This is a genomic window from Azospirillum palustre (assembly GCF_002573965.1).
Classification (GTDB): domain Bacteria; phylum Pseudomonadota; class Alphaproteobacteria; order Azospirillales; family Azospirillaceae; genus Azospirillum; species Azospirillum palustre.
On the sequence record NZ_PDKW01000043.1, the window covers coordinates 2,146,463 to 2,202,936 of the forward strand.

Annotated in this window: 53 protein-coding genes, 3 tRNA genes and 1 riboswitch (1 of these 57 cut by a window edge); of the genes, 22 read left to right on the forward strand and 34 right to left on the reverse strand. The window is 68.1% G+C overall.

Annotated elements, in window-relative coordinates; translation table 11 throughout:
- The 3 genes from CRT60_RS37840 to CRT60_RS32445 all read right to left on the reverse strand — a co-directional run.
- On the reverse strand, window positions 1-95 hold a 95-nt coding region (locus CRT60_RS37840; RefSeq protein ID WP_246194550.1), incomplete at its 3' end, for a GTP-binding protein.
- 80 nt (window positions 96-175) lie between these two features.
- Window positions 176-249, reverse strand: a tRNA-Gly gene (locus CRT60_RS32440).
- Between the two features lie 62 nt (window positions 250-311).
- A tRNA-Tyr gene (locus CRT60_RS32445) sits at window positions 312-397 on the reverse strand.
- Window positions 398-538: 141 nt separating this feature from the next.
- Between CRT60_RS32445 and rlmB the strand changes: the two genes are divergently transcribed.
- The 4 genes from rlmB (at window position 539) to CRT60_RS32465 (ending at window position 4,573) form a co-directional block, all read left to right on the forward strand.
- A complete protein-coding gene (rlmB, locus tag CRT60_RS32450) occupies window positions 539-1,453 on the forward strand; it encodes a 23S rRNA (guanosine(2251)-2'-O)-methyltransferase RlmB (protein WP_098740501.1) in 915 nt (304 codons plus the stop codon).
- 82 nt (window positions 1,454-1,535) lie between these two features.
- Window positions 1,536-1,611, forward strand: a tRNA-Thr gene (locus tag CRT60_RS32455).
- Between the two features lie 488 nt (window positions 1,612-2,099).
- Window positions 2,100-3,425 carry an MBOAT family O-acyltransferase gene (locus tag CRT60_RS32460; RefSeq protein WP_244592875.1) on the forward strand — a complete coding sequence of 442 codons (1,326 nt, stop codon included), beginning with the start codon at window positions 2,100-2,102 and terminating at the stop codon, window positions 3,423-3,425.
- 26 nt (window positions 3,426-3,451) lie between these two features.
- Complete coding sequence (locus CRT60_RS32465; RefSeq protein ID WP_161958140.1) at window positions 3,452-4,573, forward strand: alginate O-acetyltransferase AlgX-related protein; 1,122 nt, start codon at window positions 3,452-3,454, stop codon at window positions 4,571-4,573.
- Between the two features lie 61 nt (window positions 4,574-4,634).
- Here CRT60_RS32465 and CRT60_RS32470 read toward each other — a convergent pair whose 3' ends face one another.
- On the reverse strand, window positions 4,635-4,973 hold the full coding sequence (locus CRT60_RS32470; protein ID WP_098740503.1) for a hypothetical protein: 339 nt from the start codon (window positions 4,971-4,973) through the stop codon (window positions 4,635-4,637).
- 205 nt (window positions 4,974-5,178) lie between these two features.
- Between CRT60_RS32470 and CRT60_RS32475 the strand changes: the two genes are divergently transcribed.
- Complete coding sequence (locus tag CRT60_RS32475; protein ID WP_244592876.1) at window positions 5,179-5,373, forward strand: hypothetical protein; 195 nt, start codon at window positions 5,179-5,181, stop codon at window positions 5,371-5,373.
- 104 nt (window positions 5,374-5,477) lie between these two features.
- Here CRT60_RS32475 and CRT60_RS32480 read toward each other — a convergent pair whose 3' ends face one another.
- Window positions 5,478-6,062, reverse strand: a complete 585-nt coding sequence (locus CRT60_RS32480; protein WP_098740505.1) for a polysaccharide biosynthesis/export family protein — start codon at window positions 6,060-6,062, stop codon at window positions 5,478-5,480.
- Between the two features lie 350 nt (window positions 6,063-6,412).
- Window positions 6,413-7,681, reverse strand: a complete 1,269-nt coding sequence (locus CRT60_RS32485; RefSeq protein ID WP_098740506.1) for an outer membrane beta-barrel protein — start codon at window positions 7,679-7,681, stop codon at window positions 6,413-6,415.
- A gap of 402 nt (window positions 7,682-8,083) precedes the next feature.
- Between CRT60_RS32485 and CRT60_RS36330 the strand changes: the two genes are divergently transcribed.
- From CRT60_RS36330 to CRT60_RS32510, 6 genes are all read left to right on the forward strand, one after another.
- On the forward strand, window positions 8,084-8,257 hold the full coding sequence (locus tag CRT60_RS36330; RefSeq protein ID WP_158285612.1) for a hypothetical protein: 174 nt from the start codon (window positions 8,084-8,086) through the stop codon (window positions 8,255-8,257).
- 368 nt (window positions 8,258-8,625) lie between these two features.
- Entirely contained in the window at window positions 8,626-9,066 is a 441-nt protein-coding gene (locus tag CRT60_RS32490) for a MarR family winged helix-turn-helix transcriptional regulator (RefSeq protein WP_098740507.1), read from the forward strand.
- A gap of 169 nt (window positions 9,067-9,235) precedes the next feature.
- Window positions 9,236-10,519 (forward strand): ABC transporter substrate-binding protein, encoded by a 1,284-nt coding sequence (locus tag CRT60_RS32495; RefSeq protein WP_098740508.1) that lies wholly within the window; start codon window positions 9,236-9,238, stop codon window positions 10,517-10,519.
- Window positions 10,520-10,546: 27 nt separating this feature from the next.
- Window positions 10,547-12,379, forward strand: a complete 1,833-nt coding sequence (locus CRT60_RS32500; protein ID WP_098740509.1) for an ABC transporter permease — start codon at window positions 10,547-10,549, stop codon at window positions 12,377-12,379.
- A complete protein-coding gene (locus CRT60_RS32505; RefSeq protein ID WP_098740510.1) occupies window positions 12,376-13,119 on the forward strand; it encodes an ABC transporter ATP-binding protein in 744 nt (247 codons plus the stop codon). The genes CRT60_RS32500 and CRT60_RS32505 overlap by 4 nt, the downstream gene beginning before the upstream one ends.
- On the forward strand, window positions 13,116-13,829 hold the full coding sequence (locus tag CRT60_RS32510) for an ABC transporter ATP-binding protein (protein WP_098740511.1): 714 nt from the start codon (window positions 13,116-13,118) through the stop codon (window positions 13,827-13,829). The genes CRT60_RS32505 and CRT60_RS32510 overlap by 4 nt, the downstream gene beginning before the upstream one ends.
- 25 nt (window positions 13,830-13,854) lie before the next feature.
- Here the strand turns inward: CRT60_RS32510 and CRT60_RS32515 are convergent, their stop codons facing one another.
- The 7 genes from CRT60_RS32515 to CRT60_RS32545 form a co-directional block, all read right to left on the reverse strand.
- On the reverse strand, window positions 13,855-14,892 hold the full coding sequence (locus CRT60_RS32515; RefSeq protein ID WP_244592877.1) for an ABC transporter substrate-binding protein: 1,038 nt from the start codon (window positions 14,890-14,892) through the stop codon (window positions 13,855-13,857).
- Window positions 14,893-14,941: 49 nt separating this feature from the next.
- Complete coding sequence (locus CRT60_RS32520; RefSeq protein WP_342210692.1) at window positions 14,942-15,769, reverse strand: ABC transporter permease; 828 nt, start codon at window positions 15,767-15,769, stop codon at window positions 14,942-14,944.
- A complete protein-coding gene (locus CRT60_RS32525) occupies window positions 15,762-16,535 on the reverse strand; it encodes an ABC transporter ATP-binding protein (protein WP_098740513.1) in 774 nt (257 codons plus the stop codon). The genes CRT60_RS32520 and CRT60_RS32525 overlap by 8 nt, the downstream gene beginning before the upstream one ends.
- Before the next feature lie 176 nt (window positions 16,536-16,711).
- Window positions 16,712-17,044, reverse strand: coding sequence for a hypothetical protein (locus CRT60_RS32530; RefSeq protein ID WP_098740514.1), 333 nt, complete (start codon window positions 17,042-17,044; stop codon window positions 16,712-16,714).
- A 70-nt stretch (window positions 17,045-17,114) separates the two neighbouring features.
- The gene (locus tag CRT60_RS32535; protein WP_098740515.1) at window positions 17,115-18,275 is read right to left on the reverse strand and encodes an ABC transporter permease; all 1,161 of its coding nucleotides are present in this window, start codon (window positions 18,273-18,275) and stop codon (window positions 17,115-17,117) included.
- On the reverse strand, window positions 18,272-19,135 hold the full coding sequence (locus tag CRT60_RS32540) for an ABC transporter permease (RefSeq protein ID WP_098740516.1): 864 nt from the start codon (window positions 19,133-19,135) through the stop codon (window positions 18,272-18,274). The genes CRT60_RS32535 and CRT60_RS32540 overlap by 4 nt, the downstream gene beginning before the upstream one ends.
- A complete protein-coding gene (locus tag CRT60_RS32545; protein ID WP_425290422.1) occupies window positions 19,128-19,991 on the reverse strand; it encodes an ABC transporter ATP-binding protein in 864 nt (287 codons plus the stop codon). Before CRT60_RS32545 ends, CRT60_RS32540 begins: the two co-directional genes overlap by 8 nt.
- Window positions 19,992-20,585: 594 nt before the next feature.
- Here CRT60_RS32545 and CRT60_RS32550 point away from each other — a divergent pair.
- The gene (locus tag CRT60_RS32550) at window positions 20,586-21,215 is read left to right on the forward strand and encodes a hypothetical protein (protein WP_098740517.1); all 630 of its coding nucleotides are present in this window, start codon (window positions 20,586-20,588) and stop codon (window positions 21,213-21,215) included.
- Between the two features lie 148 nt (window positions 21,216-21,363).
- Here the strand turns inward: CRT60_RS32550 and CRT60_RS32555 are convergent, their stop codons facing one another.
- On the reverse strand, window positions 21,364-21,627 hold the full coding sequence (locus CRT60_RS32555) for a DUF3126 family protein (RefSeq protein ID WP_098740518.1): 264 nt from the start codon (window positions 21,625-21,627) through the stop codon (window positions 21,364-21,366).
- A 342-nt stretch (window positions 21,628-21,969) separates the two neighbouring features.
- On the opposite strand from CRT60_RS32555, the gene CRT60_RS32560 reads away from it, so the two are divergent.
- Window positions 21,970-23,685, forward strand: coding sequence for a caspase family protein (locus CRT60_RS32560; RefSeq protein WP_244592878.1), 1,716 nt, complete (start codon window positions 21,970-21,972; stop codon window positions 23,683-23,685).
- Window positions 23,686-23,728: 43 nt separating this feature from the next.
- On the opposite strand, the gene CRT60_RS32565 is transcribed toward CRT60_RS32560, so the two are convergent.
- On the reverse strand, window positions 23,729-26,098 hold the full coding sequence (locus CRT60_RS32565) for an ankyrin repeat domain-containing protein (protein ID WP_098741146.1): 2,370 nt from the start codon (window positions 26,096-26,098) through the stop codon (window positions 23,729-23,731).
- 218 nt (window positions 26,099-26,316) lie between these two features.
- Between CRT60_RS32565 and CRT60_RS32570 the strand changes: the two genes are divergently transcribed.
- The 4 genes from CRT60_RS32570 (at window position 26,317) to CRT60_RS32585 (ending at window position 29,668) form a co-directional block, all read left to right on the forward strand.
- Complete coding sequence (locus CRT60_RS32570) at window positions 26,317-27,207, forward strand: ROK family protein (RefSeq protein ID WP_098740520.1); 891 nt, start codon at window positions 26,317-26,319, stop codon at window positions 27,205-27,207.
- Window positions 27,208-27,414: 207 nt separating this feature from the next.
- Window positions 27,415-27,654 (forward strand): hypothetical protein, encoded by a 240-nt coding sequence (locus tag CRT60_RS32575; protein ID WP_244592879.1) that lies wholly within the window; start codon window positions 27,415-27,417, stop codon window positions 27,652-27,654.
- A gap of 877 nt (window positions 27,655-28,531) precedes the next feature.
- Window positions 28,532-29,332, forward strand: a complete 801-nt coding sequence (gene otsB, locus CRT60_RS32580) for a trehalose-phosphatase (RefSeq protein WP_098740521.1) — start codon at window positions 28,532-28,534, stop codon at window positions 29,330-29,332.
- A 99-nt stretch (window positions 29,333-29,431) separates the two neighbouring features.
- Window positions 29,432-29,668: a hypothetical protein gene (locus CRT60_RS32585; protein WP_098740522.1), complete on the forward strand. Its 237-nt coding sequence runs from the start codon at window positions 29,432-29,434 to the stop codon at window positions 29,666-29,668.
- Between the two features lie 25 nt (window positions 29,669-29,693).
- Here the strand turns inward: CRT60_RS32585 and CRT60_RS32590 are convergent, their stop codons facing one another.
- Together CRT60_RS32590 and prfB are read right to left on the reverse strand one after the other, a co-directional pair.
- Entirely contained in the window at window positions 29,694-30,017 is a 324-nt protein-coding gene (locus tag CRT60_RS32590) for a peptidoglycan-binding domain-containing protein (protein ID WP_244592880.1), read from the reverse strand.
- A gap of 156 nt (window positions 30,018-30,173) precedes the next feature.
- Window positions 30,174-31,305 (reverse strand): peptide chain release factor 2 gene (gene prfB / locus CRT60_RS32595; protein WP_098740523.1). Its coding sequence is split into 2 segments (ribosomal slippage): window positions 30,174-31,235 and window positions 31,237-31,305, totalling 1,131 coding nucleotides; the frame shifts between segments, so codons are not numbered across the junction.
- Between the two features lie 385 nt (window positions 31,306-31,690).
- Here prfB and CRT60_RS32600 point away from each other — a divergent pair.
- Both CRT60_RS32600 and CRT60_RS32605 read left to right on the forward strand, forming a co-directional pair.
- The gene (locus tag CRT60_RS32600) at window positions 31,691-33,127 is read left to right on the forward strand and encodes an MBOAT family O-acyltransferase (protein ID WP_098740524.1); all 1,437 of its coding nucleotides are present in this window, start codon (window positions 31,691-31,693) and stop codon (window positions 33,125-33,127) included.
- A gap of 18 nt (window positions 33,128-33,145) precedes the next feature.
- A complete protein-coding gene (locus CRT60_RS32605) occupies window positions 33,146-34,246 on the forward strand; it encodes an SGNH/GDSL hydrolase family protein (RefSeq protein ID WP_098740525.1) in 1,101 nt (366 codons plus the stop codon).
- Window positions 34,247-34,317: 71 nt separating this feature from the next.
- Here the strand turns inward: CRT60_RS32605 and CRT60_RS32610 are convergent, their stop codons facing one another.
- Window positions 34,318-36,858 (reverse strand): penicillin-binding protein 1A, encoded by a 2,541-nt coding sequence (locus CRT60_RS32610; RefSeq protein WP_098740526.1) that lies wholly within the window; start codon window positions 36,856-36,858, stop codon window positions 34,318-34,320.
- Window positions 36,859-37,073: 215 nt separating this feature from the next.
- Window positions 37,074-38,564, reverse strand: coding sequence for an N-acetylmuramoyl-L-alanine amidase (locus tag CRT60_RS32615; protein ID WP_098740527.1), 1,491 nt, complete (start codon window positions 38,562-38,564; stop codon window positions 37,074-37,076).
- A 717-nt stretch (window positions 38,565-39,281) separates the two neighbouring features.
- Here CRT60_RS32615 and CRT60_RS32620 point away from each other — a divergent pair.
- Both CRT60_RS32620 and greB read left to right on the forward strand, forming a co-directional pair.
- Complete coding sequence (locus tag CRT60_RS32620) at window positions 39,282-42,296, forward strand: ribonuclease E/G (protein ID WP_098740528.1); 3,015 nt, start codon at window positions 39,282-39,284, stop codon at window positions 42,294-42,296.
- A gap of 102 nt (window positions 42,297-42,398) precedes the next feature.
- A complete protein-coding gene (greB, locus tag CRT60_RS32625; RefSeq protein ID WP_098740529.1) occupies window positions 42,399-42,950 on the forward strand; it encodes a transcription elongation factor GreB in 552 nt (183 codons plus the stop codon).
- A gap of 49 nt (window positions 42,951-42,999) precedes the next feature.
- Here the strand turns inward: greB and thiC are convergent, their stop codons facing one another.
- From thiC to ffh, 15 genes are all read right to left on the reverse strand, one after another.
- Window positions 43,000-44,739 (reverse strand): phosphomethylpyrimidine synthase ThiC, encoded by a 1,740-nt coding sequence (gene thiC / locus CRT60_RS32630; RefSeq protein ID WP_098740530.1) that lies wholly within the window; start codon window positions 44,737-44,739, stop codon window positions 43,000-43,002.
- A gap of 132 nt (window positions 44,740-44,871) precedes the next feature.
- Window positions 44,872-45,006, reverse strand: a riboswitch (TPP riboswitch).
- 77 nt (window positions 45,007-45,083) lie between these two features.
- Window positions 45,084-46,067 (reverse strand): magnesium transporter CorA family protein, encoded by a 984-nt coding sequence (locus CRT60_RS32635; RefSeq protein ID WP_098740531.1) that lies wholly within the window; start codon window positions 46,065-46,067, stop codon window positions 45,084-45,086.
- 40 nt (window positions 46,068-46,107) lie between these two features.
- Window positions 46,108-46,392, reverse strand: coding sequence for a hypothetical protein (locus CRT60_RS32640; RefSeq protein ID WP_098740532.1), 285 nt, complete (start codon window positions 46,390-46,392; stop codon window positions 46,108-46,110).
- Window positions 46,393-46,424: 32 nt separating this feature from the next.
- Window positions 46,425-47,324: an acetylglutamate kinase gene (gene argB / locus CRT60_RS32645; RefSeq protein ID WP_098740533.1), complete on the reverse strand. Its 900-nt coding sequence runs from the start codon at window positions 47,322-47,324 to the stop codon at window positions 46,425-46,427.
- A gap of 82 nt (window positions 47,325-47,406) precedes the next feature.
- Window positions 47,407-48,705 (reverse strand): cation:proton antiporter domain-containing protein, encoded by a 1,299-nt coding sequence (locus CRT60_RS32650; protein ID WP_098740534.1) that lies wholly within the window; start codon window positions 48,703-48,705, stop codon window positions 47,407-47,409.
- Window positions 48,706-48,717: 12 nt separating this feature from the next.
- A complete protein-coding gene (yihA, locus tag CRT60_RS32655) occupies window positions 48,718-49,401 on the reverse strand; it encodes a ribosome biogenesis GTP-binding protein YihA/YsxC (RefSeq protein ID WP_098740535.1) in 684 nt (227 codons plus the stop codon).
- A gap of 204 nt (window positions 49,402-49,605) precedes the next feature.
- Window positions 49,606-51,333, reverse strand: coding sequence for a membrane protein insertase YidC (gene yidC / locus CRT60_RS32660; protein WP_098741149.1), 1,728 nt, complete (start codon window positions 51,331-51,333; stop codon window positions 49,606-49,608).
- Window positions 51,334-51,388: 55 nt separating this feature from the next.
- Window positions 51,389-51,718, reverse strand: a complete 330-nt coding sequence (gene yidD / locus CRT60_RS32665) for a membrane protein insertion efficiency factor YidD (RefSeq protein ID WP_098740536.1) — start codon at window positions 51,716-51,718, stop codon at window positions 51,389-51,391.
- A 15-nt stretch (window positions 51,719-51,733) separates the two neighbouring features.
- Entirely contained in the window at window positions 51,734-52,120 is a 387-nt protein-coding gene (gene rnpA, locus CRT60_RS32670) for a ribonuclease P protein component (protein WP_098740537.1), read from the reverse strand.
- An 8-nt stretch (window positions 52,121-52,128) separates the two neighbouring features.
- On the reverse strand, window positions 52,129-52,263 hold the full coding sequence (gene rpmH, locus CRT60_RS32675) for a 50S ribosomal protein L34 (RefSeq protein WP_098740538.1): 135 nt from the start codon (window positions 52,261-52,263) through the stop codon (window positions 52,129-52,131).
- Between the two features lie 101 nt (window positions 52,264-52,364).
- Window positions 52,365-52,760: a 50S ribosomal protein L19 gene (gene rplS, locus CRT60_RS32680; RefSeq protein ID WP_098740539.1), complete on the reverse strand. Its 396-nt coding sequence runs from the start codon at window positions 52,758-52,760 to the stop codon at window positions 52,365-52,367.
- 41 nt (window positions 52,761-52,801) lie between these two features.
- On the reverse strand, window positions 52,802-53,548 hold the full coding sequence (gene trmD, locus CRT60_RS32685) for a tRNA (guanosine(37)-N1)-methyltransferase TrmD (protein WP_244592948.1): 747 nt from the start codon (window positions 53,546-53,548) through the stop codon (window positions 52,802-52,804).
- 59 nt (window positions 53,549-53,607) lie between these two features.
- Window positions 53,608-54,189, reverse strand: a complete 582-nt coding sequence (gene rimM / locus CRT60_RS32690) for a ribosome maturation factor RimM (RefSeq protein WP_098740541.1) — start codon at window positions 54,187-54,189, stop codon at window positions 53,608-53,610.
- Window positions 54,190-54,265: 76 nt separating this feature from the next.
- Window positions 54,266-54,622, reverse strand: coding sequence for a 30S ribosomal protein S16 (gene rpsP / locus CRT60_RS32695; RefSeq protein WP_042704821.1), 357 nt, complete (start codon window positions 54,620-54,622; stop codon window positions 54,266-54,268).
- A 61-nt stretch (window positions 54,623-54,683) separates the two neighbouring features.
- Window positions 54,684-56,069: a signal recognition particle protein gene (gene ffh / locus CRT60_RS32700; protein WP_098741150.1), complete on the reverse strand. Its 1,386-nt coding sequence runs from the start codon at window positions 56,067-56,069 to the stop codon at window positions 54,684-54,686.
- 333 nt (window positions 56,070-56,402) lie between these two features.
- Here ffh and CRT60_RS32705 point away from each other — a divergent pair, with 333 nt between their 5' ends.
- Window positions 56,403-56,474 carry the 5' end (the start) of a pentapeptide repeat-containing protein gene (locus tag CRT60_RS32705; protein ID WP_098741151.1) on the forward strand. Its footprint extends 1,281 nt past the window's final position, so the window shows 72 of its 1,353 coding nt (coding positions 1-72); it begins with the start codon at window positions 56,403-56,405; its stop codon lies off the right edge, out of view.

Below are 56,474 nucleotides of genomic sequence, written 5' to 3' on the forward strand. Positions count from 1 at the left end.
ATCGCCGCCGTCAGCGACGTCTTGCCGTGGTCGACGTGGCCGATCGTGCCAACGTTGCAGTGCGGCTTGTTCCGCTCAAACTTTGCCTTCGCCATCGCTTTGGTCTTTCGTTCCCGACGTTCCGGACGCACACAATGGCCCGGCCGAGATCGGTTTTCCGTGGCGCACGCGGGATTGGAGCGGGTGAGGGGAATCGAACCCCCGTCGTAAGCTTGGAAGGCTTCTGCTCTACCATTGAGCTACACCCGCAAGCATCCCGCCGGCGCGACCGTCCGGGGCAAACGCGATCACGGACAAGCCGTGGAAAGTAATGGTGGAAGGGGCTGGATTCGAACCAGCGTACGCTAACGCGGGCAGATTTACAGTCTGCTGCCTTTAACCACTCGGCCACCCTTCCAGTCCGCGGCCTGGCGATGCCCGCCGCGGAGTTCGGCAATATGCGAATTTTTCAGGCCTTGTCAACACGGGTTAAGCGGTTCACACCAGAAAAAATTAGGCTGCAGTCCGCTGCGGCCCCCTCCCCTTCTTCGTGGGTATCATGACGCGCTCCAGACATCCCGGTTCCGGCCCCTCCTCCACCCGTCCCGCAGACCGCAACGCCGACCGGTCCGGCGGCAGGCCGCAGCAAGGCGCGTCTCCGCGGCAGGACGAAGGGGACGAGGGAGCGCGGGGCGGCCGCAAGCCGGCGAAGGGAGGACGGGGGCCGGCGGCACGCGGCGTGCTTCTTTATGGACTGCACCCGGTGGCCGCTGCCTTGACCAACCCCGAACGGCGCATCCACCGCCTGCTGGTGACCGACTCGGGCCGCGCTGCGCTGGAGCCGGCAATCGCCGCCGCCCGCGCCCAGGGGCTTCAAAGGCCGGAGGCCTCGCCCGCCGATCGGATGGAACTCGACAGGATGCTGCCGGCGGGTGCGGTGCATCAGGGCGTCGTCATCGATGCGTCTCCCCTGCCCGATCTGGGCATCGAGGATCTGTGCAACGAGCTGGCCGGGGAAACCTCGGCGGTCATCGTGGCGCTCGATCAGGTGACGGACCCGCACAATGTCGGCGCCATCCTGCGCTCCGCCGCCGCTTTCGGCGCCCGTGCCGTCGTGGTGACCGAGCGCCATGCTCCGGAGACGACCGGCGTTCTCGCCAAGAGCGCTTCGGGTGCCTTGGAGGCCGTGCCGCTGATCCGCGTCACCAATCTGGCCCGGGCGCTGACGGATCTGCAGCAGAACGGCTTCTGGTCGGTCGGGCTCGCCGAATCGGGACCGTCGACGCTGGCCAAGCTGGATTTGACCGGCAAGACGGTGCTGGTGATGGGGGCGGAAGGCAGCGGCTTGCGCCGGCTGACCATGGAGCGCTGCGACGCCATCGCGCGGCTGCCGACCGGCGGACCCGTCGGCAGCCTCAACGTCTCGAATGCCGCCGCGGTGGCGCTGTACGAGGTCGCCCGCCTGCGCGAGTGACCGAACCGCGAGGCCTCTCGGTCAAGTGCTTGTTTACGCGGAAAAGGGACGCTAAGGTGTGCGTCCCGCAAGCGGCGGGCGCGCCGGATTAGCTCAGCTGGTAGAGCAGCTGATTTGTAATCAGAAGGTCACGGGTTCGATTCCTGTATCCGGCACCAGTTTTCAACGGCTTAGCGCACCCCGCGCTAGGCCGTTTTGCTTTCCGGGAAAAAATCGCTCGGTTGCCGGTCTGCTTAAGGCGGGCTCAATCCGCCGGCACGAGGGACTCATCGGACGTCGGGGTTGTCCAGCCGCTTGGAGTGCGGCATCGACGCTCCCATCCGGTTGCAACCAGAGGGATTTCCGACCCTTTGCGGTCACGAGCAGGGCAACGCACACCGGGAAGCCCCGCCGGCCTGTCGCTGTAGGGTTGCACTGTTCCCGCATAGGTCTGGATACGATACCCGATCTGGGGTATACCCCATGCCGCTCTGGACCGAAATGCCGCTTGAATTTGAAGTTCCGGAACCACAGGCGCGCAGCAGGTATAGCATAAGGGTGGATGATGGTTTTCAGCTCTATCGTATTTATATTTTATTTTTTGCCAATTTTTATCTTTTGCTATTATTCCCTGCCGCTGAAGCACGGAACGCTGCTTTTCTTCAGCTTGGTTTTCTATGCGTATGGCGAGGTGATCTATACCTACGTCATGCTGTTGTCGATCCTCGTCAATTATGGCTTCGGGTTGTGGATCGCCGGCCAGGAAGGGCGGGGCCGCAAGCTCGCCATGGGTGCCGGCGTCGTCGTCAATCTGGGCATCCTCGTCTATTTCAAATATCTGGGCTTCTTCTACGAGATGGTGGCCGCGCTGTTGCCCAACCTGTTCTCGGGCCCGCCGCAGGTGCATCTGCCACTCGGCATCTCGTTCTTCACCTTCCACGCACTGTCCTACCTGATCGACGTCTACCGCCGGCAGGTTCCGGTCGAGCGCAGCCTGATCTATGTCGCCGTCTACATCACCATGTTCCCGCAGCTCGTGGCGGGACCGATCATCCGCTTCCATGACATCCGCGACGAAATCCACAACCGCAGGGTCAGCGCCGGACTGTTCGCCGAGGGCATTCAGATCTTCGTGATCGGCCTCGCGCAGAAGGTGCTGATCGCCAACACGGTGGCGGTGGCGGCAGACCAGATCTTCGCGCTCGACCCGACGGGGCTGAGCCTGCCGATCGCCTGGCTGGGCATCGTTTGCTACACCTTGCAAATCTTCTTCGATTTCTGCGGCTATTCGACCATGGCCATCGGGCTGGGGCTGATGATCGGCTTCCATTTCCCGCTGAACTTCAACTATCCCTACATCGCCCAGTCGATCACCGAATTCTGGCGCCGCTGGCACATCTCGCTGTCAATGTGGTTCCGCGACTATCTCTACATCCCGCTGGGCGGCAACCGCGCCGGTCCGCTGGCCACCTACCGCAACCTGCTGATCGTCTTCTTCCTGTGCGGCCTGTGGCATGGCGCCAGCTGGACCTTCGTGGTCTGGGGCCTGTGGCACGGCGCCTTCCTGGTGTTCGAACGGCTGGGCATCGCCCGGATGCTCGACCGGTCGGTGCCGGCGATCCGCCACGTCTACACGCTGCTGGTGGTGATGATCGGCTGGGTCTTCTTCCGCGCCGACACGCTGGGCCATGCCTGGATCTTCCTGAAGGCCATGGCCGGCGCCGGCCATCCCAGCCCTCTGGCGCCGCATGCCCTGCAGTTCCTGACGCCGGAAACCGTCACCGCGCTGGTCATCGGCGCGGTCGCCGCGACGCCGCTGCTCGGCCGGCTGGTGCGGAGCGGGCTCGATGCGGTGCGGAACGCGGCCGGCGGGCGCATGCTGGTCGGCACCGGCGAGGCGCTGTACCTTGCCGGCCTGCTCGGCATGTTCGCTCTGGCCGTCATGAGCCTTGCGGCCGGCACCTACAACCCGTTCATCTACTTCCGGTTCTGACCATGCGAGCGATGTCTCTCGGGATCGTGCACAGCACGCTTTTGCAGAAGCTGTGCATCGGGATTTTCCTGGCGCTCCTTCTGCTGCCCATGATCGGCCAGACACTGTCCGTCGGAACTGGCGTGACGGCGACCGAGATGCGGGCGCCGAACGAGCTGCCCCGCCTGCCCACCACCTTCAATGAGTTTTCCGTCCTGCCGCAGCGCTTCGAGGCGTGGCTGAAGGACCATTTCGGCTTCCGCAACGATCTTGTCCTCGCCAACAACTTCATCCGGGTCAAGGTCTTCGGCCAGAGCACCTCGCCTTTGGTCGTGCTCGGCCGGAACGGCTGGCTGTTCTACACGGGCGAGCATGCGCTGGAGCAGACGCGCGGCATCGACCGCTTCTCGCCGGAGGAGCTGGACCGCTGGATCGACGTGATGGAGCGGCGGCAGGCATGGCTGGCGGAACGCGGCATCCCCATGCTGATGGTCGCGATCCCCAACAAGGAGCGCGTCTATCTTGAGGACCTGCCCGCCTGGGCCACCCAGGTGAATCCGGAAAGCCGGATGGACCAGATCGTGCGGCGGCTGGCGGAGCGTCGCTCGCCGCTGGTGTTCAAGGACATGACCGCCGACCTCGTCGCCGCGAAGAAGAGCATGAAGGTCTACCTCCAGGCCGACACGCACTGGACGGGCGATGCCGCCTTCGCCGTCGGCTATCGGCGGATCGTGGAGTGGATCAAGACGGTCCGCCCGGATTTCACGCCGCTGACGCCGGCCGACATGAAGCAGGTTCGCGTCATGCGCCAGGGCGTCGACCTCGATCTCGCCCGCATGCTGGGACTGGCGGCGGTTTATCGGGAAGAGGAAGTCCGCTACGAGTCCCTGAGGCCGCCCAAACTGCGCGCCAACGACGTCTCGATGCCGAACGGCATCGTCCAGAACATCCTGCGCGCCGACCTGCCGACGGCCCCCAGCGTGGTGTGGTTCCGCGATTCCTTCACCATCCCGATGTTCCCGTACATCGCCGAAAGCTTCAGCAAGGCGGTGGTCACGGAGCACAAGGGGCTGCGCTTCGACAAGGCGTTGATCGAGGAGCAGAAGCCGGATGTCGTCGTCTACCAGTTCGTCGAGCGCTCGCTCAACAACCCCGTCCCGGCGGAGTGAACGGGGGTAGGCCGGGAGCGTACCCTTGCTCACTCCAATTGCTGTCAGTCCGGCTTCATCGCTAATTTGCGCCCCGGCGCCGACGCGGACGGGCCCTGCCCACGACGAAGATCAGGCCGAGCAGGGCCGCGCCGCACCCCACGAAAGCCAGCGTCAGTCCGACTCCGAAGGTCGGTGGCATTTCTCCGCTGATGGACCCGTCGGGCAGCACCGTCGGAGGCAGGCAGCACAGGGCACCGGCCGCCCCTGCGCTGCCGCCGGCGATCAGGATCGTGCAGCAGGCCCAATAAAGCCGCCGCCATCCGCGGGCGCGGACCGCCAGGACCGTCGCGGCGAGCAACAAGGCCATCGCAATCGCCGGGATGCCGTACGCCAACAGCGTCAGTCCGGTGTCGGGCATCGGGCGCTCCCATGGCGTTGAGCCGTCTGGCCGGGTCTTACGACCACCGATATGTCCCGGCGGGGAACCCCCGGCAGGATGCGGCGGTTGGTGAAGGCATCGGAATGCCCCTCACGGCAGTTTGCGCGAAAGGCCGACCATGACCAAGCCCCATCCCGAGTCGGACGTCAGGACGCCCACCACCCCCAGCGCGGAAGCGAATCGGATGCGCGCGGACATCGACCACGGCCTGACCGGCGACAAGGTTCCCGCCACCGATCCCGCCGCGGCGCCGCTCGGCACCGATGACGAAGCCGCCGGCACCACCCCGCCGCATGGCATCTCCCGCGATGCGGTCGTTCCCAGCAGCCAGCGCATGCCGCCGGGACAGAAGAAGGGCGGCGACACGCTCGACACCTGATCGGAAGTCCCGATCCGCAGACGGCAGAAAGCCCGGCCGGGTGTTCCCCGGCCGGGCTTTCTTGCGATTCGGCGGCGCACTGCCGCCGGCCTGGAAAGCGATGCTTAGAAATAGCGCTCCGGAATGCGGACCACGTCGTCCGGCATCACCGAGGTGGTGATCGGGGCCTTGCGGATTTCCTTCTTGGGATCGCTGCCGCGGGTGATGAGGACGTAGTCCTCCTTGGCGCGATAGGTGTAGCCGCCGGCCATCGCCACCGCCGACAGGGCGGTCATGCCGTTGACATACTGGTACTGGCCGGGATTGCGAACCTCGCCCAGGATGAAGAACGGACGGTGGTTCAGCACCTCGACACTGACCTTCGGGTCCTTCACATAGCCGGCGGACAGCCGGGTGGAGATTTCCTTTTCCAGGTCCCGGGTGTTGCGGTCCTTGGCCGAAACCTCGCCGATCAGCGGCATGGCGACCTTGCCGGTGCCGTCGACTCGGAATTCTCCGGACAGCTGCTCTTCGCCGAACACGATGACGCGCAGCGCGTCACCCGGGCCGAGACGGTATTCGCCGATCTGACCGGCGCTGGCGGTCTCCATCGGCGCGTCGTTGCCGCCGGCACAGCCGACCATGGCAACGGCGAGCGCGGCCAACCCGATCCCCTGGCCCAGCGCACGGATCACCTGACGTCGATTCATCCCTAAACCCTTTCCCTGGCTGGTGGATGCCTGCCACAGCGCCGGTCCGGCCCCTTCGACGGGTCGGTTCCGAGAAACCGACCCATCCGCCGGCCGCCTTGCAGCGGCGCCCTTTGGTCACGCACCTGAATTCGGGTGGAGACTAGCAACTCGCAAGCGCTTGGGAAAAAGTGGAGAGGAATTACCGCCTTCGGATCTGTTCAGTACATCGCCATCGATCATAAGAGCAGGCATAAGAAAAGGGCGCCCGTCATAGGACGGACGCCCTGCCCTGTTCAGCGGAACCTTTAGGCCCTTTGGCCGGGACTTTCCCGGTCGGCCGATCCGATTCCGCCGGATTACATGCTGGATTACATCTGGGCGCCGAGTCGCAGATAGATCAGGTTGTCGCTGTACTCGGCGGAGCTGATGTTGGAATTGCGCTTTTCGTAGGTGTAGCCGCCGGTCAGATACAGGTTGCGGTTCATCTGGTAAGTGCCGCCGACGCCAGCCGTATAGACCTTGTCGTTGCGGTCGTTGCCGTTGAAGTCGTCCTGGCGGTATTGCAGGCGGCCGTTCAGCACCAGCGACCGCAGCAGCTCGTGGTCGACGCCCAGGGCGACCAGGGTGCGGGTGTAGCTGGAGGCGGTGCCGAAGCCGGGGCTGGCCGACGTCTCGCGCACCTGACGGCTGGCGGTGGCGCTGATGCCGGTCAGCTGGGTGACCGCCCAGTTCACGCGCCCGCCGAAGGACAGGCCGCTGAAGTCCTCCAGCCGCGAATCCTTGTAGTTGCGGACGAGGTAGCCAGCGAAGACCTCGCCGGTGATCAGGCCGGTCAGGTCGGTGGCCAGACCGCCCACCACCTCGTACCCGTCCGAGTCGCGGTCGAGGCCGAAGGCGTCGCGGTCGTTCTTGTGGCGGGTCCAGGAATAGGTGCCCTGGACGAAGGCTTCGTAGCCTTCGATGAACTCATAGCCGACGCGGCCGACCGACGCGTATTCCCAGCGGTCGCGGTCGCCCTGGCGGGCGACGCCGCCGCCGATCAGGTCGACGTCGTCGTAGGAGATGTACTGGGCAGAACCGGAAACGCGGGCACGCAGGCGGTTGAAGCGCTGGGTATAGCCGGCTTCGCCGCCGCTGGTGAGGAAGGTCACCGGCTCGGCGTAGCCCTGCAGGCTGTTGATATCGCCGCGGCCTTCGTGATTGCGGCGGTGGAACAGCTGGCCGTCCAGCGCACCGCCCTTGTTCACGTCGAAGCGTCCGTCGGCCTGCACGGCATAGTCCGTGTAGTTCTCGCCGGAATGGTCGCTGTAGCGGCCGGCATCGGCAGAGGCCGAGAAGTTCAGCGCGTGGGCCGAGAAGTCCGACTTGATGTCCAGCCGCGGCCGGACCGTCCAGATGACGTCGTCCTCGTGATTGTCGCGGGTGGCGTAGACGTTGGTGTCATAGGTGGCACCGGCTTCCACCCGCGGCAGGAACAGGAAGGAGCCGGCGCGCAGCCCAAGCTGCTCCAGCTCCGGCCGGCGACGCTCCAGCACGGTTTCGCCACGCTGCAGGTCGTCCTGGGCGGCGGCGGGAAGCGACGTCAGCCCGGTCGAGGCGAGAGCGAGGGCGAGGAGGGAAAGGGTGCTGGTCTTCATGGAGTCACCGCGCTTGGCTGGGTTCGGTCGGCTCACTGGGCCGGGGGTCCGGCTCCTTGGTGGGAGGCGCGCCGCCGCAGGTCTTCGGCCAGAACCCCGGCCGGGACCGCTGCGGACGCATCCTCGGCAAAGACACAACAAACCGTGCTTCCACCGCAACAGTGAAGCCCATGCATCGCTGCTTTTGCTGGGTCCTGTGGTGTGGCCGCAACAAAAAGCTGCCGGTCCGGAAATGGCGCCCGAAGCGATGACCCGCTTGATTTCAGCGCATTTTCCAAATGGTCCTAAGATCAAGGTCATAGACCAATGAGGTGAAACCGGCTGCGCCAGGGGTTCCTGCTTTGGAACCGCCTGCCCGGTATCGGGTTGTTCATCACGTTTCTTGACCCGCAAAGGTGCCGCATGACACGCCGACTCGACACACCGCCCCCGCCGCCCTCGACCAAGCGCCCGCCCGACGCCACCACCCCGCCCTACACGCCGGGCGGCGTGACTCCCCCCGAGAAGGACGATGCCGCCAGCCCGGCCGAAAAGACCGCTCCGCCCGACAGCTACCCGCCCAAACGGACGCCCTGACCAAAAGCAGCCGGTGAAATGCGGCGGCGGCGCAAGCGTATCGCGCCGCCGCGGTCATGAATCGGCGGCGCAGACTCTCCGAATTGCGACAGCATCCATTCGCAGCTTATTTTCAGGCTTTCGGTGCTTCCTTTGTTGCGCAAGCGATGACATTCGCATTCCTGTGGCTCTATGCCGCATCTGCGAAGATTGCACTGCGCCCATTGTGTTTTCTACCCTTTCCATGAGGAACGCATGATGGACGCATCGGATGGTGACAGGCGGGAAACGCCGCGCCATCCCTGCCCACGCAGCCGGGAGCGGCGATCCGTGTCCGCCCCAGCCTTCGCCCCGGACCGAAGGCGGGCGCGAACCACGGGCCCGTTGACATGGACGACTTCGGACGACTGCCTCCCGACGATTACCAGTTGGCCGGCCAGGTTCACCATCGCCTTCGCCGCGCCCATCAGCGCGCCTCGGCGATCTTCATAGACCTGATCGGCGATCAGCTGCTGACGCCCACCCAATGGGGGGCGCTGGCCACGCTGTATGCCGAAGGTCCGCTGTCGCAGAACCAGCTCGGCCGCCTGACCTACATGGATCCCGCCACGACCCAGGGCGTGATCCTGCGGCTGGTGGAACGCAATCTGGTGGAACGCCAGCCCGACCCGCAGGACCGCCGCCGCACCAGCGTCCGGCTGACCCGGATCGGCCAGGCCCTGGTCATCGACCTGATGGCGAACGCCGCCGCCGCCCACGAACAGACGCTGACCCCGCTGAGCGAGGAGGAGCGGGTGCAGTTCATGTCGCTGCTGGCCCGCCTGATGTAGGCGGCACCCGAGGCGGCAACTGCAGGAGGGGCGCAGGCGGAAGGGGCACAGGCGGGAAAACCCCGATCAGTCGGTGACTTTTGCGCCGGGTTTGCTATGAACGCGGTGTGTTGCGTCGCACCGCGACCGGACACGCCGCTGGTCTCTTACGAACCGGGGTCCCCGCAGGATGAAGCACCGCCACCCGACCGCCTCGCCGCTGGCGAAGCTCCTCCGCCCGGCCACTCTGGGCGCCACCCTGTCAGTCGCACTTGCAGCGGCGGCTCTCACTGGCGGCCCCGCAGCGGCTCAGTCAGCGAAAGAACCGGTGAAATTCTCCGGCGCACCCGTGCGGGTGGGCGAGATCAACAGCTACACCGGCCTGCCCGCCTTCACCATTCCCTACCGCCAGGGCTGGCAGCTGGCGCTGGAGGAGATCAACGCCGAAGGCGGCGTGATCGGCTGCTGCGAGCTTCAGGTCGTCTCGCGCGACGATGCCGGCAAGCCCGACGACGCGGTGCGCGTCGCGCAGGAGCTGGTGACGAACGAGGCGGTCGACGTGCTGGCCGGCACCTACTTCTCCCACATCGGGCTGGCCGTCGCCGATTTCGCCGCGCGCAACAAGATGCCCTTCGTCGCGGCCGAGCCGTTGACCGACGCCATCACCTGGTCGAAGGGCAACCGCTACACCTTCCGCCTGCGCCCCAGCACCTACATGCAGGCGGCGATGCTGGTGGAGGAGGCGGCGAAGCTGCCGGCCAAGCGCTGGGCCACCGTCGCCCCCAACTACGAATACGGCCAGTCGGCGGTGGCGTGGTTCAAGCAGCTGCTGAAAGAAAAGCGCCCGGACGTCGAGTTCGTCGCCGAACAGTGGCCGGTGCAGGGCAAGCTGGAGGCCGGCCCGACGGTGCAGGCGCTCGCCGCCGCCAAGCCCGACGCCATCTTCAACGTCACCTTCGGCGCCGACCTCGCCAAGTTCGTGCGCGAGGGCGAGGGCCGCGGCCTGTTCCGCAACCGCAAGGTCGTCAGCCTGCTGACCGGCGAACCGGAATATCTGGAGCCGATGAAGGACGAGGCGCCGGAAGGCTGGATCGTCACCGGCTATCCCTGGGACCAGATCGACACGCCCGCCCACAAGGCCTTCGTCGCCGCCTACACCGCGCGCTTCAAGGACTCGCCCAAGGCGGGGTCCATCGTCGGCTACATCACCATGAAGGCGGTCGCCGCCGCGATCACCAAGGCCAAGTCGGCCAATGCGGAGCCGATCGTCGATGCGCTGGCCGGCCTGACCATCGACAGCCCGGTCGGCCCGGTGACCTTCCGCGCGTCCGACCATCAGGCGACCATGGGGGCCTATGTCGGCACCACGACCGTGAAGGACGGCCGCGGCACCATGAAGGACTGGCGCTACGCCGACGGTGCCAACTATCTGCCGCCCGACGACGCGGCGCGCAAGATGCGGCCGGCGGAGTAAGGCGCCCGGCTTCCGGCGCCTCCCCCCATGTCCTTCCTGCTCGTCCAGGCCCTCAGCGGGCTTGCGACCGCGGCGACGCTGTTCCTGGTGTCGTCGGGGCTGACCATCGTGTTCGGCGTGACGCGGATCGTGAATTTCGCGCACGGCTCCTTCTACATGGTCGGGGCCTATGCCGGCTGGTCGCTGATCGAGCGGTTCGGCGGCACGCCGGCCGGCTTCTGGGGGTCGGTCGCCGCCGCGGCGCTGGCGATGGGCGTGCTGGGGGCCGTGATGGAGATCGGGCTGTTGCGCCGGCTCTACCGCTCGCCGGAGCTGTTCCAGTTGCTGGGCACCTTCGGCGTCGTGCTGGTGGTGCAGGATCTGACCGCCTGGGCCTGGGGGCCGGAGGATCTGCTGGGCCGCCGCGCGCCGGGGCTGAAGGGCTCCATCGACATTCTGGACCAGCCCTTCCCGCTCTACGACCTCATGCTGATCGGGCTCGGGCCGCTGGTGCTCGGGCTGTTGTGGCTGCTGTTCAACCGCACCCGCTGGGGCACCCTGGTGCGTGCGGCGACGCAGGACCGCGAGATGACCAGCGCGCTGGGCGTCGATCCGGCGCGGCTGTTCACCGGCGTGCTGTTCCTGGGCTGCGCGCTGGCCGGGCTGGGCGGCGCTTTGCAGGTCCCGCGCGAATCGGTGACCTTGCAGATGGACATGGCCATCGTGGTCGAGGCCTTCGTCGTCGTCGTGGTCGGCGGCATGGGCAGCCTGACCGGCGCCTTCCTCGCCTCGCTGCTGATCGGGCAATTGCAGGCCTTCGGCATCCTGGTCTTCCCACAGATCACGCTGGTGCTGGTCTTCCTGTTCATGGCGGTGGTTCTGGTCCTGCGCCCGCACGGCCTGCTCGGCCGGGCCGATGAGGTGCCGCCGACCGCACCGGCCACGGTGACCGTGCCGCTGTCGGCCGGGCGCCATGCCGGGCCGTGGGCGCTGGCGCTGCTGGCGCTGTTGGCCGCCGCTCCGCTGGTCGCCGGCGATTACGCGCTGATCCTGCTGACCGAGGTGGTGATCCTCGCTTTGTTCGCCGCCAGCCTGCATCTGCTGATCGGGCTGGGCGGGCTGGTGTCCTTCGGTCATGCCGCATGGTTCGGGTTGGGCGCCTACGGTTCTGCCCTGCTGGTCAAGCATCTGGGGGCGCCGATGCCGCTGGCGCTGGCCGGGGCGCCGGTTTTGGCCGGACTGGGGGCGTTGATCGCCGGCTGGTTCTGCGTGCGGCGGTCGGGGCTGTATTTCGCCATGCTGACGCTGGCCTTCGCCCAGATCGTCTGGTCGATCGCCTTCCAATGGTATGCGGTGACCGGCGGCGACAACGGCATCCTCGGTGTCTGGCCGCCGGGCTGGGCTGCGGGCAAGGCGACCTACTACTGGCTGACGCTGGGCTTGTGCGGCGGCGCGCTGTGGCTGCTGCGCCGGGTGGCCTTCGCCCCCTTCGGTTATGCGCTGCGGGCCGGCCGCGACTCGGGATTGCGGGCGGAATCGGTGGGCATCGACGTGCGCCGCTTCCAATGGATGGCCTTCGTGCTGGCCGGCAGCGCGGCGGGGCTGGCCGGCGGCCTCTATGCCTTCGCCAAGGGCAGCGTCTTCCCCACCCTGCTGGCGGTGCCGCAATCGGTCGACGCGCTGGTGATGGTGCTGATGGGCGGCATCCAGACCGTCGCCGGGCCGCTTGCCGGTGCGGTGGCGTTCCACCTGCTGGAGTCGGAGGTGATGAGCCTGACCGACTGGTGGCGGCTGGTGCTGGGCCTGATCATCGTCGCGCTGGTGCTGGTCTTCCCCAAGGGGATCGTCGGCTTCCTGTCCGGTATCGGGAGGCGGGCATGAGCGAACTGGTGGTGCACGACCTGCAACGGTCCTTCGGCGGGGTGCAGGCGGTGGGCGGCGTCTCCTTCACCCTGCGGTCCGGCGACCTGCTGGCGCTGATCGGCCCTAACGGCGCCGGGAAGAGCACCTGCTTCAACCTGCTGAACGGCCAGCTGCGTCCCGACTCGGGCTCGGTCCGGCTGGACGGCACCGAACTGGTTGGGCTGCCGCCGCGGCGCATCTGGGCGCTGGGGGTCGGGCGCACCTTCCAGATCACCGCGACCTTCGCATCGATGACGGTGGCGGAGAATGTGCAGATGGTCCTGCTGTCGCGCGCCCGCAGGCTGTTCGGCCTGTGGCGCCCGGTCGCCGCCCAACTCCGCAAACCGGCGCTGGCCCTGCTGGAGCGCGTCGGCATGGCGGCACAGGCCGACCGCCCCTGCGGCGTGCTGGCCTATGGCGACGTGAAGCGGGTCGAGCTGGCGATGGCGCTGGCGAGCGAACCGACCGTGTTGCTGATGGACGAGCCGACCGCCGGCATGGCGCCGGCCGAACGCCTCGCCCTGATGGCGCTGACGGCAGAGCTGGTGCGCGAGCGCGGCCTCGCCGTTCTGTTCACCGAGCATGACATGGACGCCGTCTTCGGCCACGCCACCCGCGTGCTGGTGCTCGACCGCGGCCGGCTGATCGCGGAGGGCTCGCCGGATCAGGTGCGCGCCGACAAGCGCGTGCAGTCCGTCTATCTGGGAGGCGAGGCGTGAGCGACCCCCTGCTGACGGTGGACGGCCTCCAGGCCTGGTATGGCCGCGCCCACATCCTCGACGGCATCGCCCTGACCGTGGGCCGCGGCGAGGTGGTGGCGCTGATGGGCCGCAACGGTGCCGGCAAGACCACCACGCTGAAAGCGATCATGGGGCTGGTCGAGCGGCGCGCGGCGACACTCCGCTTCGACGGCCGCGACCTGTCGGCCCTGCCCACGCACCGCATCGCCCGGCTCGGCGTCGGCTATGTGCCGGAGGACCGCCGCATCTTCGCCGATCTGACGGTGGAGGAAAATCTGGAGGTCGGCCGCCAGCCGCCGCGCCCCGGCGCGCCGGCCTGGACGCCGGAGAAACTCTTCGCCCTGTTCCCCAACCTCGCGGAGATGCGCGGACGCCGCGGAACCCGGATGAGCGGTGGCGAACAGCAGATGCTGACGCTGGCGCGCACGCTGATGGGCAACCCGTCGCTGCTGTTGCTCGACGAACCGTCGGAAGGCCTGGCGCCGCTGATCGTCAAGCAGATGGCCGAGGCGGTGCGGCGGCTGAAGGCGGAGGGGCTGTCGGTTCTGCTGTCCGAACAGAGCCTGTCCTTTGCCTCATCCGTCGCCGACCGCGCCTGCGTCATCGAAACCGGCCGCCTGCGCTGGACCGGCACGATGACGGAACTGATGGCGGACGATGGGGTGAGGGCGGCCTATCTGGCGGTGTGACCGCCCCTCCCCCAGGAGTGGGATGTCACTGCCCGGCGACGCTGAGGTCCATCACCGACTTCGGATCCAGCGCCTTGTCGACCTGACCCTCGGACTGCCAGAACTTCACCTGATTGACGACGTCGTCCACCAGCAGGCGGGCCTGCGGATCGACATAGGGCAGACCGGCGGCGGCGATGTCGGGCTTCTGCTTGGTGGCGTCGGCGATGATGGTCAGCAGTTCGTCATAGCCGGGGCCCTTCACCATATTGCCGGCGGCGTCCTTGCCGTTGAAGGCGGCGTGGTATTCGGCCAGCGCGGTCTTGTAGGCGCGGACGAACTTCTCGACCAGCGGACGGCGGTCCTTCATCGTCTTCGGCGCGGTGAACAGGGCGCCGAGCTGCCAGGGCGTCTCGTCGCCGACCCAGCCCAGCATCTTGCCCGCGCCGTCGGCCACCAGCTGCCGTGACACGGTGGACGGGGCGATGATGGCGTCGACCTGCCCGCCCTTGAAGGCGGCGACCATCTTCGGCACGTCCTGCAACGGCACCATGGTCACGTCCTTGACCGTGAAGCCGTGCTTCTGCGCCAGCAGCCCGATCATATAATGGAAGGTCGAGCCGACGGTGGTGATGGCGACCCGCTTGCCCTTCAGGTCGGCCGGCGTCTTCAGCCCGGCATCGTAGGCGGCGTTGGTCGCGAGATAGGCGCTGAGGGGGAAGCCCGGCTCGTCGCGGCTCTGCGCCGCGATGATGGTGACCGCCCCCTTGGAGGCGAGGTTGTAGAAGCCGGCGGTCAGGCCGGTGACACCGAAATCGACATCGCCCGAGGTCACGGCGACCGGGACCTGCTGGGCCGAGGTGAACATCTTCAGCTCGACGTCCAGCCCTTCCTTCGCGAAATAGCCCTTCGCCTTGGCGATGAAGATCGGCCCGGAGGAGGACAGCGCCAGCACGCCGACCGTCGCCTTCTCCAGCGGCTGCGCCAGCGCGGCGGACATCAGGGTGCCGGCGGCGAAGACAGCACCGGTGGTGGCGATCAGGGCGCGCCGGGTGAGGCGGGCCATGGTCATGGTGGCGGTCATGGACGGAAATCCTCCCGATGGATGGTTCAGGTTTCTTGGACTGGATCAGTCAGCGCCAGTTCAGCAGGCGCCGCTCGAGCTGCGACAGCACGGTGCCGATGGCGAGACCGAGCAGCGACAGCACCAGCACGCCGGCCAGCAGCGTGTCGGTCTGCATCAGGTTGCCGGCCATCAGCACGAAGGCGCCGATGCCGTATTCCGCCCCGATCATCTCCGCCGCCACCACCAGGATCAGCGCGATGGAGGCGGTGATGCGGAATCCCGCCAGGATGCCCGGCAGGGCGCCCGGCAGAACGATGGAGCGCAGGATCGACCGCCAGGGCAGGCCGAAGCTCTGCGCCATGCGGATCAGGTTGCGCGGCACCGAATCGATGGCGCTGTAGGTGGCGATGACGGTGGGGAAGAAGACGCCGAAGCCGATGGTGGCGAATTTCGACGGCTCGCCGATGCCGAACCACAGGATGAACAGCGGCAGAAGCGCGATCTTCGGGATCGGGAAGAAGGCCGACACCAGCGGCACGCCGACCGCGCGGGCGGTGGAGAAGATGCCCATGGCGAAGCCGACCAGCATGCCCCCCGCCGTGCCCAACACCCAGCCAACGGCGATGCGCCCCAGCGACGCCTTCAGGTTCACCCACAGCGATCCGTCCGTCACCATGCCCGAGAGGGCATGGGCGACGGCACTCGGCGGCGGCAGGAACAGCGGGCTGGCGAGGCCGAGGCGGCTCACCCCCTCCCACACCGCGATCAGCACGGCGAAGGCGGCCAGCGCCGCCCAGGGATGGCGTTTCACGGCAAAGCCGCCGCCACGGAAGCGGACGGGCTGGCCCATCGTGGAGGCAGCGGCTGCAGTGGGCGGGTTCAGGCTGTCAGGCACGGGCGATCTCCCGGTCGGCCATCTGGGCTTCGGCCTTCATCAGGTGCCACAGACGGTCGCGCACTTCGGCAAGATGGGCCTGGGCCGACGGCTCCTGCCGGCGCTCCCGCGGCTCCTCGATGGTGACCAGTTCGCGGATACGGCCTGGACGGCGGCTCAGCACACAGACACGGTCGGCCAGCCGCAGCGCCTCGTCCAGATTGTGGGTGACATAAAGCGCGGTGGTCTTCTCCCGCCGCCAAAGCTCGAGGAAATCGTCCATCAGCAGCTCGCGCGTCTGGGCGTCCAGCGCCGACAGCGGCTCGTCCAGCAGCAGCATCGCCGGGCGCACCGCCAGCGCGCGGGCGATGCCGACCCGCTGGCGCATGCCGCCGGACAGCTGCTTGGGCAGAGCCTTGCGGAACTCCCACAGCCCCATGCGGCGCAGACCGCCGTCGATGCGCTCGCGCCGCTCGGCGGCGGACAGCTTGTGATGCTCCAGCACCAGGGCGACATTGTCCTCCACCGTGCGCCAGGGCAGCAGGGCGAAGTCCTGGAAGATGAAGGTGATCGGGTTGAGGCAGCCGTCCGGCACCTCCCCCTCCACCCGGATGCTGCCGGAGGTCGGGGCGACGATGCCGCCGGCGATGCCGAGCAAGGTCGACTTGCCGCAGCCGCTGGGGCCGATCACCGCCAGGATTTCCCCCTCCGCCAGGGTCAGGTCGATGCCGTCCAGCACGGTCAGATCGTCATAGCGGTGGGTCAGATCGGAAACGAGAAGCCTCATCGCGCCCTTATCAAGCCTGCAGCTTTGTCGGTGAAGTCCGACTGTTCGTTGGGCCTGCCACTATAGCGCGGCGATCCGGCGGCGGAGAGGGGAAAGGCGTTCCGCATCCCAGCCATACAGCAGTATGGTAGTGACTGGAAGGCGTCAAGCCGCTGTCGGATTCGCGACAGCAGTCGTCAGGCAATCCCGCTGACCGGCCCGCTGCCTGTGGGCAACTCCAGCACCCGCAATGCGCCGGCACAGCGGCCGACCGCGGCCTCGGCCAGGGCATGGCGTTCGCTGAGGCCCGCCTCGTCCACCTCGTCGGGGGTCATCGCCTGCAACAGGACGCGCAGAGTGCGGACATAGGTGCGCAGAAGCGTGGCTTCCTCGGCATGGTCGCCCAGCAGACCGGCCTGTCCGGCGGTGCGCAGGGCGACAAGCTCACCGTCCAGCGACGCTGCGGCCATCTCGATGGCGAGCAGGGCCCGCGTCAGGCGGACATGCTTCAGAACGACGACATCGGCCATGCCCACCTCCCTTGCCGGCTGGATTGGCTGGGTGAAAGCAATGGCCGTGCCAGTGGCTTCGCGAAGTCCGTCAGCGCCTCCGCATCGACGGATGCCAGGCCGTGGTCGCCCGCTCCAGCAGTGCCAGCGCGCCATACAGGCCGGAACCGGTCAGCGCCGCAACGGCGATGGTGGCCCAGACGATGTCGAGATTCATCCGCGCCACTTCGGTGGAGATGCGGAACCCCATGCCGACCACCGGCGTGCCGAAAAATTCGGCAACGATGGCGCCGATCAGGGCCAGGGTGGAGTTGATCTTCAAGCCGTTGAACAGGAAGGGCAGCGCATTGGGCAGCCGCAGCTTGACCAGCGTGCGGCCATAGCCGGCGGCGTAGCTGCGCATCAGGTCGAGCTGGATGCGCTCCGAATTGCCGAGGCCGGCGAGCGTGTTGATCAGCATCGGGAAGAAGGTCATGACGACGATGACCGCCGCCTTGGACTGCCAGTCGAAGCCGAACCACATCACCATGATCGGCGCGATGCCGACCACCGGGATGGCACTGGCGAGATTGCCGAGCGGCAGCAATCCGCGGGCAAGAAACGGCACACGGTCGGCAAGGATTGCCACGAGGAAGCCGGCACCGCAGCCCATGACATAGCCGCGCAGGACGGAGGTCAGCACGGTCTGGCCGAAATCGTCCCACAGCACCGGCGCGTTGGCGGCCAGTGCCGCGGCGATGCGGCTGGGCGGCGGCAGCAGGATCGCAGGCACCTGGAAGCCGCGGACCAGCGCCTCCCACCCCACCAGCAGGCCAAGCCCGAACAGGCCGGGCACGATGACGGAGCGGGTCCAACCCGGCACGCCGGCCAGCACCCCCATCACCCGCCACAGCAGCAGCGTCGCCGCGGCCAGGAACAGCCACAGCCCCCAGCCGGCCGACAGGTCCAGCCCTTCGTTCAGCAGATGCAGCGGCAGGAGCCAGGCCAGCGCCACGCCGGCCAGTTCTACCCAGGCGCCCCAGACCCGCTTCGGTGCCGACGCGCCGGCAACGACGGCCAGCACCACCCCGATCAGGAACAGCGGCGCCATGGTTCCGCCGAACCAGCCAAGGGCGGCGCCGTTCCGGACACCCACCGGCAGGGCCAGTGCCGCCAGCGCCGGCAGGGCGATGGCGACCAACCCCCAATCGGCGGCGGTGCGCAGGCTGGTGCGGTAGGGATTCGTCGCCCCATCGCTTGTCGAATCGCTCATCGCGCCCCCGCCCGGCCCAGCAGGACCAGTTCAAGCCCACGCACCACCGCGATCAGCGCCACCGACAGCAGCGAGGCCATGATCAGTGCCGCCCAGATCTGCACGGTCTGGCCGTAATAGGACCCCGACAGCAGCCGCGCGCCCAGCCCGGCCTGCCCGCCGGTCGGCAGCTCGCCGACGATGGCGCCGACCACGCTGATGGCGACCGACACCTTGAGGCTGGCGAACAGGAAGGGCATCGAGGCCGGAAGCCGCAGCGACCAGAAGGCGCGCAACCCGCTCGCCGAATAGGTCCGCATCAGGTCGAGCCACAGCGGATCGGAGGAGCGCAGCCCCTTCACCATGCCGACCGTGATCGGGAAGAAGCAGAGATACATGCAGATCATCGCCTTCGGCAGCAGCCCGGCCAGCCCGATGTTGCCGAGAATGACGACGATCATCGGCGCGATCGCCAGGATCGGAATGGTCTGCGACGCGATCACCCAGGGCAGCAGGCTGGCCTCCAGCGTCCGGGTATAGACGATGCCGGCGGCCAGCAGGATGCCCAGCAGCAGCCCCATCGCCAGCCCGGTCAGCGCCGCCTCCGCCGTCACCCAGGCATGGAACAGCAGGTTGCGCGGGCTGGTCGGTGCGTAGCCGGTCAGGGAAGTCCACAGCTCCACCACCACCTGATCGGGGGTGGGCAGGATCGGCCGCTTCATCGCATAGGCCTGGGCCAGCACATCTGCGAAGCCGGCCGGCTTGCTGGCGCGCACCAGCGTCTCCGCCGCCTGCGGCCAGTTCAGCCACGCCGCCCCGATGTACCAGGCCGCCAGCAGGAGCAGCGTCATCACGGTGACGGGAAGCGCGCGCCTAGTCATCGTAGCTGTGCCCTTCCTTCAGCCCCTCGCGCACGCGGTGGGCGATGGCGGCGAATTCCGGCGACTCGCGGATGTCCAGCGTGCGCTCGCGCGGCAGGCTATCGCAGTCGATGACGTCGAGGATACGGCCGGGGCGTGGGCTCATCACCACGATGCGGGTGGACAGGAACACCGCCTCGGCAATCGAATGGGTGACGAAGACGCAGGTCTTGCCGGTCGCCCGCCACAGCTGGGTCAGATGCAGGTTCAGGTGGTCGCGGGTGATCTCGTCCAGCGCGCCGAACGGCTCGTCCATCAGCAGCAGGTCGGGCTGAAGGGCCAGCGCGCGGGCGATGGAGACACGCTGCTGCATGCCGCCGGACAGCTGCCAGGGGAACTTGCGCTCGAAACCCGACAGGCCGACGCGCTCCAGCTGCTCGCGGGCCCGTGCCTGCCGTTCGGCGCGGGCGATCCCCATGATCTCCAGCGGCAGCATCACGTTGCGCTCCACCGTCCGCCACGGATAGAGCGCCGGAGCCTGGAAGACGTAGCCGTAGAGCCGTTTCAGCCGCGCCTGCTCCGGCGTCATGCCGTCGATGGCGATCCGGCCGGAGGTCGGACGTTCCAGATCGGCGATCACGCGCAGCAGCGTGGTCTTGCCGCAGCCGCTGGGCCCGATCAGCGACACGAAATCACCCCTGGCGATGGTCAGATCGACCTCGCTCAGCGCCGTGACCGGTTTGTCCGCCGTGGGATAGACCAGAGAGAGCTTGCGTGCCTCGACAACCACCGGGGACTTGGCCGAAGAAGCGCCCCGGTCCGAGCCTTGCGTGGAAGCGGTCGCCTCCCGGACATCGAGCGGATTTGGGAAGGTCACGGGCAGCGGTCCTTCACAAAGCGGATATGAGACGGATTTGGAAGACCGACCTGACGGTTTGGTCAGAAATCATCCACTCCGCAAACTATCACCGCTCAGATCAGGGCACCAGGGTTGCAAAAGCCCAACCCTCTCGCCCAAAGGCATCGGAACGCAACTTTGAGGGAAATTCTCGCCGCAGCGCAATTGGCACACGCATGGGTGCCTTACATTTTCGCGCCGTCGGGAATGCATCGCGCGTCAATGGCAACCGGAAGGAGGTGACGCGAGCGAGAAAATTCCTGAAGCGGCTTGGCCGCTTCTGGTTCAAGCTGAAGTTCGAGTTCCAAGCGGGCTTCAACACGGACCAGGACAGGTAAGCCAACGTTGGCGGGGCCGGGAAACCGGTCCCGTCATTCAGGAAGCGGCTCGCGTCACCTCCTGCCCCGCAGATTATCACGCCCCCCGCCATTTTCAAGGCACGGGCGAGAGGCCGCCCCGCCCGGACACGCAACGCGGGTGCTGATGCCCCGTGGAAGGGACAGGGCGAAAGAACTGGACGGGCGGCACCGCGCCGGAACAGGATCACCCCCCGTTCACGACCGCGCCAGCGACATGCCCACCGCCAAGCCGCCCCCCAGTCTGGAAGTCACGCGCGAAGACGGCGCGGCCGGCACCGTGTTCGTGGCGACACCAGTGCTGACGCCGGTGATCCGCACGCGCTATCTGCTGATCGCGGGACTGCTGGCGACCGGCTTCATCGCCGGGGCCGGGCTGGCGCCCGACGAGTTGTCCGGCATGCTGCAATGGCTGGCCGCCTTCTGTGCGGTGCCGGTGCTGCTTCTGTGGGTGGTGACCCTGTCGGAGACGGTGCAGCGCCGCGCCGTACGGCTCGGCGTGACGGAACGCGGGTTGACGGTGGACGGCGCGCGCATCCATCCGCACGAGACGATCCGGGATCTGGCGCTCTATCCGATGGTGGGCGGCAAGCCGCTGTTCGTCGCCTGGATCGACCCGGCGCACGACTACCGTCACAAGGCGGAGATGACGCTTGTCGCCGGCAATGTGGCGCCGAACGACGCTGTAAAGGCGGAATTGAAGGCTGCCGGCAGCCGCAATGTGCGGCTGGTCATGCACCGACGCGGCGGGCACAAGGCGATTGTCCTCGTCCGCGGCCTGACCCTGTCTGGCGGACAGACCCTGCTGGCCGCCCTGGCAGCGGAGCTTCGCGCTCGCAGCCGCTAGATCGGATCGCGTAAAATCTGACTCGATTTGAAGCGTGAATCCGATCGCCAAACATAAAATTATAGCGTCGTGCGTTTCACATCAAACGCACGACGCTATCGGGCGCCCCAGGGCGCCCCAGGACGATAGACTGGAAAAGACCGGGAAATCAGCGGCGCGGAATGGCCGGCGGCTCCGGCAGGTCCTCTTCCAGGATGACGACGTTCAGGGCATAGGAAACCTCGCCCTCGTCCTCGTCACGGTTCAGCGTGCCGAAAAACTCGCCATCCACCGTCACTTCGGCCGACTGGCCGGGCTTGGCCGGCGGCTCGATCACAATCTTGGGATTGCCCAGCGTCTTGCGCAGGTACATCTGCACGCGGGCGATTTCGGTGTCGGACATCCGGACGGCGGACGGCTTGGCGGGCGGCATGGCGAACCTCGTTGTCTGCGAAGGAGCGTCATATAGGCGGCTTCGCCGCGAAGGGAAAGCGATACATCGCCGGAACTCCCGCTGCCGCCGGAGGTGTGGCGCGTGCGCCAGAGCCGCTCCCACCCGCGCGCCCCCACGCCCTCGTCCACGCGGGGTAACGCCGGCACAGTCCGACGCTCCGAATGAGCGGCGCTCCAGACTGGCGGAAAAGGATATGCTCCCCGCGGCGGTACGCTTCCCGGCAACGGGCGGCGCCCAGGGTCATGCCCGTGGGGGCTTGGCCCTGGGTTCATGCCCATTGCCATGGCAACAGGCTGCCGCGATTACGAAGGATGGAACGCCGTGACGAAGACCGCACTCCCGACCGCAAGCCATGCAGACCGCCGCCCGGCCGGCCGGTGGAGGCACCGGCTCAAGGCGACCGTCCTGACGGCGGCACTGCTGGCCGCCCTGCCCTTCGGCGGCATGCAGGCGGGCGGCGCCCGGGCGGAGACCGGCAAGCGCGTGGCGCTGGTCATCGACAACGGCCGCTACACCGCGCTCGACGGCCGGTTCGATCAGGCGGCCGCCAACGCCTCGGCCATGGCGTCGGCCTTGCGCAGCGCCGGCTTTTCGGTGACGCGGACCGACAATGTCGGACGGGTCGCCATGGAATCGGCGCTGGAGCGCTTCCGCGAGGCGCTGTCGGGGGCCGACCTCGGCTTCGTCTATTACACCGGCCTCGCCATCGGGCTGGGGGAACGGGAATTCCTGTTGCCCGCCGATGCCGCCCCCACCGGGGCGGACGACCTGCCGCGCAACGCCCTCGACCTCGACGGCGTGCTGAGCGACCTGCGCGACAGCGGGCGCAAGTCCATCGTGGTGATCGATCCCGGCGTCGCCGACGCACTGGCCCAGCGGGTCGGCGGCGGTGCGCTGGGCACGCCGATGGAGGCCGACGGCCTGTTCGTCGTCTATGCCCACCGTCCGGGCGTGCCGCCGGTGCCGCCGAAGTCGGGCAAGGGACCCGATGCCTTCACCGCCACGCTGGCGCGCGAGATGGTCAGGCCCGGTGTCGCCTTCCGCGATTCGCTGGCCGAGGTTGCGCGTGCGGTCGCCGAACGCAGCGACGGCCGGCAGTTGCCCTGGCTGCAGGACCGGCTGGGCAGCACTCTGGTGCTGGTTCCGGCGGTTGCCGCCGCCCCTGCCAAACCGCCGGCCACGCCTCCGGCGGCGCCTGCGCCCTCTGCCGCCGCTGCGGTGAAGGAACCGCCGGCGGTGACCGGTTCCAGCCTTCCGCCCGGCAATTATGAAATGGCGAAGTCGGGCGTCCTGTTCGACCGGCCGGCGGTCGGCGCCCGCGGTGTCGCCCAGTTGGCGGCGGGCAGCGCCGTGACGGTGCTGGACTCGGTGCCGGAAGGAAGCTGGCTGCGCGTGCGCGACCAGGCCGGGCGAACCGGCTATCTCACCGCGGGGACATTGTCGGCCCGCTGGGCCGACCCGTCGCCGCAGGCTGCCCGGGGCCGTGGGCCGGTGGAGGCCGGACCGTCCTTCGGCGATCCCGGTATAGAGCAAGGCAGCGAGCCGCCTGCCACCGGCAACTCCGACCCGGTCCAGACCGAACAGCCACGCAGTTTCCCCACCGCACCGGCAGGCACCAGCTTCTCGACCCCGGACGGCCCGGCGGTGGAGGCGGAGCAGCAGGCGATGCGCGCGCTGGGCGATGCCCGTACCGCGGCGGAGCGGGCGCGCAGCCGCCCCGACAGCCGGTTCTGGAGCTACGGCTTTTCCGGTGGCGACCGCTACGAGGGCGGCTGGACCCAACCTTCGTCGAATTCAGGTCTCGGGCGACCGATCCGCCAGGGAACCGGCGTCTACCATTTCGCCAACGGGCAGACCTATGAAGGGGAATGGTCGGGCGACCTGATGTCCGGCTTCGGCGTGATGACCTTCAATGACGGCAGCCGCTTCGCCGGACGGTTCCGCAACGGCCAGCCGGACGGCCCCGGCATCTTCCACTACGCCAACGGCGGACAGAGCGCCGGGATGTGGCGCGGCTCCGTCCGCCTCGACCAGTAGAAGCTACCCGCAAGATCCGCCGGTAGGATCAACCCGGCGTCGATCAACGCGGCTTCAGGGCTTCCACCACCTGCACATGCCCCTGCAACGCGCCCAGCGTCAGGGCCGAGTTGCCGTTGGCATCCATGCGGTAGGGGTTCGCCCCGCTGTCGAGCAGCAGCTTCGCCACCGCCTCGTGCCCGTTGTTGGCGGCGTACATCAGCGCCGACCAGCCATAGGCGGTGGTGCGGTCGACCATCACCCCGCGCTGGATCAGCGTGCGCGCCACCTCCTGGTGGCCGCGGGCGGCGGCGGCCATCAGCGCGGTCTTGCCGTCGCTGTTGGTGGTGTCGAGGTCGGCGCCGCCCTCGGCCAGCGCCCGGACCACCGCGTCATGCCCGCCCCAGGCGGCGTACATCACCGCGGTGGCGCCGTCGGAGGTGCGCAGGTCGGTGCGGGCGTGGCGGTCGAGCAGCACGCGCACCGCGTCCGCAAGGCCCTGTTCGGCGGCGATCATCAGCAGGGTCTTGCCGTTGTCCAGCCGCGTGTCGGCGCTGGCGCCCGCCTGGAGCGTGCGCGACAGCTCCGCCGGATTGCGCAGCAGGGCCAGAACCGACTCGCGGTCGCCCAGCCCCGGGGTTGCGTTCACCGGCGCCGCGGAGCTTCCCGGCACAGTGCCGACAGCGGTCCCGGTGGCGGGGCCGACGGAGGGGCCGCCATAGACGCGCTGTTCGCTCGCGGCACGGATGCGCTCGGCCAGATCGGGGCTTTCCGGCGAGATCATCTGCGCCCGCTCGTAAAAGCGCTTCGTCTCCGACCAGTCACCGTCCCGTTCGGCCAGCATCGCCCAGCGGCGATAGGTGTCCGTCATGGTGGTCAGCAATTCCGCCGCCTCCGGCGACGATGGCGCGATCTGGCGGATGCGCTGCACCGTCTCATAGGCGTTGTCGCCCGGCGGGGTGGTCAGGCGCTTGCCGGCGATCTGGCGGCGGGCCTGATCGACCATCGTCCGCACGCGCTGGGCGGTATCGGCATCCGGAACGGCAGGCTGGGGAGCAGCGGGAACCGCCACGGTCGTCGACGGGTCCTCCAGCGGCGGCAGCGAGGCGACGCCCGGCGCCGCTTCCGTGTTGCCGGTCGCGGAGGTCTTGGCGGCGGATTGCTGCGCCTGGGCCGGCGGCAACGCCGCGGTTTCAATTGGAGCCGCCGCTGTCGGCACAGCCGTCGAAGCCGGCGACGCCTGCTTCGACACCGTCTGGGTGCCGGCGGCGGTCGGCGGTGCGGCGGGCGGCTGGGCAGCCGTCTGCGTCTTCGGTGCGGTTGACGGAGCGATGGCGGCAGAGGCGGTCATGTCGGGAGCCAGTGCGACCGGCACCGTAACGGCATGCTGCTGCTCGGCCGGCGCCGCGGCCCCGGTCAGGCCCTGCACGGTGCGCTCGACCGCATCGCGCGCCTTGGCCCAGCTCTCCTCGACCATGGCCAGGGCCCGGTCGGGGAAGGCGCCCGGCATGGCGGTGGCAATGGCGGCACCGGCGGCCCCCAGCAGGACCAGCGTGGTCAGGGCCGCCCCGGCATAGAGCGCGGTCCGCCGCGGCGCCCGCATGGCACCGGACTGACCGCCGTCCGGCGACCAGCCCTGGCCCTCCCAACGCTCATCCTGCTGCCAGGTCTCTTGCGGCGGGATTTCCCGGCGCTGGCCCACAGACCAATCGTTCGCGGGCGGAGTTGCGGCGGATTGCACCGGAGCCTGCTGGGGCTGGGGCGGGACCATCAGCATCGGTGCGGGCCGGGGCACAGGCTGGGGCGCCGGGGCAGGCTCCCGCACATCGTCGACGAAGCCGCCGCCCGCCGTCATCCGGTAGATCACGCCCATGTCGCGCAACTCGTCGGTCAGGCCGGCGCGCGCCAATGTGCCTTCCAGTTCGGGCGTGCCGCAGAGCAGCACCTGCATGAAGCGGCCGGCCGGCGTCTCCGCCCGCGTCAGATCGACCAGATCGGCCAGCACCGGCGGCGCCAGCACGGCGGCGTTGTCCACCGCCAGCAGCCCCGATCCGGCAAGCTCCAGCCGCTCTTCCAGCGCCGCGATCAGCGCGTCGAAATCGGTCTCGCCGTTCTCCCCCGGAACCAGATCGGGCAGGGCGCCGGTGCCGGCGGCTGCGACCAGATCCTCCACCTCCGATCCGACCGACGCCGCGACCGGCAGCGCCATGGCACCGTCGGCCTCGACATGCTCGACCAGCTGGTGGAACAGGGCGGGACGGCCCGAGCCGGCGTCGCCCACCAGCACCAGCAGCCTTTTGCGCGCCAGGAAGGCGAGCACCAGTCCATCGCGAATCTCGGCCGCCGTGACACCGGCGGACTCGGAAACGGGATCGTGGTGGCCCGGAGCGGCGCGCCGGGCGCGCGAGGAATGTTTCGGGGCAGAACGGTCCATGGACATCTCAAGACGCCGATCAGTGAAGGATGCGCTGATGAGACTCTAGTGATGCGCCCCCCAAGCCCCGACGGAGCAAAGGGCGGTTGCCCCCTCTCTTCCGGGGTGGGTGGACTGACCCTTCCGGCGCGAAAGCAACCCTGGTCCGCCGGACGGGGGAGGGGTATAGGGTTGCCGCCGAAATTCGGTCATATCCCACCATCCGGACAGCGACAGTCATGCGAGTCGGAATCGATTTGGGCGGCACCAAGATCGCCGCCGTGGCGCTTGACCGCGACGGGACGGAACTCGCCCGCCACCGCCGTCCGACTCCCCGCGGCTATGACGCCACGCTGGATGCCCTGGCGGAGACGGTGAACGCCCTGGACCCGGCTGGAACCGGCGGTGTCGGCATCAGCCTGCCCGGCTTGGTCGACGTCGCCGCAGGGCGGGTTCGTGCGGTCAACCTGCCCTGGCTGGAGGGTCATTCCCTCGTCGCAGACGCCACGCGGCGGATCGGGCGGCCGGTGCGGATCGCCAACGATGCCAACTGCTTCACCCTGTCGGAGGCGACCGACGGGGCGGCGGCCGGCGGAGGTCCGGTGGTGTTCGGCATCATCCTCGGCACCGGGGTCGGTGGCGGCATCGTGGTGGATGGCCGCATCCTGCCCGGCGCCAACGGGCTGGCCGGCGAATGGGGCCATGCGCCGCTGCCCTGGCGCGAGGAGGCGGACGGCCCGCCGGTGCCCTGCGGCTGCGGCAGGATCGGCTGCCTGGAAACCATGCTGTGCGGGGCCGGGCTGTCGCGCCTGCACCGCCATCTGACCGGCGAGACGCTGGACCCGCCGGAGATCGCCGCCCGCGCCCAGGCCGGCGATGCCGCCGCGGCCGGCACGCTGGCCCGGCATGCCGATGCCCTGGCCCGCGCGCTGGCGCCGGTGCTGAACCTGCTGGACCCCGACATGGTGGTGGTCGGCGGCGGCCTGTCCGCCCTGCCCGGCCTGTGCGAGGCGGTGACGCGGCGCTGGGGCGCCTGGACGCTGGCCGCCGATCCGCGCACCCGGATGGCCGTCGCCCGCCATGGCGCGGAAAGCGGCATGCGCGGTGCCGCCCGCCTGTGGCCGGACTGACCGGCATTCCGGCCAAAGCACCACTTTCAAGACAGCTGCCGCAACCAACGGTCACGGGTGGCACGGGACTTGCGCATTCTCCGCTCAGACCGAACGGGGGACATGCCCATGATGCGGAAGAAATTGGGGACGCGAGCCACGGGCAGCAGCGTTCATTTGCATTTTGCAAACCGGAACGCGACGCGAGCCGGAAAACCGGCTGCGCGTTTGCATTCTGCAAATGATCCCGGCGCAAGCGCTCAGCAAGCCGTCCTGGGCACCGGCCTCCATCTGGAGCATGCCTGTGCGCGTCTGCAGGACGCGGCGGTCGAGTTGGAGACGGTGCTGGCGACCCTGCCCGGCGACGAGCAGGCCGACCTGCACGAGGCCATCGGCTCGATCATGGAGACGTTGCAACTGATCGCGTCGGCCCATGCCCGGCTGGAACCGCCAATCGCTGCCGACTGACGCGCCATCCCGCCGATTGGCGGCATGGGATTGGCTACATGGAAAAAGGGCGGCCCGATGGGACCGCCCTTTCCGTTCGCCTGACCGTCGGATGCCGGTTCGGTCGGCAATGCGCTCAGTCGGTGATGGTCTGCCAGAAGAAGAACGCAACGGCGAGAACCATGATGGCGATGTCCATGGGAACGGCTCCTGTGGATGACGGCGGATAAGTGTTTCGCTTCGATCTATACGACAGTTCGCCGGCCGGCGGCAGTGCCTCCGTTCCCCCTGCGGCGGTTTTTCGCTCCCCTGCTCGCTCCGCATGAAAAAAATCTGCGGGGCGCATGCTGGCCAACGATGCCGGCAAACTTGGGGACACAGCCTTCCCGCTGACGCCCGCCGCCCGGCGGTACGGACCGAAGAGCCGGCAGACAGCGCTTCATCTATTTGTAAACAAAAGGAATTTTAAAATCGCCGGACCCGCGCCGCTGCGATGGCCCCGTCCGGCTCCCGCGCCGACCGGCCGGCTGCCGACCGGAAGATCGCAGCGCTATGACTTTTGTCAGGGGTTGCCTTCCCAGGGGGCTTTCTGGCAAGAAAAAGGCCGCTGGAAACAGCGGCCTTGAGTTTAGGGAGGAAACGCCCAAGAAGGGCGAAGCAGCAATCGCTTGCTGCACTGCAACAGTACCAGAAGCGGGGGGCGCTGCAACCCCCAAAGCCGGCCCCCGTGTGGGGCCGCAGCTTTTGGAGGGGTCTGTTGCGCATCGGCCACAGCCGGGTCATTCCTTTTTATGAAACGCAAGCCACTCCGGCAGTCCGGCCGTTACACCAACGCGGCGTTCCGGCATCGGTCGGCCGCCGCATTCCGACCGGCAGCGGCGCTGATGAGGACCCAGCCTTGACCCTCCTTCCCCCCTCCGCCTTTGCGGAATTCGATGCCTTCACCGCATCCCTGGGCAGCCGCACCCCCGCCCTGTTCCTCGATTATGACGGAACGCTGGCCGCCATCGCGCCGCGTCCCGAACTGGCGGCGATGCCCGACGAGGCGCGCGCGGTGGTGCTGCGGCTGTCGGCGCTCTGCCCGGTCGCCTTCGTCAGCGGCCGCGACTTGGACGATCTGACCGCGATGGTGGCGGTGGATGGCTTGGTCTATGCCGGCAGCCACGGCTTCGACCTGCGCGGTCCGGACCTGCGGCGGCAGGTGGGGGTGGAGTATGTCCCCGACCTCGACATCGCCGATGGGAGTCTGCGCGACCGGCTCGGCGGCATTGCCGGTGCGCTGGTGGAGCGCAAGCGCTTCGCCATCGCCATCCACACCCGTCAGGTCGCGCCGCCGGAGAAGCCTCGGGTCGCCGACGCCGTCCGCGCGGTGGTGGAGGCCCAGCCGCGCCTGCGCATGACCGGCGGCAAGGAACTGTTCGAGCTTCGCCCCAACCTGCCCTGGGACAAGGGCCGCGCCGTGCTCGCCCTGCTGGAGGCGCTGGGGTTGGAGGGGGACGGTATCATGCCGATCTATCTCGGCGACGACGAAACCGACGAGGATGCCTTCCGGGCCCTGGCCGGCCGGGGCGACGGCAACGGGATCGGCATCCGGGTGATGGACGGCCCGGCGGAGACGGCGGCGACCTGGAGCCTGCACGACCCGGCGGAGGCCGCGGCCTTCCTCGGACGGCTGGCCGACTGGCTGGCGCAGCGGTGATGGCGGACAGTTGACGGTCTGGGTGAGCGCTTCCCCCATTCACCAACCCTAAACCCCCGCCGCCTTATGCTGGCCACTCAACCAGCCGGACAGCGCGTCATGGACATCGGATCGGCCACCACCGCCACGCCCTACCGTCCGCAGGCCAGCGCCGTCGATGGCCTTCAGGACGCCCAGGCCCGCACCGAAGCGGCGTCGGAACAGATCGCCGCCGGCAACCTGGACCCCGCCGTGGTGCTGGACCTGACCTCGGCCCAGGTGGATTTCGCCGCGAACGCCAAGGTGCTCCAGGCCACGCAGGAGAACAGCAAGCGCCTGCTCGACATGCTGGCCTGACCTTGGCCTGAACCCTGCCGCCGGATCAGCGCGGCTTGTTGGGGCCGTAGATCTTGGGCTGGCTGAAATTCAGGTGGTCGAGAAGACCCTGGGTGGCGCAGCCGTCCACCGGCAGCTTGGCCGCGCGCTGGTAGGAGCGGATCGCCGTCCGGGTGCGCGACCCCATCTGGCCATCGACCGAACCGGCGTTAAAGCCGTGATCGTTCAACGCCTCCTGGGCGCCCGAGATGAAGGCACGGCGCATCTCGTCGGGCAGATTGTCGGTTTCGCAGGCGGCAAAGGCCGGGGTCGCCAGCAGCATGGCGCCACACAGCACGGCACCACTCAGGGCCGGAAGAAATCTGTTCATGGATCGGTCGCTCCGCATCGTTGGAGTAGCAGCCTGTTGAAACAGCCGAGCCCACCCTTCCATTCCATAGGTGGGCATTCCATGGATGGGCATTCCAAAAACGCACCGAATCGAAAAGGGCGGCCGCAAGCGACCGCCCTTTTCCGTTCCGACCGGTCAGCCCCCGGCGGCGTGCGCGTCGTCGCTCTGCCCCTTGATCCGGGAGGCGAGTGCCGCCTCCAGGAAGGGATCGAGCGCACCGTCCAGCACCGCCTGGCTCTGCGAGGTCTCCACCTCCGTCCGCAAATCCTTCACCATCTGGTAGGGGTGCAGGACATAGGAACGGATCTGGTGGCCCCAGCCGATGTCGGTCTTGGTGGCTTCCAGCGCGGCCGCGGCATCCTCGCGGATCTTCAGCTCACGCTCGTACAGGCGGGCACGCAGCATGTCCCACGCCTTGGCGCGGTTCTTGTGCTGCGACCGTTCCTGCTGGCAGCTCACCGCGATGTTCGTCGGGATGTGCGTGATGCGCACCGCCGAGTCCGTCTTGTTGATGTGCTGGCCGCCGGCGCCCGACGCCCGGTAGGTGTCGATGCGGCAGTCCTTCTCGTTGATCTCGATGTCGATCTTGTCGTCGATCACCGGGGAAATCGAGACGGCCGCGAAGCTGGTCTGGCGCCGCGCTTGGCTGTCGAACGGGCTGATGCGCACCAGACGGTGCACGCCGGCCTCGGTCTTCAGCCAGCCATAGGCGTTGTGGCCCTTGATCTGAACGGTCGCGGACTTGATGCCGGCCTCTTCGCCCGGCGTCTCGTCCAGCCATTCAGTCTTGTAGCCGTGCTGTTCCGCCCAGCGGGTGTACATGCGCATCAGCATCAGCGCCCAGTCCTGGGCCTCCGTGCCGCCGGCGCCGGCATTCACCTCGACGAAGCAGTCGTTGGCATCGGCTTCGCCCGACAGCAGGCTTTCGATCTGAAGCTTGTTGGCGCGGTCGCGCAGGCCGTAGAGCTGGGCCTCCGCATCGGCGACGACGGTGGCATCCCCTTCCAGTTCGCCCATCTCGATCAGCTCCAGGCTGTCGGACAGGTCACGCTCCAGCGCGCGGTAGCCGGCGACGGAGGTGTCGAGCTGGGTGCGCTCGCGCATGATGGTCTGGGCCCGCGTCGGATCGTCCCAAAGCTTGGGATCCTCGGCGAGGTTGTTCAGTTCGTCGAGACGCCGCAGTGCATTGTCCCAGTCAAAGATGCCTCCTCAGCAGCGCCAGCGATTCTCTGATCTCGCCGGCGGCCGCTTCGATCTCGGCCCGCATGGCGGTGCCTCCTCGTCAGCCAGAGTTGAAGGGTGTGTCGGCTGCATATGTAGCCGCTCGCCCCCCGCCTTGCACCCCCTTAATGAGCAGGGCCGTCCCGGACCGCGCCGCCGCACCGGGACGGCTTGCCACTTTCGAGTATGGCCGAGCCCCTGCTTGGAGGTCCTAGCCGTTTGGAATCATCGGACAGGTTCATTTCAGAGTACGTCCCATATCCGGCCGCACAACCCTACCGCGGCAGCCGGGATTCCCCGAAATCGAGCTTATCTTCTGCGTCGTTCTTCACCTTTCTTGCGCGATCACGCCGGGCATCCCCCGGCGCTGGTCCGCGCAGGGCATTCCTTGCGCGAACGCCTGGACGCGCGACACCTCTGCCGGGGGCACGATGAGCTTCACCAGCCTGAATTTCCTGCTGTTCATCACCGTGTTCAGCGCCGGCTTCATGGCGCTGGCCCGCACGCGCGCCTTCACGCCCTTCCTGCTGGTGGCCAGCTATATCTTCTACGGCTATTGGGATTACCGGTTCTGCGGGCTGCTGGCGCTCAGCACCTTCATCGACTTCTATTGCGGATTGAAGATCGCAGACTCGCCCAACCGCAGCACGAAGAAGATGTACCTGTTCATCAGCTTGGGCGCCAACCTGGGCATGCTGTTCTTTTTCAAATACTATAACTTCTTCGCCGACAGCGCCGAGATCGCGCTGGCCTCGCTGGGGGTGGAGATCGGACGGCGGACGCTGGACATCCTGCTGCCGGTCGGCATTTCCTTCTACACCTTCCAGAATCTCAGCTACGGCATCGACCTCTACACCGGCGAGGTGAAGGAGCCGGAGCGCTCGCTGATGCGCTACGCCACCTTCGTCGCCTTCTTCCCGCAGCTGGTGGCCGGCCCCATCGTGCGGGCGCGCGACCTGCTGCCGCAAATCCAGCAGCGCCCGCGCGAGATCCCGTTCGAGGAACGCTTCGCCGGGCTGGAAAAGGTGATTTGGGGCTATTTCCTGAAAATCGGACTGGCCGACAACGCCGCCGTGGTGGTCGACGCCCGCTTCCATCAGCCGGAGTTCTTCAACGCGCTCCAGCATGTGATCGGGCTGGTCTGCTTCTCCCTGCAAATCTACGGCGACTTCGCCGGCTATTCATTGATCGCCATCGGGCTGGCGCAGATCTTCGGCTACACCATGTGCGAGAATTTCGCCCGCCCCTACTTCGCCACCGGCATGCGCGATTTCTGGCGGCGTTGGCACATCTCGCTGTCCACTTGGTTCCGCGACTATCTCTATGTGCCGATGGGCGGAAGCCGCACGCGCTGGTTGCGCATCCGCAACGTCGTCATCACCATGCTGATCTCCGGCCTCTGGCACGGCGCCAACTGGACCTTCGTGCTGTGGGGCGCGATGCATGGCGGCCTGATGCTGGTTGAGGATGGCGCCCGCCGGCTGGCCGCCGCCAGCCCGGTGCGCCTCAGCGGCCCGATGCTGGCCGCCGGGCGGCTGGTGATGATCGGCCTCGTCTTCATGGTGGTGACGCTGACCTGGCTGCCCTTCCGCGCCGATAACCTGCAAACCGTCTGGACCATCCTCGGCATCATCGGCCATGGCGATTTCGGCCTCCAGCAGGGCAACCAGCAGGCCAGCACGCTGATCCGCGTCGCCGTTGCCGGCCTGATCGTTCTGCTGGTCGACATGATGGTCGAGCGCGGCGCCGGCCGCCGCTATGCCGGGACCAATGTGGTGGCCCGCTCGATGGCCTGCTCGGCCCTGATCCTGGTGATGCTGCTGTTCGGCAGCTTCGCCAACCACGCCTTCATCTACTTCCAGTTCTGACCGGACGGAGACCTCCCCATGTACCGCCTTCTGGCTTGCATCGCGCTGATCCTCGCCACCGTCACCGCGATGGACCGGGTTCTGGCCTCGGCGCTGGGCGATCTGCTGCTGCGTTCCAGCGACCGTTTCATGACGGTCTACCGCCCGTTCGAGGCGGAGGCGCAGCCCGCCATCAATCAGGGCGTCAAGCCGGGCGTCAAGCCGCCCGCCGGCCAGGAGGAGCAGCCGAACGCCCTGCTGGTGAAGGCCGCCCTGACGACGCAGCCGCGGCCGGCCAACGGTCCGGCGACCGGCTCCGCCGCCAAGCCGGCCAGCGGCCCGGCCGACGTGCTGGTGCTCGGCAACTCGCGGGCGGACAACCACTTCCCCGTGTCGGCACTTCAGGACATGACCTGCGGCCGGGCGCTGAACCTCGGCATGGGCGGGGCGCCGACCGTCCTGTCGGCCCTGCTGTGGGACGATTACGTCGAGCGGCACGGCGCGCCGCGCCTGCTGGTGCTGGAGCCGACCGGCCTGGTCGACAACCCGCATGATCTGGCCGACCTGCCGCTGCTGGCCTACTACTCGCAGCGGATCGACGCCTTCGTCCGTCAGGAAAACCAGGAGCTGTGGATGGCCAACCACGCCTTCAACCTGATGACCTTCAACAACAACCAGACCATGCGGCTGATCGCCGGGCTGGTGAAGCCCGCCGCCGACCGCACCCTGGTGGGCGCCATCCCGGACCCGATGAAGGCGCAACTGGCCGCCGCACCGGAGGAGACGATGACCGCCGATGCCGCCAACTGGCAGGCGCTGGACCACATCATCACCAACGCCCAGGCGCAGGGCACCCGGGTGGCGGTGGTCATCACCCCCTATTTCCCGACCTATGCCGGCAAGCTGAAGAATTTCGACGCCTTCTTCGCCGACCTGAAGGGCCGCCTGCCCGCCGGCGTCACCGTGATCGACGCCCGCCGCGCGGTGGACAAGGACGAGCTGTTCATGGACGCCCTGCACGTCAACGAGGACGGCGTGCGCGCGATGTTCGCGGCGATGGAACCCGACCTGCGCCCGCTCGGCAGCTGTCCGGTCGATGCGATGGCGTCGCTGTCGGGAACCGGAAACACGACGCACTGATCGCCTGAGCACCGTCGCTGTAGCCAAAGAAAAAGGGGCGCCCGCAGTGGGCGCCCCTTTCTCTTTTCGGCTCAGTACAGCCCGCCGGTTCCCAGCGTCGCCGCGGCGGGCGGGGCCGGTATCCCCGGCTGCTGGGCCCCGAAGCCGGCGGCGTTCGGGTCGCCGCCCATCATGGCGCCGGCACCCTGCGAGGATCCGTCCAGCACCATTTGCGGCTGGTCCGGGTTGGGCTCGGTGCCCGGCAGGAAGGCTTCCCAGATGGCGCGGTTGTCGCCGAACTGGGCCAGTTGGCCGTTGGCCGGGTTGACGCGGACGAGGCGCAGGCCGGGCGGCACGCGGAACGGCGTCGCCGGCTTGTCCTTCAGCGCCACCTGCATGACCTCCTTGAACACCGGAACGGCGGCGGACCCGCCGGTCTCGTGGCTGCCCAGCGAGCGCGGCTGGTCGAAGCCGATGTAGGTGCCGACCACCAGATCGGGCGAGAAGCCCATGAACCAGGCGTCGTGGCTGTCGTTGGTGGTGCCGGTCTTGCCGGCCAGCGGCTTGCCCAGCGACTTCAGCGCCGCCGCGGTGCCGCGCTGGACCACGCCTTCCAGGATCGAGACGATCTGGTAGGTGGTGCGCGGGTCGTTCACCTGCTCGCGGGTGTCGGGCACGGCGGGGACGGCCATCCCGTCCTTCCAACTCACGTTGGTGCAGCCCTCGCACGCGCGGTTGTCGTGGCGGAAGACGGTCTTGCCGTTGCGGTCCTGCACACGGTCGATGAAGGTCGGCACCACCCGCTTGCCGCCATTGTCCAGCATGGCGTAGGCGGTGGCGAGCCGCAGCACCGTCGTTTCGCCGGCACCCAGCGACATCGGCAGATAGGGCTGGAGGTTGTCGACGATGCCGAACTTCTCGACCAGAGCCTTGACCTTGTCCATGCCGATCTGCTGGGCGAGGCGGACGGTCATGACGTTACGCGACTTCTCGATGCCGACGCGCAGGGGGGTCGGGCCGTAGAATTCGTGGCTGTAGTTCTCGGGCCGCCAGACCGGCTGCCCGCCGCCCGGATCGAAGGAGAAAGGAGCGTCCATCACCAGCGACGACGGGGTGAAGCCCTGGTTCAGCGCCGTCAGGTAGACGAAGGGCTTGAAGGACGAACCGGGCTGGCGCAGCGCCTGGGTGGCGCGGTTGAACACGCTCATCGCCGGGGAGAAGCCGCCGACCATCGCCAGCACGCGGCCGGTGTGCGGGTCGAGCGCCACCAGGCCGCCCTGCACCTGCGGGATCTGGCGCAGGCCGTAGCTGCCCGGCGGCAGCTCCTTCGCAGCGGACTTGTCGGTCTTTCTGGCCGGCTTCTCGTCCTCGTCCTTGGCCGGCGGGCCGCTCACCGCCTCGACCAGCAGGATGTCGCCCAGCTTGGCGACGTCGGACGGCTTGCGGATCGCCGGACCGGCGACGTCGCCGTCCTTGGAGGCGCGGGCCCAGCGCAGCTCGGACAGCGGGATGCGGCCACGGGTGCCGTCGGCCACCCCGATGTCCAGCCCATCCGCCTGATCGTCCTTCAGCACGACCGCCAGCTTCCAGCCTTCGGAGCCAGCGGGCGGCGGCATGGCGGCCAGCTTCTTCGGCCAGTTGTCGAAATTCTCCATCTTGGCGACCGGGCCGCGCCAGCCATGGCGGCGGTCGTAGGCGATCAGCCCGTCGCGCAGCGACTTGGTGGCGGTGGCCTGTAGCACCGGGTCCATCGAGGCGCGGACCGACAGCCCACCCTCGTACAGCGCCTGCTCGCCATAGAGCTTCACCAGCTCGCGCCGGATCTCCTCGGCGAAATATTCGGAGGTCACCACCTCCTGCTCGTCGCGCTTACGAGTGACCAGCGGGCGCCCCTGGGCGGCCTTCGCCTCCTCCGGCGTGATGTAGCCGTCCTCCGCCATGCGGCCGATCACCCAGTTGCGGCGGGCTATAGCGGCGTCATGCTGGCGATCGGGATTGTAGTTGGACGGCGCCTTGGGCAGGGCCGCCAGGAAGGCGACCTCCTCGATGCTCAGCTCGTCCAGCGCCTTGTTGAAGTAGTTCAGCGCCGCCGCCGCCACGCCGTAGGAACGGTTGCCCAGAAAGATCTCGTTCAGGTACAGCTCGATGATGCGGTCCTTGGTGAAGGCCCGCTCGATGCGGACCGCCAGGATCGCTTCCTTGATCTTGCGGGCGAACGACACCTCGTTGGTCAGCAGCATGTTCTTGGCGACCTGCTGCGTGATCGTGCTGGCGCCCACCGGCCGGCGCTCGCGGCCGAAATTCTCGATGTTGGTCAGGATCGCGCGCAGGATGCCGATGGGGTCGACGCCCTGGTGGCCATAGAAATTCTTGTCCTCGGCCGCCATGAAGGCGTTCATCACCTGCCGCGGCATGGCGTCGATGGGCACGAAGATGCGCCGTTCCGACGCAAATTCCGCCATCAGGCGCCCGTCGCCGGCATAGATGCGCGTGGTCACCGGCGGCTCGTAGTTGGCCAGCTTGGTGTAGTCGGGCAGGTCGTGGTCGTAATGCTCGAACAGGAAGACCAGCCCCCCGGCGCCGGCAAGAACCAGCATCACGAAGGCCATCAGCAAAGACAGAAGTAGACGCATGACCAATCCCGCAAGAAACGACGAAGAGCGTGGCTGAAGCCCGCCCTTTTCCGGGTTGGGGCCGCGAGCCATGCCTGACAGGGCGGCGCATCCTACACCGCCGCGCCGCGAAGCGCCGCCCCCGTTCCCGTCATGTCAGGAAAATGTGACGCGCAGAGGGCATGAACAAGAAATCGCCGGCGCAGAAGGGGTAAGCCGCCCTTCGCTGCCGCGTTTCAGCTGCGCTGCGAGCCGTGCAGCCAGCGGAAATAGCTGTCGATGGTCCGGGCCAGCGACTTGCCCAGCCGCTCGCGGTGCGCGCCGGAGGTCAGCAGGCCGACATCCTGCCGGTTCGACAGATACCCCATCTCGATCAGCGCCGACGGCACGTCGGGTGCGGTCAGCACGGCGAAGCCGGCCTGCCGGTGCGGGCGGCTGGAGATCAGCGGCACGTCGCGCCCCAGCGTCTGCAGCGCCAGCGTCGCGAAGCGCTTGGAATGGTTCATCGTGTCGCGCTGGGCCAGATCGATCAGGATGTTGGCGACCAGCTGGTTCTCACCCGACAGATCGAGCCCGACCAGCGCGTCGGCCTTGTTCTCCTTGGCCGCCAGCATCTCCGCCTCGCGGTCGGACGCCTTGTCGGACAGGGTGTAGATCGACAGGCCGCGCATGTCGCCGCTGCTGATGCTGTCGGCATGCAGCGAGATGAACAGGTCGGCCCCGGCCTCGCGACCGATGGCGACGCGGTCGCGCAGGCGGATGAACACGTCGCTGTCGCGGGTCAGCTTCACCCGGTAGCGGCCGGTCGCCTCCAGCTGGCGCTTCACCTCCCTGGCGGTGGCGAGCGTGATGTCCTTCTCATAGATGCCGCCGACGCCGATGGCGCCGGGGTCCTGGCCGCCATGGCCGGGGTCGAGCACGATCAGCGGCTTTTCCGCCACCGTCGGCGGCTTGTTGTCCGGCAGCGGCGGGGCGACGGGCAGAGCGGCCGGGATCAGCTGGGCCGGCGGGATCGGCGGCAGCGGGGCGAAGGGCGGCGGAGCCGGAACCGTGCTGGCGGGATCGGCGGGCGGCGAAGGCTGCGAGGCCGGAACCGGCGCCGGAACCGCCATCGCCGACGAGACGATGGACGACATCGTCAGCTGCCCCTTGCCACCGACCTCCCTCGCATCCCTGCCGGCCACGGCGAGCTGCCGGAACTCGGCCGGCGTCGTCTTTTCCAGGTCGAGGACAAGGCGCGGCTGATGGCCGTCGCGCGCCGGGATCATGTAGCCCTCGCGCAGCCGGGCGGGACCGACCGTCTCGAAGGTCAGCCGCGTGCCGCGCGGGCCTCCGGTATGGTGGTAGCGCGCAACCACCCCCTTGCCCTCCACCGGCAGCGCCCCGCCGGGCCAGATCAGGTCGGGCAGATCGACGACGATGCGGTAGGGATCGGCGGCGACCGACACGGTGAAGGACACCGGGTCGCTCAGTTCCAGCACGAAGCGGGTCTTGTCCGGATGGATGCCCAGCCGGGCATCGACCACCGCCGTGCGCGGCAGCGCCGCCGGCAGCGCCGCCGTGGTCTGCGCCGTCGCCGTCCCGGCCGTCATCCCGGCCGACCCGAAGCCCAGCAGCACCAGCGCCAGCACAAGCACCCCGAGGACACGGCCAACCGATCTCCGCGGCGAACGGGCGGAATGCGGGTGGCGGTCGGGTGCGGCGGGCAGGCTGGGCGGCCGTGGCATCGAATCTCCTCGGCGGCAGAGGGTGCGCGGCGATGGGAAAGCGGCGGAAACAGGCGCCGGATGACCAGCTATAGCCCAGCCGATTCAACGCTCTCAACGCGGATCGTCATACGGTTGAGTCAATTCCGGCCGGGGGTGCCGTTCCTGCAACAGTGGGCGGGACGGCAAGCCTCGGCGCGGCCGGATCGTACCCCGGACGGGCTGCCCCGGTGGAAGGTGGCGGCCCGGCTTCCCCGCGACGAACTTGTTCGCCGAATCGGCGCATTTCCGCGTTGTGCAAGAGGGATCGCTTGTCTATGGTATCTTTGCGACAGACCGCAATTCGCCAGACCAGGGTCGGACTCCCAAGGTGAGCGCCGATTCGCTGATCCCCGGACATCGATCCCATCGAGCCGAAGGTCAGCCGATCGCCGGTCACGGGGCTTACCCAAGGGGCTGCGGCGTCGCCCTCGACACCGCCTGTCCGGCCATCCGCGCCGGAGGGACGTCGCAGGGTGGCGCGTTCGGGTTGGCGGTGAGAGGACGAAACCTCGAAGCTGGCTGTGGCCGCAAGGCCGCAGCCCGGCGCGTGTCTACCGGGCCGTCCTGGCTGCTCTCGTCAGCGCCGTTCGGCGGTTCCGGTCCGTCGTGCCGTATGCTTCGCCCACAACAGACGCTGCGTCCAGGCGGCCCGACCGGTCGCGCGGGTTCCCTGGGTCGCGCCGTTGAGGATCGTATATGGCCAAGCGCATGCTGGTGGACGCCACGCACCCGGAAGAAACCCGGGTCGCAGTGGTCAATGGCAACCGGCTGGAAGAACTCGACTTCGAGATCGCCAGCCGCAAGCAGCTGAAGGGCAACATCTACCTGGCGAAGGTGACGCGGGTCGAGCCTTCGCTCCAGGCGGCCTTCGTGGAGTATGGCGGTAACCGCCACGGCTTCCTCGCCTTTTCCGAAATCCATCCCGACTATTACCGCATTCCGATGGCCGACCGGGAGGCCCTGCTGGCCGAGGAACGCCGGCTGGAGGAGCAGGCGGAAGCCCGGGCCGAGGCCGCCGCCGACGGCGCCGTGATGGCCGAGCCGATCCGCCCCGAGCAGGTGGTCGAGGAATGGTCGCCGATGCCCTCCCCCATCGCGCCCGAGGCGTCCGATGAGGAAGACGGCGACGACAGCGGCGAAGACGCCGAGGCCGGCGACGAGCAGGCCGCCCCGTCCGAGGGCGCCGCTCCCGACACGCTCGGCGGCGACGAGGACGAGGAGGCGGAGACCCAGCGCCGCCGCTCGCGCCCGCTGCGCTCCTACAAGATCCAGGAAGTGGTGAAGCGCCGGCAGGTCATGCTGGTGCAGGTGACGAAGGAGGAGCGCGGCAACAAGGGTGCGGCGCTGACCACCTACCTGTCGCTGCCCGGCCGCTACTGCGTCCTGATGCCCAACACCGGCCGTGGCGGCGGGATTTCCCGCAAGATCACCAACCCGGCCGACCGCAAGCGCCTGAAGGAAATCCTGTCGGATCTCGACATTCCCGACGGCATGGCGGTGATCCTGCGCACCGCCGGGCTGGAGCGTTCCAAGCCCGAGATCAAGCGCGACCTGGAATATCTCCTGCGCCTGTGGGACGACATCCGCGAACAGACGCTGAAGTCGTCGGCGCCCTGCCTCATCTATGAAGAGGCGAACCTGATCAAGCGGTCGATCCGCGATCTCTACGCCAACGACATCGACGAGATCTGGGTCGAGGGCGAGGCCGGCTTCCGCACGGCGCGCGAGTTCATGGACATGCTGATGCCGGGCCATTCCCAGCGCGTCCAGCTGTACCGCGACAGCCAGATCCCGCTGTTCCACCGCTATCAGGTGGAAACGCAGATCGACGCCATCCACAGCCCGGTGGTGCAGCTGCGCTCCGGCGGCTACATCGTCATCAACCCGACCGAGGCGCTGGTCTCCATCGACGTCAACTCCGGCAAGTCGACCCGCGAGCGCAACATCGAGGAAACCGCCTACAAGACCAACCTGGAGGCCGCCGACGAGGTGGCGCGCCAGCTGCGTCTGCGCGATCTGGCCGGCCTGATCGTCATCGACTTCATCGACATGGAGGAGCCGCGGAACAACGCCGCCGTCGAGCGCCGCATGAAGGAGGCGATGAAGAACGACCGGGCGCGCATCCAGCTCGGCCGCATCTCCGCCTTCGGCCTGTTGGAGCTGTCGCGCCAGCGTCTGCGTCCGTCGCTCTTGGAGACCAACTTCGAGCGCTGCCCGCACTGCTCGGGCACCGGCGTCGTCCGGTCGGTCGAATCCGCCTCGCTGCACATCCTGCGCGCCATCGAGGAAGAGGGCATCCGCAAGCGCTCGGCCGAGATCACCATCTTCGTCCCGACCTCCATCGCGCTCTACATCCTCAACCAGAAGCGCGGTGAACTGGCCAAGATCGAAGAGCGTCACGCCTTCAGCGTGATGGTCCAGGCCGACGACACGCTGATCGCCCCGGATCACCGTCTGGAGCGCAACAAGGCCCGCCTGCCCGACGAGGACGCCCCGCTGGTCAGCGCCGACCGCGTGATGGCCGAGACCGACCGCGCGCTGGCCGCCGAGCCGGTCGAGACGGTGGAGGAGCCGGAAGCCGAGACCGAGGCCGTCCAGGTCGAGGAGGCCGGTGAGCGCGCCGAAACCAACGGCGAGGGCAATGGCGAGGATCGCCGCCGCCGCCGCCGCCGCCGTCGCGGCCGTGGCCGTGACCGCGAGGAAGGCCGGACCGACGGCGACGGCGCCGAGGGCGATGCCGAGACGGACGAGGGCGATCAGGATGCCGGCCAGGACGCCGGCCAGGACGCCGATGAGAGCGTTCTGCCGGTTGCCGCCGAAGCCATCCCCGGTGCCGCCATCTCCGAACCTGCGGCCGACTCCGCCGACGCCGACGCTGAAGGCGACGACGAGGATGAGGATGACGGCGAGGACGAGACCGGTGCCGATGCCGGCGAGCGCAACGGCGATGGCCGCAAGAAGCGCCGCCGTGGCAAGCGCGGTGGCCGTCGCCGGTCGCGCCGCGAGGGTGCGGAAGGCCTGGAGGGCGGCGAGGACGCCGGCGACCAGCAGCCTGCCGCCGCTCCGGTCCAGGGCGCACCGGTCCAGACGGCCCAGGCTCCGGCCGAGGCGAGCGATCTCGACTGGATCCTGGCCGGCGAAGCCGCTCCGGCGGTCGAGGAAGCTCCGGTTCCGGTGACCGCGCCGGCCCCGGCTCAGGCCGAGACCGCCGCCAAGGCGCCCGCCAGGAAGGCGTCGCGCAAGCGCAAGGCCGCTGCCGAGGCTCCGGTCGAAGCCGCCCCCGTGGCTGCCCCGGCGGTCGTCGCCGAAGCTCCGGCCAAGGGCCGCAAGCGCAAGGCCGCTGCCCCGGTCGAGGCGCCGGTTGAAGCCGTTGCCGAGACCGCGCCGAAGAAGGCGTCGCGCAAGCGCAAGGCCGCTGCCGAGGCTCCGGTCGAAGCCGCGCCCGAGCCCACTCCGGCGGTCGTTGCCGAAGCTCCGGCCAAGGGCCGCAAGCGCAAGGCCGCCGCTGCGGTCGAAGCGCCGGCGGAGACCGTTGCCGAAGCCGCGCCGAAGAAGGCGTCGCCGCGCAAGCGCAAGGCTGCTGCCGAGGCCCCGGCCGAAGCCGCCGCCGTGGCCGCCACTCCGGCTCCGGCTCCGGCTCCCGAGCCGGCTGCGGCTGACAACGACGCCGACGCCGATGCCAAGCCGCGCCGCGGCTGGTGGAAGCGGTAAGCCCGACGGCCCAACCGGGACCTCTGGAACGGGAAAAGGCGCCGCAAGGCGCCTTTTCCTTTTCCCGGGCGTTATCATCCCTGCCACAGGACAGGTCGGACCATGAGCAAGGCCTTCACCCGCGAGAACGACACGCAGGACGACGACGACCTCGACGATCCGGCACCGTTGCCGCAGGGCTTCAAGAACTACATGACCCCGCCCGGTTTCCAGCGCCTGCAGGAGGAGTTGCGCCACCTGCTGCGGGTGGAGCGGCCGAAGGTGGTGGAGGTGGTGTCCTGGGCCGCCGGCAACGGCGACCGCTCGGAGAATGGCGATTATCTCTATGGCAAGAAGCGCCTGCGCGAGATCGACCGCCGCATCCGCTTCCTGAACAAGCGGCTGGAATCGGCGGTGGTGGTCAATCCACAGGACCAGAAGAACCGCGAACAGGTCTTCTTCGGCGCCACCGTCACCTATGCCCGCGAGGATGGGGCGGAGAACACCATCACCATCGTCGGCGCCGACGAGGTCGACCCCGACCGCGGCCATGTCAGCTGGATTTCCCCCATGGCCCGCGCCCTGCTGAAGGCGCGGCAGGGCGATCTGGTGGATGTCCGGACCCCGGCCGGACTGGAACAGGTCGAAGTGCTGGAGATCCGCTACGCGGACTGACGGAGGGGGCGGCGACCCGCCCCCCTGCCAGACCTCACTCCGCCAGATCTTACTCCGCCGCCGGCTGGTAGATTTCCCCGCCCGACTGGCGGAACTTCTCCGACATTTCGGCCATGCCGGACTCCGCGGCGTCGCGGATTTCCTGCGTGATCTTCATCGAGCAGAATTTCGGCCCGCACATCGAACAGAAATGCGCGGTCTTGGCGCCTTCCGCCGGCAGGGTCTCGTCGTGATAGGCCATCGCCGTGTCGGGATCGAGCGACAGGGCGAACTGGTCGCGCCAGCGGAAGGAGAAGCGGGCGCGCGACATGGCGTCGTCGCGCAGCCGCGCAGCCGGATGGCCCTTGGCGAGGTCGGCGGCGTGGGCGGCAATCTTGTAGGCGATGACGCCGGCCTTCACGTCGTCGCGGTCGGGCAGGCCGAGATGCTCCTTCGGCGTGACGTAGCAGAGCATCGCCGTGCCGAACCAGCCGATCATCGCCGCACCGATGGCGCTGGTGATGTGGTCGTACCCCGGCGCGATATCGGTCACCAACGGCCCCAGCGTGTAGAAGGGCGCCTCGCCGCACAGCGCCAGCTGCTTCTCGACATTGTGCTTGATCTTGTGCATCGGCACATGGCCCGGCCCTTCGATCATCACCTGCACGTCGCGCGCCCAGGCGATCTTCGTCAGCTCGCCCAGCGTCTCCAGCTCGGCGAACTGCGCGGCGTCGTTGGCGTCGGCCTGGCTGCCCGGCCGCAAGCCGTCGCCCATCGACAGCGCCACGTCATAGGACCGGCAGATCTCGACGATGTCGGCGAAATGGTCGTAGAGGAAATTCTCGCGGTGATGCGCCAGGCACCATTTGGCGATGATCGAGCCGCCGCGCGAGACGATGCCGGTCACCCGCTTGGCCGTCAGCGGGATGTGGGCCAGCCGCAGGCCGGCATGGATGGTGAAGTAATCGACGCCCTGCTCCGCCTGCTCGATCAGCGTGTCGCGGAACAGCTCCCAGGTCAGATCCTCGGCCTTGCCATTCACCTTCTCCAAAGCCTGATAGATCGGCACGGTGCCGATCGGAACCGGAGAGTTGCGCAGGATCCATTCGCGGGTCTGGTGGATGTCGGCGCCGGTGGACAGGTCCATCACGGTGTCGGCGCCCCAGCGGATCGACCAGACCATCTTCTCCACCTCCTCCTCGATGGAGGATGTCACGGCGGAGTTGCCGATGTTGGCGTTGATCTTGGTCAGGAAGTTGCGGCCGATGATCATCGGCTCCGACTCGGGGTGGTTGACGTTGGACGGGATGATCGCCCGCCCGCGCGCCACCTCGTCACGGACGAATTCCGGGGTGATGAAGTCGGGGATCTCGGCGCCGAAATCCTCGCCGTCGCGCCCCGATCCACTGGCAGCCTCAAGCGCCGCCGCACGGCCGAGATTCTCGCGGACGGCGATGTAGTCCATCTCCGCGGTGACGATGCCGGCGCGGGCGTAGGCCATCTGGGTCACCGCGCCGCCGCCCTTGGCGCGCAGCACGCCGCTGTCGGTGGTCTCGACATCGCCGCGTGCCAGGATCCAGTCGCGGCGGTGCTTGGACAGGCCGGCCCGCACATCGATGGTGACCTCTCCGTCGGTGTAGGGACCGGAGGCGTCATAGACGGTCAGCGGCGGCTCGCCGCCCGACAGCGCGATCTCGCGCAGGGCGACGCGCAGGTCGGGAAAGCGCGTGCCGGGCACATGGATTTTCCGCGACGACGGCAGCGGGCCGGTCGAAATGCGGATGGCGTTCTCGTTGAAGTCCTTAGGCATTGGGTTTCTCCGTCGGAGTTGGGCGGACAAACCCGGGACTGCGGACGGAGGTGCGGTATCTTCGTGCGGGCCGTTTTCGGAATGGCTTCCCCGGCATGGCGGGGCCGATACGGCCGGACGGGGCGAGATACGGCCCGTCACGAGGTCCCTCCCTTCGCCGGTATGACCCGGATCAGGTTCGAAGGGTCACCACGCTGCCGGCATGCGCAGTGCGCCGTCCGGCCGTTGGTATCTCAGCCCCCTGTCGGGACCCCCCTGGAATGCGGCCCATCCTGCCGCCGACGGACGGTCGTGTCAAAAGGAAAGCGCTGCGGACGATCCGCCTGCCATATTGTGGAATTGCGCTACATCCAGCGCTTCGACCGCACGTAGACCATCGGCAGCAAGGCCGACAGCAGCATCAGCCCCAAGGCGCTGGCATAACCGAAGGGCGACTGGCTGCCGGGCATGTCGGTGAAGTTCATGCCGCCGATGCTGGCGACCAGGGTCGGCGGATAGAGCAGGACGGTCAGCACCGACACGATCTTGACGATCTCGTTCTGCTCGACATTGATCTGGCCCAGCGCGGTGTCGAGCGCCAGGGCGACCTTGCCGGACAGGAAGCGGGCATACTGGTCCAGCCCGCGCAGATCCTGCAGCGTGGTCTTGGCCCAGCGCCGCGTCGCCTTGCCGGCGTTCCACCCGTCGCCGCGCGCCAGGAAGTCGGTCATCCGGGTGAGGCTGGCCAGACTGATCCGCGCCTTGCCGATCAGGTGGCCGGCATGGCCGATGCGCTTCAGCGTCTGCGCGTCGTCCAGCGTCTCGCCGCGGGAGCGCAGCTTGCGCCCACGGAAATAGCGGCGGTTCAGCGCATCCATCTCCACCCCGGTCCGCCGCAGCACGACGGAGGTGCGGTCGATCATCCCATCCACCAGCGCGGCCAGCACCAGTTCGCCGCGCGATGCGGACACCTGCCCATGGGTGGCGCGGCGGCGGAAGGCCAGCAGCGCCTGCGGATCGATGTCATGGATGGTCACCAGCCGCCGGCCGGCCAGCACGAAGCTGACAGTGGCGATGCGCGGCTCGTCGGTGTCGGCCCAGACCAGGGCGGTGACGGTCATGGTCAAGGCACCACCGGCAACGCGCAGACGGCTCGACTCCTCGATCTCCGCCATCTGCTCGCGGGTGGGCAGGTTGGTGCCGATCAGCGCCTCCGCCCGCGCCAGCTCGTCGGGCGTCGGGTTAATCAGGTCCAGCCACACGGCGGACTCGGGGAACGGGACCGACTCGTCCGCGGCCTCCCTGTCCCAGCGCAGCAGACCGCCGTCATTGACGAAGACATGCAGCAAGGCTGTGCTCCTTGCATGGGCGCGGTTCGGGCGGCCCGGTCTAGGTCACCCGGCCACCGCGCCGCGGTTTCGCCGGAGGCGGAGCCTTTTCCCCATCGAGGTCGAGCGCCCCACCCTCGGCCTTCAGCGCCTGTTCCAGCTTGCGGCGGAAGGCGCCGCCATCCCGCTTGGCGTCGAGAAAATGGCCGACCGCCTCCTTCGCCGCGTCGCTGTCATAGGGGACCTTGCCCAGGGCGGCCAGCCGGGCACGCTCCACCAGCTTCGGGTCCATCCTCTCCCGGATGGCCTTCATCTGGCGAAGCAACTCCTTGCGCAGATCGCTCATCGGGCCCCCCTTGGCGGTCCCCTTCCGTGGTGTCAGGCCTTGCCGATCAGGGTGCCGGCGCCGCCTTCGGTGAAGATCTCCAGCAGCAGCGCATGCGGCACGCGGCCATCCAGGATAACAGCGGCATCGACGCCCTGCTCCACCGCACCGATGCAGGTCTCGATCTTCGGGATCATGCCGCCCGAAGCGGTGCCGTCGGCGATGGCCTTGTGGGCATCCTCCAGCGACATCTTCTCGATCAGCTTCTTTTCCTTGTCGAGCACGCCGGCGACATCGGTCAACAGGAAGAAGCGCGCCGCCTTCACCGCCGCCGCGACCGCGCCGGCCGCCGTGTCGGCGTTGATGTTGTAGGTGTCGCCGTTCACGTCGAAGCCGACCGGCGCGATCACCGGGATGATGTCCGACTGGGCGAGCGCGTGCAGGATCTGCGGGTTCACCTTGTAGGGTTCGCCGACGAAGCCGAGGTCCAGCACCCGCTCGATGTTGCTGTCTGGATCGCGCTGCACGCGTTCCAGACGGCGGGCGGTGATCAGGTTGCTGTCCTTGCCCGACAGGCCGACGGCACGGCCGCCGGCGCTGTTGATGGCGGCGACGATCTGCTTGTTGATGGAGCCGGCCAGCACCATCTCGACCACCTCGACCGTCTCCTTGTCGGTGACGCGCAGGCCGTCGATGAAGCTGGACTTGATCTTCAGCCGCTCCAGCATCTGGCCGATCTGCGGGCCGCCGCCATGGACGACCACCGGGTTGATGCCGACCTGCTTCAGCAGGACGATGTCGCGCGCGAACAGCTCCGCCAGGCTGGCGTCGCCCATGGCGTGGCCGCCGTACTTGATGACGAAGGTGCTCCCGGCGTAACGGCGCATGTAGGGCAGCGCTTCGGACAGGGTACGGGCCTTGGCGAGCCACTCGTCACGGGTGGGAGTCTGCACGGGAGGATGCCCTTTGTCGGGGTGGAGTGTCGGGCTTCTTTAACGGAAAGGCCGGCCGGTTGCCTAGGGGGCAATTTAACGGTCATACACCCCCGTGACGGCCTCCCGCGGCTGCGGCCGCCGCGCCGCCCGCCGGACGCCACAATCCGGCCAGCCGCGTCATCGGCTGCGTCAGCGCGGTCACCGCCACCGCCATCAGCACCATCGCCGAGAAACAGGGGCCGGACAGCACGCCCGCCTCCAGCAGGACGGTCAGGACGATGACCTCCATCAGCCCCTTGCACGGCATCAGCGTGCCGAGCCGGAGCGCATCCGGCCAGCTTTCGCCGGTCCAGCGGGCGGGCAGCGTGGTGCCGGCCATCTTGCCGGCGATGGTGGCGAGGCTGGCGAGGGCGAAGACGCTCCATTCCGCCGGATCGTCCAGCGTCAGGTTCACCTTCAACCCGGTCAGGGTGAAGAAGAAGGGCAGCAGGATCAGCGTGGCGAAATGCTCCAGCCGGTCGAGGATCGCCGCCGCATAGCGGCGCGGCATCGCGCTGCCGGCGATGAAGGCGCCCAGGATGTAATGCAGCCCGATCAGCTCGGTCACCGCGGCCGAGGCCAGCAGCGCCGCACAGGTCACCACCACCGCGGTATCGCCCATCCGCCCGTCCGGCGCCACCCGCTCAAGCAGGCGATCCAGCAGCGGGCGCACGAGCAGGACTGTCGCACCGACATAGGCGAAGCCCAGCAGGCCGACCTTTGCCACCGCCCAGGCATCGCCGCCGCCGTTCCCCCCGTCGGCGGTCGCCCAGGCCAGCACCGCGGTGATCAGCAGCCAGAGCAGCGCGTCGTTCACCGCGGCATAGCCAAGCGCCAGCCGCCCCACCCGGTCGCCCAGCAAATCCATCTCGCGCAGAATGGCGCCCAGCACCGGCAGGGCGGTGACGCCGACGCAGATGCCGAAGCCGGCGGCGAACAGGCCGGGGGTGGCGTGCTTTCCGGTCATGGCGGGAAAGGCGCCGGCCAGCCACCAGCCCAGGGCTCCGCCCAGCAGGGTCGGCACCAGCATGCTGGACAGCGCCACGGTGGCAAAGGCCCCACCCCGCCCACGGAACTCGGCGGGATCGAGATGCAGGCCGGTCAGGAAGGCGAAGAACACCACGGCCATCAAGGCCAGCCCGGACAAGGGCGCAAGGGCCGCGGGCGCGAACAGCACGCCCCACAGATCGGGAACCAGCCGGCCGAGCAGCGACGGCCCCAGCGCCACCCCGAACAGGATCTGGACCACCACCATCGGGGCGATGTGACGGCCACCGCCGAGCCGCCACAGCAAAAACGGCCCGGCGATCAGCAGCAGGGCCTGGATCAGGAACAGCAGCGCGGGAGACAGACCACCCATCGCCGCCGCCCCTTACTCGGCGCCGAGGGCGAGCGCCGCCAGACTGGCGCGCAGCTCCGCGATGCCGGTGCCCTTCTCGGAACTGGTGACGTGGATGTCGGGGAAGGCTGCCGGGTGCTTCTTCAACCCCACCTGGGTTTCACGGCGGATCCTGTCAAGATCAGCAGCCTTGACCTTGTCCGCCTTGGTCAGCACGACGACGTAGGGCACCGCCGTGCGGTCGAGCATGTCCATGATCTCATGGTCGTGGGGCTTCATCCCGTGGCGCGAATCGATCAGCACCAGCGCCCGGCGCAGGGTGACGCGGCCGCGCAGGAAGCGGCGGACCATGTCGTTCCACGCCTCCACCTTCTCCTTCGATTCCTTGGCATAGCCGTAGCCAGGCATGTCCACCAGCTTCAGGCGATTGCCGAGGTTGAAGAAGTTGAGCTGCTGCGTGCGGCCCGGCGTGTTGGAGGTGCGGGCCAGCGTCTTGCGCCCGGTCAGCGCGTTGACGAGGCTCGACTTGCCGACATTCGAGCGGCCGGCGAAGGCGACCTCCGGCAGGTCGGCCTCGGGCAGCTGGTTCAGCGCGTTGGCGCCCCAGACGAAGTCGCACTCCTTGGCGAACAGCAGCCGGCCGGCCTCCAGCGCGGCCTCGTCGAAGCCGGAAACGATGCTGGGGGTGTCGGGGGTCGGCGTGACGGGGCTGGTCATGGCGAGCGCTCTCGTTGGGATCGGCTAGATCGGATCGCGAAAAACCGGACACGATTTGAAGCGTGAATCCGATCGTCAAACAAAGGCTTATAGCGTCATCCGTTTCAACAAACGGATGACGCTATAAAAAACATACCGCCGGCAGAGGCCCGTCAAGGGTCTTTGCCGGCGGCAGGTCTCAGACATTGGGCAGAGGCTGACGGATCAGGCCTTCACGCCCATGCGCTTCATGATGGTCCACTGCTGCAGGACCGACAGGGTGTTGTTCCAGGCCCAGTAGATCACCAGACCGGCCGGGAAGCCGGCGAGCATGAAGGTGAAGACGATGGGCAGGAACTGGAACACCTTCTGCTGGATCGGGTCCGGCGGTGCCGGGTTCATCTTCTGCTGGAACCACATCGTCACGCCCATGATCAGCGGCCACAGGCCGAGATGCAGCATGGCGGGCGGGTCCCAGGGGATCAGGCCGAACAGGTTGAAGATGGTCGTCGGATCGGGCGAGGACAGGTCGTGGATCCAGCCGAAGAACGGCGCATGCCGCATTTCGATGGTCACGAACAGCACCTTGTAGAGCGAGAAGAACACCGGGATCTGGATCAGGATCGGCAGGCAGCCCGACACCGGGGAGACCTTCTCGCGCTTGTACAGCGCCATCAGCTCCTGGTTCATGCGCGCCTGATCGTCGCTGAACTTCTCGCGCAGCTCCTGCATCTTGGGCTGCAGGGCCTTCATCTTGCTCATCGCCTGATAGGACTTGTTGGCGAGCGGGAAGAAGACGGCCTTGACGCAGACGGTCAGCACCAGGATGGCGATGCCGAAGTTGCCGATGATGCGGCCCAGGAAATCCAGCGCGTAGAAGAAGGGCTTGGTCAGGAAATAGAACCAGCCGAAGTCGATCGCCAGATCGAAGTTCTTGATGTTCAGCTTCTCGGAATAGCTGTCGAGCAGCTTCACCTGCTTGGCGCCGGCGAACAGGCGGCCGGTGTTCTCGGCCGAGGCGCCCGGCGCAACAGTGACCGGCGCACCCATGGTGTCGGTCTGGTAGCGGTCGGTGTTGGCGACCTGGTTGTAGAGGAAGCGCGCCGTGACCTTCTCATTCGGGTCGGGCACCAGCGACACCAGCCAGTACTTGTCGGTGATGCCGACCCAGCCGCCGGTGGTGTCCTTGGCGATCGAACCGGCCTTGCGGACGTCGTCGTACTTCTCTTCGGTCAGCGAGCCGTTGAAGACGCCGAGCGGACCCTCATGCAGGATGTAATAGCCGGACGTGTGCGGCGTGCCGCTGCGCGACACCAGGCTGTAGGGCAGCAGGGTGACCGGGGCGGCGCCGGTGTTGCGCACGGTCTGCGTCACCGTGAACATGAAGTCCGGGTCGACGGCGATCTTGCGCTCGAACACCAGCCCCTGGCCGTTGTCCCAGGTCAGGGTCAGCGGCTTGTCCGGCGTCAGCGCGGCGCCGTCGGCGGTCCAGCGGGTGGTCGCGGTCGGGGCGGCGATGCCGGCGCCCTGCGGGACCCAGCCGAACTCGGCATAGTAGGCCGCGGGCGTGCCGGCCGGGGCCAGCAGCACGATCTCCGGGCTCTTGGGGTCCGGCGTCTCGTGGTACTGGGCCAGCGTCAGGTCGTCGATGCGGCCGCCGACGAGGTTGACGGAGCCGTGCAGGGCCGGCGTGTCGATCTTCACGCGGGTGCCGGCCGCCAGCTGCTCGGCGAGCAGGACGGGGCGCTCCTTCGCGACCTCAGCCGTGGCCGGAGGCTGCTGGGCGGGCACGCCGGGGGCCGGCACCGGCACCGACTGCTCCGTCTGGGCGGCCTGCTGGGCGGCGAGTTGCTTCTGCTGCTCCACCCGCGGCTTCTCGTAGAAAAACTGGAAGCCCAGAAGGATGGCGATCGACAGGGCAATCGCGATGATGAGGTTGCGTTGGTCGGTCATGGCGTCCCGGTTGCCGTGGGGCCTTTGGAAGAAGGGCGGCGTGTGCGCGGCCTTGTTACGGGTTTTCGCCGGGCTGGGCAACCGCCGCATGCCCCTTTTCCCGCAGTCCGCAGCGATGCGGCGCCATGGGCGCCGGCGGCGGCACGGGATCGGGCACGGGATCCCAGCCAGACCCGCCCCAGGGATGGCAACGCCCGAGCCGGCGCACAGTCAGCCATCCCCCCCGGATGGCCCCATGCTTTTCCAGCGATTCGATGGCGTAGCAGGAGCAGGTCGGCTGGAAACGGCACTGCCAGCCCACGAAGGGCGACAAGGTCCAGCGATAGAGATAGACGAGCGCGCGGAGCAGGTGCGCGAGCGGGCTGAGGCCGGCGATGCGAAACATGACGTCGCGAGCCTCCTACCCTTCCGCCTCGCGCCACAGGCCGAGGCGCTTCAGCCCGGCGGCAAGATCGCCGAGCAGGTCGGTCCACGGCCGTTCGGCCGTGCCGCCGCGGGCGACCAGCACGAAGTCGTGGCCGGGCGCCGCATGGACGGTCAGAATCTGCCGCGCGGCCTCACGCAAACGGCGGCGGGCGCGATTGCGCACCACCGCGTTGCCGACCTTGCGGCTCGCCGTCAAACCGAGACGGATCGGCGGACCGCCTTCGGCGGGCCGCTGCTTGTCATCGTGCCGGCGCACCTGGAGGATCAGGCCGGGAGCCACATGCTTTCGCCGTGTCCCGGCCACGGCCAGAAATTCCGGCCGCCGCATCAGGCGCCCGACCTCGTGGCCCGGCGCCGCCATAGCGGGGATCAGGCGCTCAGAACCTTGCGGCCGCGGGCGCGGCGGCGGGCGATCACCTTGCGGCCGCCGACGGTCGACATGCGGTGGCGGAAGCCGTGGCGACGCTTACGCACGATTTTGGACGGCTGGAACGTGCGCTTCATGGCGCCTACTCCTTAAGCTTTTCTGATGGTGACGGGAAGAAGACGCCCAGCCGGACGGCCGGGCGCCGGACCTATGAACCTGAACCGAACCGAAAGGCGCCTTACTCGGCAGCCCGGCGGCCGTTGACCATGCCGCGGCCGCTGGTGCGCTCGGAGATGCGGGCGGCCTTGCCGCGCAGATCGCGCAGATAGTACAGCTTGGCGCGACGGACGGCGCCCCGGCGGACCAGTTCGATCGAGTCGATGCGCGGGGAGTACAGCGGGAACACGCGCTCCACGCCCTCGCCGTAGCTGATCTTGCGGACGGTGAACGAGGAGTTCACGCCGGCGTTCTTGCGGGCGATCACGACGCCCTCATAGGCCTGGACGCGCTCGCGCGTGCCCTCGACGACCTTCACGTTCACGCGGACGGTATCGCCCGAGGAGAACTCCGGGATCGTCTTGCCACCGAGGGCCTTCTCGATCTGCTCCTGCTCGAGCTGCTGCAACAGGTTCATAGCACTACCCCTTTTCTATCGGCGCGCCTCGCGGCGGACCGTCACTCCGGTTTCGGGTCGCGCCGGCGAGCCTGCCGCCGACCCTTGTTCGTAACAGTTACTGCCGGACGGCTTGCCTGGTAGAGCGACCACAGGTCCGGCCGTTGGGCCTCCGTGATCTTCTCCGCCTCGGCCAGCCGCCAGGCCTTGACCTTTCCATGGTGACCGGACAGTAGAACCTCCGGCACCGCGCGCTCCACACCCTGCCCGTCGGTCCAGACCGCCGGCCGGGTGTAGTGGGGGTATTCGAGCAACCCCCGTTCGAAACTCTCTTCACCCGCCGTCTCAACGTTGCCCATGACGCCGGGGAGCAAGCGCACCACGGCATCCATCAGGCTGAGCGCGGCGAGTTCCCCGCCGGACAGCACGAAATCCCCGAGGCTGACCTCTTCGAGGCCGTGCGCATCGAGGACCCGCTGGTCCACCCCTTCGTACCGGCCGCAGAGCAGCGTGACCACCGGGGTGGCGGCCAGCTCCTTGACCAGTTCCTGGTTCAGCACCCGTCCGCGAGGCGACAGATAGATCGCCCGGCCGCGTCCCGGCGCCCCCACAGGTCCCGCCGTCGCAGTCAAAGCCGCGTCCAGCACGTCGGGCCGCATGACCATGCCGGCCCCTCCGCCGAAGGGGGTCTCGTCGACGGAGCGGTGTTTATCGCGCGCGAACGAGCGAATGTCCACCGATTCCAGCGCCCAGACTCCATTTTCCAACGCCTTGCCCGCCAGCGAGTGGCCGAGCGGTCCCGGAAACATTTCCGGAAACAGCGTCAGAACCTTGGCCGTCCAGACCCGCGGACCGTCGGCGCCGTGATTCACGGCCCCTCCTCCCCGCTCCGGTCTCCGCCCTCTTCACCCCCGGCCTCCTCCGCCTCGTCACCGGAACCCTCACGGGCCTCGATCACGGCGGGAAGATCGACGACGATGCGACCGCCCCGGACATCGACCGCCGGCACGCAGGCCTTGGAGAAGGGAAGCATCTCCAAAGGCCCGCCTGCGGTCCTGATCTCCAGAACGTCACCGGCGCCGAAGTCGTAGATCGCCTTCACCGTGCCATAGACGGTACCGTCGGCGAGTTCCGCACGCAGGCCGATCAGATCGGCATGGTAGAACTCGTCCTCGTCCTCCGTCGCCGGCAGGGCGCCGCGCTCCACATAAAGCCGCAAGCCGGCCAGGGCCTGCGCCTGTTCGCGGCTGGTCACCCCGTCGACCTTGGCCAGGAAGTTGTCCTTGACCATGCCCTGGAGCGTCACCGTGAACCGGCGGGTCCCCGTCTCGTCCGACAGCGGGCCGTAGGTCATGACGTCGGCGGGTTCGGCGGTGAAGCTGCGAAGCTTCACCAGCCCCCGCACGCCGTGCGATCCCGCGAACTGGCCGACACAGATTTTGGCGGTCATCGAAGGAGCACCCGGCACGTCGTCACGACCTCAACCCTGCGGGCCAGACGGCCCACCCTCAACCTCAGCCCCAAGGTCAGCCTTCTGCGGCAGCCGCGGCAGCGGCGGCCTCAGCCTTCAGGCGCTCCTGCGCCTTGGCCTTCGGAGCCGACTTCTTCGGGGTCTCGCGGACGGCGGGCTTCTCGACCAGGCCGGCAGTGGCCAGGAAGTGAACGACGCGGTCCGTCGGCTGGGCGCCGACCGACAGCCAATGCTTGGCGCGCTCGGCGTTCAGGATGATGCGCTGCTCGTGCTCGCGCGGCAGCATCGGGTTGTAGGTGCCGATCTTCTCGATGAAGCGGCCGTCACGCGGGCTGCGGGCGTCCGCGATGACGATCGAGTAGAACGGACGCTTCTTCGCACCACCGCGAGCCAGACGAATCTTCAAAGCCATTGGTCGAAACTTTCTCTTCTCAAGTCAAACAGGTATCGGGTGATTTCGAGAGGCGGTCGGGTCAGCCGAAAGGCCCCTTCCCGCCAAAGCCGCCGAGTCCCTTCGGCAGCAGGTTTCCGAGGCCGCCGCGCAGCATCCCCTTCTTCCCAAGCTTCTGCACCTGCTTCATCATTCCGCGCATGGTCTCGAACTGCTTCAGCAGCTTGTTGACCTCCTGCACCGAGGTGCCGGAACCGGCGGCGATGCGCTTGCGGCGCGAAGCCTTGATAAGGTCGGGGTTCTTGCGCTCCGCCTTGGTCATCGAGGAGATGATCGCCTCCTGGCGCTTGATCATCCCGTCGTCGACGTTGGCGTCCTTCAGCTGGTCCTTGATCTTGCCGATGCCCGGCAGCATTCCCATCAGGCCGGACATGCCGCCCATCTTGCGGAGCTGCTTCAGCTGCATCGCCATGTCGTCGAGGTCGAAGCCCTGGCCCTTCTCCATCTTGCGGGCGAGCTTTTCGGCCTCGTCCTTGTCGATGGTCTCGACAGCCTTCTCCACCAGCGACACCACGTCGCCCATGCCGAGGATACGGCCGGCGATGCGGTCGGGGTGGAAGGGCTCCAGCGCGTCGATCTTCTCGCCGACACCCAGCAGCTTGATCGGCTTGCCGGTGATCTGGCGCATCGACAGGGCGGCACCGCCGCGCGCGTCGCCGTCGATGCGGGTCAGCACTATGCCGGTGATGCCGACCTTGTCGTTGAAATTGGTGGCGACGGTGACGGCGTCCTGGCCGGTCATCGCGTCGGCGACCAGCAGGGTTTCCACCGGCTTGGTCGCGTCGCGGACGGCCGCGACCTCCGCCATCAGCTCCTCGTCGATGGCGAGGCGGCCGGCGGTGTCGAGCATGACGACGTCGTAGCCTTCGAGACGGCCGGTCTCGATGGCGCGCTTGGCGATGGCGACCGGGTCCTGGCCCGGCACGATCGGCAGCGTGGCGACGCCTGTCTGCTCGCCGAGAACCTTCAGCTGCTCCTGGGCGGCCGGACGGCGGACGTCCAGCGAGGCCATCAGGACCTTCTTGCGGTCCTTCGTCTTCAGGCGCAGCGCGATCTTGGCGGTGCTGGTGGTCTTGCCCGAGCCCTGGAGACCGACCATCAGGATCGGCACCGGGGCGGCGGCGTTCAGGTTGATCTCGGCGCCTTCGCCCAGCATCTCCACGAGGTTGTCGTGGACGATCTTGATGACCTGCTGGCCGGGGGTGACCGACTTCAGCACCTCCTGCCCGACGGCGCGTTCCTTCACCTGGGTGACGAACTGCTTGACGACGGGCAGGGCGACGTCAGCCTCCAGCAACGCCACGCGAACTTCGCGCAGTGCGGCGGAGACATCCTCCTCGGTCAGCGCGCCACGGCGGCGCAGCTTGTCGAAGATGTCGCCCAGGCGTCCGGTCAGGCCTTCGAACATGCGATACTCGTTCCCCAGTTCCGGGTCCAGCGTCAGGGCCGCCACCCGCACAAGCACGAAAGCGCCAGTGCGCGAATTTCGCGGACTGGCGGAGATACCCGGCGTTGGGCCGGGGTACCCGGTCTATCGACTTTGCGGAAGACAGGTCGGCGGACCATAGAGAAGCCGGCAGGCCGAGTCAACCGCCGCAGTCGGTCTTTTGCAGTCGTCCTTACGTCTGCCTTGCCCGGCAGCAGTTATCGGTCCCAAGCTTGTCACAAGCCATCAACCCTTAACCAAATTTTGGCGACTCTTTCGGATTATGAGTCACCAAATAGAGAAGGTATGCCGGCGATGTCGTCCGCCCAGGGCTTTGGGTCCAACAGCCCGCGAACCAAGCTGACCCAGAGCCAGCTCAACGCGATC

Bases quoted from the DNA above. Each gene is read 5' to 3' on its own strand.
- rlmB (WP_098740501.1), top strand. From the start codon at position 539: ATGACGCGCTCCAGACATCCCGGTTCCGGCCCCTCCTCCACCCGTCCC.
- CRT60_RS32470 (WP_098740503.1), bottom strand. From the start codon at position 4,973: ATGCCCGACACCGGACTGACGCTGTTGGCGTACGGCATCCCGGCGATT.
- CRT60_RS32475 (WP_244592876.1), top strand. From the start codon at position 5,179: ATGCGCGCGGACATCGACCACGGCCTGACCGGCGACAAGGTTCCCGCC.
- CRT60_RS32480 (WP_098740505.1), bottom strand. From the start codon at position 6,062: ATGAATCGACGTCAGGTGATCCGTGCGCTGGGCCAGGGGATCGGGTTG.
- CRT60_RS32485 (WP_098740506.1), bottom strand. From the start codon at position 7,681: ATGAAGACCAGCACCCTTTCCCTCCTCGCCCTCGCTCTCGCCTCGACC.
- CRT60_RS36330 (WP_158285612.1), top strand. From the start codon at position 8,084: ATGACACGCCGACTCGACACACCGCCCCCGCCGCCCTCGACCAAGCGC.
- CRT60_RS32490 (WP_098740507.1), top strand. From the start codon at position 8,626: ATGGACGACTTCGGACGACTGCCTCCCGACGATTACCAGTTGGCCGGC.
- CRT60_RS32495 (WP_098740508.1), top strand. From the start codon at position 9,236: ATGAAGCACCGCCACCCGACCGCCTCGCCGCTGGCGAAGCTCCTCCGC.
- CRT60_RS32500 (WP_098740509.1), top strand. From the start codon at position 10,547: ATGTCCTTCCTGCTCGTCCAGGCCCTCAGCGGGCTTGCGACCGCGGCG.
- CRT60_RS32505 (WP_098740510.1), top strand. From the start codon at position 12,376: ATGAGCGAACTGGTGGTGCACGACCTGCAACGGTCCTTCGGCGGGGTG.
- CRT60_RS32515 (WP_244592877.1), bottom strand. From the start codon at position 14,892: ATGACCGCCACCATGACCATGGCCCGCCTCACCCGGCGCGCCCTGATC.
- CRT60_RS32525 (WP_098740513.1), bottom strand. From the start codon at position 16,535: ATGAGGCTTCTCGTTTCCGATCTGACCCACCGCTATGACGATCTGACC.
- CRT60_RS32530 (WP_098740514.1), bottom strand. From the start codon at position 17,044: ATGGCCGATGTCGTCGTTCTGAAGCATGTCCGCCTGACGCGGGCCCTG.
- CRT60_RS32535 (WP_098740515.1), bottom strand. From the start codon at position 18,275: ATGAGCGATTCGACAAGCGATGGGGCGACGAATCCCTACCGCACCAGC.
- CRT60_RS32540 (WP_098740516.1), bottom strand. From the start codon at position 19,135: ATGACTAGGCGCGCGCTTCCCGTCACCGTGATGACGCTGCTCCTGCTG.
- CRT60_RS32550 (WP_098740517.1), top strand. From the start codon at position 20,586: ATGCCCACCGCCAAGCCGCCCCCCAGTCTGGAAGTCACGCGCGAAGAC.
- CRT60_RS32555 (WP_098740518.1), bottom strand. From the start codon at position 21,627: ATGCCGCCCGCCAAGCCGTCCGCCGTCCGGATGTCCGACACCGAAATC.
- CRT60_RS32565 (WP_098741146.1), bottom strand. From the start codon at position 26,098: ATGGACCGTTCTGCCCCGAAACATTCCTCGCGCGCCCGGCGCGCCGCT.
- CRT60_RS32570 (WP_098740520.1), top strand. From the start codon at position 26,317: ATGCGAGTCGGAATCGATTTGGGCGGCACCAAGATCGCCGCCGTGGCG.
- CRT60_RS32585 (WP_098740522.1), top strand. From the start codon at position 29,432: ATGGACATCGGATCGGCCACCACCGCCACGCCCTACCGTCCGCAGGCC.
- CRT60_RS32590 (WP_244592880.1), bottom strand. From the start codon at position 30,017: ATGAACAGATTTCTTCCGGCCCTGAGTGGTGCCGTGCTGTGTGGCGCC.
- CRT60_RS32600 (WP_098740524.1), top strand. From the start codon at position 31,691: ATGAGCTTCACCAGCCTGAATTTCCTGCTGTTCATCACCGTGTTCAGC.
- CRT60_RS32605 (WP_098740525.1), top strand. From the start codon at position 33,146: ATGTACCGCCTTCTGGCTTGCATCGCGCTGATCCTCGCCACCGTCACC.
- CRT60_RS32610 (WP_098740526.1), bottom strand. From the start codon at position 36,858: ATGCGTCTACTTCTGTCTTTGCTGATGGCCTTCGTGATGCTGGTTCTT.
- CRT60_RS32615 (WP_098740527.1), bottom strand. From the start codon at position 38,564: ATGCCACGGCCGCCCAGCCTGCCCGCCGCACCCGACCGCCACCCGCAT.
- CRT60_RS32620 (WP_098740528.1), top strand. From the start codon at position 39,282: ATGGCCAAGCGCATGCTGGTGGACGCCACGCACCCGGAAGAAACCCGG.
- greB (WP_098740529.1), top strand. From the start codon at position 42,399: ATGAGCAAGGCCTTCACCCGCGAGAACGACACGCAGGACGACGACGAC.
- thiC (WP_098740530.1), bottom strand. From the start codon at position 44,739: ATGCCTAAGGACTTCAACGAGAACGCCATCCGCATTTCGACCGGCCCG.
- CRT60_RS32640 (WP_098740532.1), bottom strand. From the start codon at position 46,392: ATGAGCGATCTGCGCAAGGAGTTGCTTCGCCAGATGAAGGCCATCCGG.
- CRT60_RS32650 (WP_098740534.1), bottom strand. From the start codon at position 48,705: ATGGGTGGTCTGTCTCCCGCGCTGCTGTTCCTGATCCAGGCCCTGCTG.
- yihA (WP_098740535.1), bottom strand. From the start codon at position 49,401: ATGACCAGCCCCGTCACGCCGACCCCCGACACCCCCAGCATCGTTTCC.
- yidC (WP_098741149.1), bottom strand. From the start codon at position 51,333: ATGACCGACCAACGCAACCTCATCATCGCGATTGCCCTGTCGATCGCC.
- yidD (WP_098740536.1), bottom strand. From the start codon at position 51,718: ATGTTTCGCATCGCCGGCCTCAGCCCGCTCGCGCACCTGCTCCGCGCG.
- rnpA (WP_098740537.1), bottom strand. From the start codon at position 52,120: ATGGCGGCGCCGGGCCACGAGGTCGGGCGCCTGATGCGGCGGCCGGAA.
- rpmH (WP_098740538.1), bottom strand. From the start codon at position 52,263: ATGAAGCGCACGTTCCAGCCGTCCAAAATCGTGCGTAAGCGTCGCCAC.
- rplS (WP_098740539.1), bottom strand. From the start codon at position 52,760: ATGAACCTGTTGCAGCAGCTCGAGCAGGAGCAGATCGAGAAGGCCCTC.
- trmD (WP_244592948.1), bottom strand. From the start codon at position 53,548: ATGTTTCCGGGACCGCTCGGCCACTCGCTGGCGGGCAAGGCGTTGGAA.
- rimM (WP_098740541.1), bottom strand. From the start codon at position 54,189: ATGACCGCCAAAATCTGTGTCGGCCAGTTCGCGGGATCGCACGGCGTG.
- rpsP (WP_042704821.1), bottom strand. From the start codon at position 54,622: ATGGCTTTGAAGATTCGTCTGGCTCGCGGTGGTGCGAAGAAGCGTCCG.
- ffh (WP_098741150.1), bottom strand. From the start codon at position 56,069: ATGTTCGAAGGCCTGACCGGACGCCTGGGCGACATCTTCGACAAGCTG.